This window comes from Pseudorhizobium tarimense, from assembly GCF_022968135.1.
GTDB lineage: Bacteria > Pseudomonadota > Alphaproteobacteria > Rhizobiales > Rhizobiaceae > Neorhizobium > Neorhizobium tarimense.
The window spans coordinates 221,339-277,381 of sequence record NZ_JALJRA010000001.1; the positions used below are offsets into that span (position 1 = coordinate 221,339).

Here is a 56,043-nt window from a genome sequence, read left to right on the forward strand (position 1 = left end):
AGTGTGAGGCAAATCCTTGCACATATTTGCCTCTAGCAAAGCACTATCATCAATAGCTAAGAATTTTTGGTGGAGCTCAACGTTGTTTGCGATGTATTGGTCGCTGAATTTAGCATATATTAATTCGTGCTCCACAATTTTACATAAATACATATACAAGTTTATTGAAAATCAACCGACTGGCCGCGGCCCGGATTCGCAGCGTATCAGTGCGTACCACAGCCTGCTGGCTGCTCACCCGGTGTATGCGAAAATTCACACTCCTACCAAACTGCGACCACAGACTTATTATCCTTTGGGCGCGCACGAACCGCCACCAGGCGACCGACACAATCGCACACTTAGATGGAGCCATTCTATGAAGTCAGCGACACGTTCGGCCGGATTGCCGTTCTTCAACGCAGGCGAGAACTCTCCCGGCGTTGCCACTGGGGGGCTCGCCAAGCGCAGCTTCGATCTAACAGCTGCCTTGGCGGCGTTGATCATCTTCAGCCCCATTTTTCTTCTGATCATGGCGCTCGTCAAATTTTCCGATGGCGGCTCGGTCTTTTACGGCCATCGCAGGGTGGGCCACCACGGGCGGTACTTCCACTGCCTCAAGTTCCGCACGATGGTGCCGAACGGGGACGAGGTGTTGCGGGCCTACCTCAATGCCAATCCCGTCGCCGCCGAGGAGTGGCGCAGGACACGCAAGCTGCGCACTGATCCGCGGGTCACAGCGGTGGGCGCTGTCCTTCGCAAGTTGAGCCTCGACGAACTGCCCCAGCTCATCAACATCATCCGTGGCGACATGAGCGTGGTGGGGCCCCGTCCCGTGGTGGACGAGGAACTGAATCTTTACGATGCCCACGCCGCCTATTACCTGAGCACCCGCCCGGGCCTGACCGGCCTCTGGCAGATCAGCGGGCGAAACGACGTCTCCTACGAGAGCAGGATCGCCTTCGACACGCATTACGTCCAGAACTGGTCGCTCGTTCAGGACGTCCTGATCATCGCGAAGACCATTCCGGCGGTCTGCCTGTCCCGCGGAAGCTACTGAGCACTCCGCGCACGATCGTATCGCAAGTGGCACGATCTCAGGCGAAGATGAATCTCATCTTCGCCTTGAGCCGCTAAAGGAACAGATAAGGAAACAAGATGCGCAACAAGACGCCCGCATCGCGCCCGAAGATGGCCGCTATCGGCCTCCTCGCCTCTGCCCTGGCATTGGCAGCGGCTGCCCCCGGCCAGGCCGAAGAGACTGCCTATCACCTGGGCGTCATGGACCAGGTCAGGATCCGGGTGGCCGAATGGCAGCCTGCAGAAGGTACGATCCGGGACTGGAGCGTCATCGGAGGCGATTACGCGGTCGGTCCGGGCGGGAGCATCTCCCTGCCGTTCATCGGCGAGCTGCCGGTTGCTGGAAAGACCACCGGCGAGGTTTCCAAGGAGATCGGTCAACGGCTTCAAAGCGAGTTCGCGCTGAGAACCGAGCCTTCGGCCTCTGTAGAGATCGCGAAGTTTCGGCCGGTCTATCTTACGGGCGATGTCACGACGCCTGGAGAATACCCTTACGTGCCGGGGATGACGGTGCTCAAGGCAGTGAGCCTCGCTGGCGGTCTACGGCGCGCAGATGCCGGCCAGCGCTTTGCCCGCGACTTCATCAACGCAAGCGGCAATGCTGCCGTCTACGGAAGCGAACGGGGGCGGTTGCTCGCCCGCCAGGCGCGGCTGCTGGCGGAAATAGAGGGCGCCGACGATATTGCGATGCCTGCATCCCTGGAGAACGTTCCGGATGCGCGGGCTCTTCTTGAGAGCGAGAAGGCGCTGATGAAGTCGCGGCGTGAGCGCTATGAGCTTCAGCTTAAGGCGCTCGCCGACCTTCGGGATCTGCTCCAGAACGAGGTGAAGTCGCTCCAGCAAAAAGCGGAAACGCAGAAGGAGCAGCTGAAGCTGGTTCAGCGAGACCGGGAACGCATCTCGCGCCTCAGCGAGCAGGGTCTGGCGACAAGCCAGCGCCGTCTGTCCATCGAAGAGCGCACCGCAGATGTGGAATCCACTTTGCTTGACATCGATACCGCCTCGCTGCGCGCCAAGCAGGACATCAGCAAGGCCAACCAGGACGAGATAAACCTGCGCAACGACTGGGAAGCGCAGCGCACGAAGGAACTCCAGGATACCGAAGCTGAACTGGAGAAGCTGGACCTGGAGCTCAACACCAGCCGCCAGTTGATGTCCGAGGCGCTTGCGCAGTCGGCGGAAGCCCTGAAATTCGACGCGACTAAAGCCACCATCAAGTACGTTGTGGTTCGCGAGGAAGGCGACGGCACGAAGGAAACAGCCGTTACCGAATCCACGCGCCTGAAGCCTGGTGACGTCGTCAAGGTTGCCTCCGAAGTGCTGATGCAGTGAGGCCGCGATGAAGATCGCCAAGGCGATGATTGTGGGTCCGCAGCGCAACCAGGCCTACGGGCTGCTTGCGCTGATGCTATCGTTCTTCGTCTTCGCCTATTCGACCCGCTTCGGGCCGATCTCCATCCTCTTGTACTACGGCTTTTGGCTTCCGTTGGTGCTGGTGGACTACAAGAGGGTGCTGGGCCGGTACAGCCGCTACGGCTGGATCTTTGCCTTCGCGATTGTCTGCTTCCTGTCGAGCTTCTGGTCGGCGGCGCCCGCTACCTCGCTTCGCGCCTCCATCCAATACCTGACGCATATCGTATGCGCGCTGATCGCCGTGCGCGTTCTTGCACCGCAGACATTGTCGCGCGGTGCCATGATAGGCTGCTTCGTGGTGCTACTCTACTCGCTGATGGCCGGGAGCTACCATTACGATCCACTCGACGGAAGCTACAGCTTCGTTGGTGCGTTCTCCTCCAAGAACCAGCTCGGTTTCTATGCGTCGCTCGGCGTTCTCTTCACCTTCACGACCTGTTTCATCTTCCCCGCGTCCGGCATCTGGCGGCTGCTTGCGGCCGGTGTGGGGCTGGTTTCCGGTTACTCGCTTTTCGCCTCCCAGTCGGCGACCTCCGTCATCACGACGCTGGCCGTCCTCTTCGTGGCGGGGGCAATGCAGATCATCGTGCGCGTGTCTCCCAGGCAGCGGCGTGTCCTCTTCATTGCCGGTCTCTTTATCGGTGTGGGCGCGGCGGCCTTTGTCCTCCAATCGGGCGCCATGAATGCCGTGCTGGGCGCCTTCGGCAAGGACACCACGCTGACGGGACGCACCTATCTATGGCAGCAGGGCATGGTGGCCGCAGGCAACGCGCCATGGCTCGGTGTCGGATACCAGGGCTACTGGGTTCCAGGCTTCCCCGACGCGGAGCGCCTTTGGGACGACTTCTTCATCGCCTCGCGCAGCGGCTTCCATTTCCACAACACCTATATCGAGACGATGGTCGAGACCGGCCTGCTCGGCACGCTTCTCCTCGTGCTCGTTCTGGTGCGGACCGCGGCGGGCCATTTCGGACGCCTGTTGCTCCTCAACCGGAGCACCGAGGCCGGCCTCCTTTTCCCGGTCATCACGCTCCTGATCATACGCTCCTTCGTGGAGATCGACGTGATGCACCCCTACCACGTGGGTTCTTTCCTGCTCTACTTCGCGGCCGGACGCCTGACGCTTGTGCAGCGGCAGCCGAGTTTGGCTCCGAACGCCATACCGGCCCGCCAGGCCCGCCCCTACGACCGGCTTCGACCAATCCCTCTCGGCTCGGGGTAACGCCCATGCACTTGACGCACCCTCGCGACATCAGCCAGACAAGAGGAACGCTCTACGGGATCCAGTATCTTCGTGCCTTTGCAGCCGCCGCCGTCGTGGTGTTCCATGCTGCGGAGCGCAACGGGCTTCACTTCAACATCGGCGCTGCGGGTGTCGACGTCTTCTTCGTCGTCAGCGGCTTCATCATGATGGTGATCAATGCGCGACGCCCGGCGGCACCGATGCAGTTCCTGCGCGATAGGTTGCTCCGCATCGCGCCGAGCTACTGGATCGTGACGACCATCATGCTGGCAGGCGCGGCCGCGGGGCTATTTCCCAACCTGCTGATCGAGCCTCTGCACGTCCTCGGCTCCTACCTCTTCCTGCCGGTTCCGTCACCAAATGGCGGCCACCTGTGGCCTGTCCTCGTGCAGGGGTGGACGCTGAACTACGAGATGTTCTTCTACCTCGTCTTCGCCGCTGCCCTCCTCGCGCCCTCAGGAAAGCAGCTGCCGTTAATGGCTGGCGTTCTCCTGCTGCTTGTGCTCGCCGGAAGTCTAACAGGGCGCGACGGCCCCCTGCTCAGTTTCTACACGCAGCCGCTGATCCTCGAATTCGCCGGTGGTGCGTGGCTGGGCACTCTCTGGCTGCGCGGGAAAACATTCGGACCGTTGCTCGGCACGTTGATGATCGTCACTGCCCTCGCCGGATTCTCCACTATCGAGCTTGGGGGCTTCGAGTTCGACGCTTGGACCTGCGGGCCTCTGGCAATGGCTTTGGTGGCGGGGGTACTGGCCCTCGAGGCGGCGAAGAGGCTACCGAACTTGCCGATGATGGCCTACGTCGGTGACGCCTCCTATTCCACCTACCTCTGGCATACGCTGGCTCTCGCCGTCGTCACCAAGGCGGGCACTCATCTGGGCCTCAGTCCATTGACAGTCGCAGCTGCCGGGGTGGTTGCTGGCGTCCTGATCGGTGTCGTGGCCTATGAGGTGGTGGAAAAGCCGATCCAGTCTCTGGTGAAGCGCCGACGCCTCGCCCCTGGTCAAGCGCTCACGCGCCCGCCAGGCCACTAGGTCTAGCTCGGCGCCGAGTCCCCTTTTGCGTTTTTCCGACAGATGCTCGACCAGCCGAAGCGCAATGGTACCGCCGTCAGTGTACAGTTTTGCATGCCCACTGGTTGCAAAGACGCATATACAGATTTCTGGCTGATGCGCCCGACGATCGGCGTGGACAACACTATCCTCGGAGCCATCAGACGGGAGGACGGCCTGGCCTCGTATCTATACCAACCACTTGGGATTGCGCCTTGGCGAGCAGCCTGAAGCTGCCGCTTCTGCACATTCCGCTATGCTGCCGAGGCGAACGCTTCGCCCACTCAAGCCGGGGCCATAGTGGGCGTACTTCCCCGAATTCGTCAGCACCGTGCGAGCATCTGGTGGGAATACCGGCTCACTTATGGAGCACCAGCAAAGATCCGGCAAGACTGTCACGCCCGCATCCTGCAGAGCAGCGAGCGTACCGTCTTCCGCAGCGCTCGCAATGACGTCATGTCCGGCCGTGATGATAACCCAGACGTCCGCGTGACGCTTCCGGCCTGCCAGCGCCGCCTTGAAGGCGCGGCATTCGGCGAGCGACGCGTGGGGACTGCCGAGAGCAACCAGTTCGACCTGCTCGGGTCCTGCGGAAAGCTGTTGCCAAGCCTCGGCCATATCCGTTCGCACAATGGTGCGCCGAGGCAGGCCCGAAGCATTGGATGACGCGGCCTCCGGAGTGATGCCTTCCATATGCAGCATAGGCGCAGCCGAAGTGGTTCCGAAAGCCGCGCAGAGCGCCTTGAGATCGTCGCGCGATGGGGTTGCAGAGGCAAGGCCACGCAGCAAGGGGATTCTGTCTGGGGAACGCTGACCCGCGAGGTAGCCGATTGTTGGCCAGAAGGCGTCATCAACCTGCGCCGGCAATTCTACATCAATGACAAGCTCCGCCCCGCGATGTTCGTCGAGATAGACGCCAGCCAGCGGGGCACGCCCTGTCAAAGCGATACATAGGTCGAGAAAGTCGGGATGTTTCGGCGTCCGCGCACCCAGCACCGAATTAGCGAAGATGACGGCGTTGGATTCCGCCCAGGCGATGGTTTCCCCAGCAGACGGTGCACTCGAGAGCAAATAGGGCGAACAGGTGTAGGTTGGCCGGCAGCCCATTTCTACATAAGCTTCCGCAAGCTTTGCCGCCGGTTCTCCGAACGCTTCGGGGACGTTCTGCGTGCGCCAGTTCGCATAGTCGACAGAGATCGCGTTCATGGTGGTCGGGACCCGAACCTGTGCTCCAGTACCTGCAATCTTCTGCGCGAAGAGAAGGTTGGCATGGCTGGCGTAGATACAGCCGTCGATATGAGCTTGTGTCACGTCGATGAGCCTCTTCGCGCCCTGCTGGGCCGCCATGGCGCAGATGATCTGCATCGCCTGTTGGACGCCCGCCCCGAATTCACCAGAGAGCTTAGCGCGGTCCTCCACCGTCAGTTCAAGTGCGCCGGTGGATGGCGGCGCCAGTGGGATGGTCCTGCCGTCGGCCTCGATATGGCTGGGGATGATCCTAGCACGGCTGCATGTGGATAGAGCCTGAAAAACATCTTCAGATACACGGACAACCGGGATCGGCCTGTCGAACATCATGGCTGCCACCAGCGCGCCCAGCGTCAACACATCCTCCGGGCCGCTGAATACCAGAGCCGCAGGGGCACGATCGTTGAGGATCAAGTCAAGCAGGACTCCGGAGCCGGTGCAGGATCCACGGCTCGACGGCATCAGGAGGACAGCGCCGGCCATACAGGCCCCGTGCAGCGGATGATGGACGTCGATGACCTTGCCATCTTCCGGGGAGACGCCGCCCCAGAAGCTCAGAGCCTCTGTCGTCGACAGGATCCGTCCCTCAGCTTCTCCCGCGACGATGCTCTGCGAACATTCCGTCCTTCTCATTTGACGACAAAGCCGTGGGCGAAGGGATCGCGGTCATCAATGAAGATCGTGTTGATGCCCGTCATGCGTGCCCAACCTGCGATGGAGGGGATTATGGCATCTCGACCTGCCACCGTCGTGGCGGCCTCAACCCGGCCCCTGAACAGGGACCCAATGATCGACTCATGGACGAATTCGTCGCCCACCTTGAGCTTCCCTTTCGCCGCCAGTTGCGCCATTCGGGCAGAAGTTCCCGTTCCACAGGGGGAGCGGTCGATTGCCTTTTCGCCATAGAAGACCGCATTGCGAGCATGCGCCTCCGGATGGACCGCCTTGCCGGTCCATTCGATATGGCTCAGGCCACGGATCTCCGGATGCTCCGGATGTACGAACTCATACTTGGCATTGAGCGCGGCCCGCAGCTTAGGGCTCCAGCCGACCAGTTCTCCAGCGGTGTGATCAGCCATGTCACGAAAGTTCTTCTGCGGCTCGACGATCGCATAGAAATTGCCGCCGTAGGCAACGTCGACGACAATTTCGCCCAACCCCTCGACTTCTGCAGTCAACCCCTCGGCATAGAGGAAGCCGGGGACGTTGGTGAGGCGCACCTCCTCCACGAAACGTCCTTCCTGGCGATATGTGATGTCCACCTTGCCGGCCGGCGCTTCGATGGAGAGCTTTCCCGGCTCGCGGGGAATGATGAGGCCATTTTCGATCCCCATGGTGATCGTACCGATCGTGCCGTGACCGCACATGGGCAGACAGCCGGACGTCTCGATGAAGAGAACCGCCACCTCGCAGTCCGAGCGCGTCGGCGGATAAAGGATCGAGCCAGACATCATGTCGTGGCCGCGCGGCTCGTACATGAGGCCCGTGCGGATCCAGTCATATTCGCGGAGAAAATGTGCCCGCTTCTCGAGCATGTTCGCTCCTTCGAGCCGCGGGCCGCCACCGGATACGAGGCGAACCGGGTTCCCGCAGGTATGCCCGTCGATGCAGGAGAAGGTATAGGAAGCCATGGTTTTAACTCTGTCAGAAGCGTTGAGGCGAGAAGGGTGATATGTCGATGGCAGGCCGCTGATCCGTCAAGAGATCAGCGACAAGCCGAGCGGTTCCGGCTGATTGCGTGAGACCGAGGTGTCCATGGCCGAAGGCATAGATAACACGGGCCTGATCGCGCGCACGCCCGATCGCCGGCAGACTGTCGGGCAATGACGGCCGGAAACCCATCCACTGCACGCCGCCTTCGGACTTCAAGCCGGGCAAGAACGCCTGTGCTTTCGTGAGCATTGCCTGCGCGCGCTTGTAGTTCGGCGGCAGATCAAGCCCGCCGAGCTCAACTGCGCCTCCGACGCGGATGCCGGTGGAGAGGCGGGTGACCACGAAGCCATGTCCGCCGAAGGTGACCTGCGTCCTGAGGTCGAGGGCATTGTGCGGCAAGGTCGTATTATAGCCGCGCTCCGTCTCCAGTGGGATGCGCTCGCCAATGGTGCGGGCGATGCGGTGTGAGAAAGCACCGGCGGCCAGCACTACGCGCGTGCAGCGGCGTTTCTCGCCTTTCATCATGACCTCGACGCCCGCCTCGTCTGGTCGCAATGCCGTGACATCCGCTTGTTCGATCCTGCCGCCCTTGCCACGGAAATGATCCGCGAGGGCGATCGTATAGAGCTTCGGATCCGCGATAGAGTACCAGCCGGGGGTGAAGGTTCCGTGGGTGAAACGAGGTGCCAGACCAGGTTGAACTTCCGCCATCCCCGCCGAATCAAGGTGGCGGAACTCGATGCCATGCCTTTCACGCGCTTCCCAACCCGGAAGCGACGCCTCGAGCTCGGGCTGGCCTTCGTAAACCTGTAGATTGCCATCCCTGCGCAGCATGTGCAGCGTCCCTGTCTGCTGCAGGAATGGCTCGAGCTCAGCCTTCGAGAGATCCATCAAGGCAGTTTGCGCATCGATCGAAGACGCAACGCGGGCCGGAGAACAGGCTCGCCAGAAGCGGTACATCCATGGCGCGATCTTCGGCGCATAAGCGGGCGGAATCGAAAGCGGTCCAAGTGGGTCGAGAAGCCAATTCGGCGCTTTTCTCATGATACCCGGCGACGCAAGCGGCAGGATGTCGGTGAAGGCGAAGGCACCTGCATTTCCGGCCGACGCGCCCGCCGCTGGCCCTTCTCGGTCAAGCACCGTCACTGAGAGACCCCTCGCCTGCGCAGCGATCGCGGCGGAGAGACCGATCACACCTGCCCCGATGACGATCACGTCCGGCTGTATCATCAGCGGACGCTCCCGAGAAACTCCTGCGTTTCCGGCTTCCGAGGTGAGCCGAATATCTCATCAGGCGCACCGATCTCCGCCATCACGCCCTGGTGGAAAAACGCAACACGGTCGGAAACATCACGCGCGAAGGCCATTTCATGGGTGACGCAAATCATCGTCATCCCTTCCTCCGCAAGCATCTTGAGGGTGTCCAGCACCTCTCCAACCAGCATGGGGTCGAGAGCCGAGGTGACCTCGTCGAACAGCATGTATTCCGGAGACATGGCAAGTGCACGAGCGATTGCCATGCGCTGCTGCTGGCCGCCCGACATTCTGTTCGGATAGACCGACAGCTTCTCATGCAGACCCACATGAGTGAGTTGCTTCACCGCGATCTCCTCAGCCTTGTCCCTCGAAAGGCCGAGAACCTTACGTGGCGCCAGCATCACGTTCTCCAGCACGGTCAGGTGAGGAAAAGCATTCCACTGCTGGAAGACGATCCCCACCCTCTGGCGCAGCTTGTTGAGGTCCGTCGTCTTCGCATGAACCTCGGTGCCATCGATCCGGATCCGGCCCGCGTTGATGGGCTCAAGACCGTTGATGCAAGTCAGCAGCGTAGATTTTCCCGAGCCCGATCCGCCGATAATTGTGACCACCTCACCCTTCTCGACGTTCAGGTTGATTCCCTTGAGGACCTCCAAATTGCCGAAGGATTTATGGGCATTCTCAATCTCAATCATGGGGAGACCACCGTCTTTCGAGATAACCGCCGAGCCGGGCAATGGGGAAGCTGATGATAAAGTATATGGCGCCGCAGATCAGAAGGATGAACAGCGGCTCCTGCAGGCGGGTGACCAGGATCTGCGATGCGCGCAGCAACTCGATCAGGCCGAGCCACAGCACAAGCGCCGAGTCCTTCATGACGCCCAGCGTCAGTCCGATCCAAGCCGGGAGCGAGACACGCGTTGCCAGCGGCGCAACGATGTAGCGCATGTCCTGTCCCCAGGTCATGCCCAAAGAGCGGCCGGCGCGGCGGGTCGTTACGGGCACGGAGGCGATGCCGCCTCTGACGATCTCGGTGCAGTAGGCTGCAGTGTAGAGCGAGAGAACCACGCAGGACGTCGTGAACGGCGGCCAACCAAGCTTTGCAATCGACTGCAGAGCGTTTCCAAGCACCAACTGGATTAGGAGCGGCACGGACCGGAAAATGTCTAAGAAGAACATCAGCGGCATCGACCAGATCGGTCCGGCCTGGAAGCGGATCACACCAAAGATGATCCCCATGATCGTCCCGGCGGCAACCGATACCGCAGTCACGGCGAGGGTCATGGCCGCACCTTGGCCGAGGAAGAGAAGGTCGTTCCATGTGAGGGCGGTATCGAGCATGCCGTACCCTCCTAGTAGCGGAACATGCGCCAGGCTAAGGCCCTGGCGGCCAAGGTCACGGCCTTGGCGATGAAGTAATAGATCACTGCAGCGATGGCGAAGAATTCGAAGGTGCGAAACGAGCGCGCGTTAAGTTCCTGTGTAACACCAGCGAGATCCGTGTTCATCCCGACCGTCACGCCGAGTGACGTCATCAGGATCGCCCATACCATCTGGTTCGTCGCCGGCAGATAGGCGACGCGCAGCATCTGCGGCAGCACGATGAACCGGAAGGCCTGCAGCGAGTTCATGCCGAGAGATCGGCCTGCACGCGTCTGCGTCTCGGGGATTGCCTTCAGCGCACCGCGAAAGTTCTCCGCTAGATAACCCGCATTGTTGAAGGCGATGCCTGCCAGTAGGGCTGCATAGGGACTGAGGTGAATGCCAAAATTGCCCAGCCCGAAATGGGCCATGTAGATCTGAAACAAAGCGGGCGTGTTGCGTGCAACCTCAACCCAGACTGCCGCGATTCCCGACAGAATCCGGCTGCCGGACAGGCGAAAACCCGTCAGCGCAATTGCGCAGGCCAGACCAATGACCATCGACAGTACGGCAACCTGGAGAGTGACGAGGGCGCCGTCGAGCATCTGAGGCAGTGCCCTGAGCGCCTGATTCCAGTGGAAAGTGTAGTTGAACATCCCCGCCTCGCTTCTTTAAAGGGAGCAGCGGCGCCCGCTACTCGCCAGCGCCGCCTCGGAAACGGGTCAATTAGCGATAGACGCCGCCGACAGTGAGATCCGGCGCCTCGCCGCCTACCCACTTTTCATAGAGCTCCGCGTAACGTCCCGTCCGGACCTGCTGGTTGATGAACAGGTTGAGGTAGTTAATGAGGCCGTACTCCTCGCGATTGGTGAAAAGGGCGACATAATCAGTATCGAAGGGCGCCTTGCCAACAACCGAAAGTCCGGTGAAGTTGCCCGACTTCACGTTCGCCTGGGCGACGGTCGAGGTGGAAACCGTCGCGTCAATCTGCCCCTGGCTCAGAGCCAGGAATACATCGGCCTGCGTCTGATAAGGGCGGAACTCGCCTTCGCCCCAAGCTTTGACCTGCTCCTCAAGAGCGATTGCCTCATACGTACCAGCCGTTGCGCCGACCACCTTGCCCTTCATGTCCTCGAAAGACTTCACACCGGACTTGTCATTCGCGGTGACCGCCATTTCGAATGCGAAGTACGGGATCGTCATTCCAACCGTCTTGGCGCGTTCCAGAGTGTCGGAGGTCGAGGCCACACCGACATCCACGCGGCCGGACATCAGGGCCGGGATGCGCTCTGGAAAGGGCGTCTCGACGATCTCGGCAGTCACTCCGAGCGCCTTTGCCAGATCGTTGCAATAATCAACGTCAAAGCCAACAGGCTGGTTGTCCGCGTCACGCGATCCCATGGGAGGGAAGTCAAGGACGACTGCACAGCGCAGGGTGCCCGATCCGATGATGTCATCCAGTTTGTCAGCGTGTGCAGCGCCGCCGAGTGCGGTGGCAGCCATGAGGCCGAAAACCAGAACCGAAACCTTATTCATTGATCTCTCCCAATCATGCGATCTTCGCCTGCGCAGGACCGCCCCGCGCGGAGCCACGAAAATCGCCATTAAGGATACAATAAAAATACAACAAGTATATAGTAAATGAAAAAAAGTTCAGAGCCGAAGGTCGCCTCGCCCTCATTGACTGGTACCGTCTGCCTTTAGGCTGCCCCTTCAGTGGCAGGTTTTGGTGGCTTAGGGCGCGGGTAGCGCCAGCATGACATATTGCCCTCATGTGCCGTCCGGGAGCTCGTTGAAGCCGAACTCCCCTAACGATGGGGATCACCGACTTCTTCCAATGAGAAAGCCATCGGCAGGGAGGCAGCCTCAGATTTGCGCTTGCCGAAATGGTGTATACTATATGTATCCAGAACCAACTGCCTACCGCATCTCGGTCGGCCCAGCTTTGAGAGACAAAAGATGACAGAGACGTTCACCCTGACGATTGCAGCGCTCCATGAACGAGTCGACGCCATCTTCTTGAAGGCAGGCCTCAACGCCTTGCAGGCGAGTGCTCTTGCTCGGGTCATCGTCGCGGGTGAGAGAGATGCGTGCAAATCGCACGGCATCTATCGCATCGAAGGTGCCCTGCGCACGGTCAAGGCGGGAAAGGTGAAACCCGATGCCATCCCTTCGCTCGATCTGAACGAAGGTTCGGCCATCGTCAAAGTCAATGCCGGAGGGGGATTTGCCAATCCTGCCTTCGAAGTGGGCGTTCCCGCACTTGCCGCGCGCGCACGCCAATTTGGATTGGCTGCTCTCGTCATCAATGACTGTACCCACTTCTCAGCACTCTGGCCGGAAGTGGAAGCCGTCACCGAGGAAGGGCTTGCGGCTCTCGTCATGTGCCCCAGTTACGCGACGGTCGCCCCTACCGGCGGCACGAAGCCGCTGCTCGGCACAAATCCCTTCGCCTTCGGCTGGCCTCGCAAAGGGAGCACCCCCTATGTCTTCGACTTCGCCACATCCGTGGCTGCTCGCGGCGAGGTAGAATTGCACCGGCGTGCGGGCAAGCAGTTACCCGAAGGCTGGGCAATCGACGTAGATGGCGAACTGACAACCGATCCGGAAGCGGCATTGGCCGGCGCCATGCTTCCCTTCGGCGGCCACAAGGGATCGGCAATTGGCACAATGATCGAACTTCTTGCCGGCATCATGATCGGAGACCTCACCAGCCCCGAGGTCCTCGACTACCTGGGAACGACGACGCTTGCCCCTATGCATGGTGAACTCATAATCGCGCTTTCTCCCGAGGCATTTTCTGCCGGACGCCGCGGTGATCCCTTCGCTCGCGCCGAAGCTCTCTTCGGAAGCATCATCGGTCAGGGAGCTCGCCTTCCCTCAATGCGTCGCTTCCTCGCACGAGAAAAATCGGAGGCGCAAGGCATTGCGTTGACGACTGCGGAAATGGAACAGCTCGACCGCCTGTTGGAGAAAGGCCTGGACGCGGTCGCGTGACGCCGGAGAGGAGCTCTGGGGATCACCCGTCACTGGCTCACGCTTGACCAAAAAGGCCCTCCTTGTAGGGGGCCTTTTCTTGTATGACATGCAGTTTAAGCCTTGTATGTCTGCACTGCGCCCGGCAGCTTGCTCCACTCCGCATACCATGTATCGAAGAGCTTCAGCTGGGTTTCGACATAGCCTCGTTGGCTTTCGGACAGTTCGTCCGTCTCGTTGAAGTGCAGCGAGTATTCCTTGTCGCCCTTCAGAACCATCATGTGCTTGAAGTAAAGGACCAGATCGGGACCCTCGTCGAACGACGACAGCACCGCAAGGGCCGACTCAAGTTCAAGGGCGCGCTGACGGGCATCGACGTCGCCTTTCGCGGCGGCCTGAGCGAGCTTGCACATATGCAGCACTTCCTTTGGCAAGACGCAGCCGATCCCGGTAATGGCACCGGTCGCGCCACAGTTCACGAAGCCGTGGAAAACGCAGGTATCGACCCCGATCATCAGCGAGACGTCATCGTCGCGACTGGTAATGTTCTCCGCGGCATAGCGCATGTCGGCAGCGCCACCGAACTCCTTGAAGCCGACCAAGTTCGGGTGCTCGGCCCGCAAGGCGAAAAAGAGATCGGCGCGCGTTGCAAAGCCATAGTAGGGGCTGTTGTAGATCACGGCCGGCAGATCCGGCGCAGCGGAAAGAATTGCCTTGAAGTGGTGCTTCTGAGCCACCACGACAGAACCACGGGAGAGCACACGCGGTATTACCATCAAACCCTGCGCCCCGACCTTCTGCGCGTGAGCGGCATGCGCGACGGCTGACGCCGTGTTTACTGCACCGGTCCCGACGATGACCGGAACCCCGGCCTTCACCAGACGCTCAACCCCCTCCATGCGCTGCTCATCGGTCAGCAGTGGCCAGTCGCCCATAGAGCCACAGTATACGACAGCTGACATCCCTTTGCCGATCAACTCCTTGCCCTTGCGGACCAGTGCGTCGAAATCCGGCCTGCGATCATCCTTGCACGGGGTCATCAAGGCGGGGATGGCACCAGAAAAAATCTTGGCCTTCACATCAGTCTCCTTCAACCATTCTGTTTGGCAGTCACCCGGCCAGGATGCTCCAAGCCCGCCGCCAGCTGACGTCATTAACATTTTGCATTTTGTTTGTCGACAACATGAATGCAAACCTTAAAGAGAGATATCTAGCCCGCCGTTCGGATTGAACAGCTTCTGCACCTGAGCGACGATCTGCTCAGCATGAGCCTTGCCGAGGCGGTCCGCCTTCTCCACATCGCGTGCTTTGATTGCAGCAATGATCTCCGCGTGTTCCTCCACGAAACGCTGCGGGAACTGCTCCTCGTAGGACCGGTAATAGAGACGAAGGATGCGGCGCCCCTCGTCAAGCAGCCTGCGGAAGAGGCTCGTGAAGTAGGGGTTGCGCCCGGCTTCGGCGATGGCTGCATGGAAGGCCGCATTCGTTGCAATCATCGCCAGCGCGTCCCGCGCCTCCACCGCCGCCGCATAATCCTGGTGAAAGCCTTGGATGACGGACAGGTCTTCCGGCCGATAATTCTGGGCCGCAAGCCGCGTCGTGACTCGGTACATTAGCACCAAGGCATCGAAAAAGGTGCTGAGATTGAGGAAGTCGATGTTCGACACCATGGTGGAACGGTTCGGCAGCGTTTCGATGAGCCCTTCCCCGGCAAGCCGCACCAAAGCCTCGCGGATCGGCGTCCGCGACATCTTGAACCGTTCCGCCAGTTGCACCTCATCAACGGGGCTGCCGGGGGCGAGCTCGAGGTCGAGAATCTGGTTGCGGAGAAGGTCGTATACCATTTTGACGCCAGACCCGCGCTTGCGTTCGGGCACCGATAGGGAAGCAGTTTCGGCCATTGAATATCCTCTTGTCGACAGTTAAAATACAATTCTGCAGCTGATCAATCAATCAATTAAACTGATTCAATCTGCTGTCGCCAAGTGCTGGTGACTGGTTCTCATGGACGCCTTGAGTGAAGCAGTACCGTCACAGGACAAACGGGAGAGAACATATGCGTAGCAGCAAGGTCATCCATATCGTCTCATGTCACGCTGAAGGCGAAGTGGGAGATGTGATTGTGGGCGGGGTGGCGCCGCCACCTGGGCGGACGCTGTGGGAGCAACGCAAGTTCATTGCCGAAGACAAGACGCTACGAAACTTCGTGCTAAACGAGCCGCGCGGGGGCGTCTTCCGCCATATCAACTTGCTCGTGCCGCCGAAGGATCCGCGGGCGACCATGGGCTTCATCATCATGGAGCCGGAGGACACCCCTCCCATGTCGGGATCCAATTCCATCTGTGTTTCCACTGTTTTGCTCGACAGCGGCATCGTCCCCATGGTCGAGCCGGAAACGCGCATGGCACTTGAAGCACCGGGCGGATTGGTCGATGTCGTCGCATCCTGCCGCGATGGGAAGGCTGAGCGTATCACCGTCACGAACGTGCCGTCGTTCGCCGACAACTTGGATGCGAAGCTCGAAGTGGAAGGACTCGGCACGCTCACCGTCGACACCGCCTACGGCGGCGACAGCTTCGTCTTCGCCGACGCCCACGCACTAGGTTTTGCTGTCACTCCAGACGAAGCACGCGAACTTGCTGAGACTGGCATCCGGATAACCAATGCGGCAAATGAGCAACTGGGTTTCACCCATCCGGACAACCCGGAATGGAACCACATATCCTTCTGCCAACTGACGCTGCCGGTCGAGGAGCGAGGCGGGACACTGCACGGTCGCAATACAGTCGTGATCCAGCCTGCCAAACTTGACCGCTCGCCAACGGGGACCGGTTGTTCGGCGCGCATGGCCTTGCTTCACGCTCGCGGTCAGATCAATGTGGGGCAGCGCTTCTGCGGCTATTCCATCATCAATTCACGTTTCGATTGCCGCATCGTCAGGCAAACCACTGTCGGAGGTCGCCCTGCAATCGTACCAGAAATCTCGGGCCGCGCTTGGATCACCGGTACGCATCAGGTGATGCTCGATCCTGAAGACCCTTGGCCGGCCGGCTACCGCCTCGCCGACACATGGCCCGGCACCCGCCACTCGTGAATCTGCATCTGGAAGTGCTCTTCAAACAATTCAGCGGCTGTCTAGACCCGCTGATCCAGCGTCAATGGACGAGCTGGACCGGTAGCTGGCGGCACCCGTTTCTGCGGGTGCATTCATGCACCTGTCGGCAGGCCGGAAGCGAGAATGTCAGGCCCGAAACTTCACAAAGCCGACAGGTGAACCGCGGTGACTGGACGAAGGCCTTGACGGGGCCTTCGCATCAGTCCGTCGCCTTCGCCAAACGATAGAAGGCGCTGTTCTGGTTTGACACGAGCATCTCGTGCGATCCGTTTTCGACGATCCTCCCGCCGTCCACAACGAAGATACGGTTCGCTTTCGTGATGGTTGTGAGCCTATGTGCGATGACGAGGGTGGCGCGGCCTTCCGACAGTTCCGCCAGTGACGCCTGGATTGCCCGCTCCGTTTCCGTATCGAGGGCCGAAGTTGCCTCGTCCAGGATCAGGATGGGAGGGTTCTTCAGAAAGATTCTTGCGATGGCCAGCCGCTGCTTCTGACCGCCGGATAGCTTGACGCCCCTTTCGCCGATGACCGTGTCATAGCCATCCGGGAGGTCCGCGATCATGGTATCCAAGCGCGCCCGCCGTGCCGCATGTCGCACCTCGTCGTCGGAGGCCTCCAGCCTGCCATAGAGAATGTTGTCGCGGATCGTTCCGGCAAACAGGAAGACGTCCTGCTGAACGATGCCGATGTTTGCACGCAGCGATCTCAGCGTAACGGCGCGGATGTCCGTCCCGTCGATGCTGATTGTCCCCTCGCTTGGCTCGTAGAAGCGCGGCAGGAGGGAGCAGATCGTCGTCTTACCCGCGCCGGACGGTCCCACGAACGCCACCGTCTCGCCCGGCTCGATGTGGAAATCAATATAGTCCAGAACCCTGCGTCCGTTCCGGTAGCCGAAGCTCACCTGCGCATAACGGATCTCCCCACGTGGGCGCACGAGCTCGATGGCGCCAGGACAGTCCGCGATATCAGGCTCGGTGGCAAGAAACTGCGTGTAGCGCTGGAAGCCGGCGATTCCCTTCGGATAGGTTTCTATCACCGCATTGATCTTCTCGATCGGCCGGAAGAACACGTTGACCAGCAGCAGAAAACCAACGAAGCCGCCGGCCGACAGGCTACCGGTGATAACGAACCATGCGCCCGCCAGCATCACCACGACCTGAACGAAGCGCATGGAGAGGTAACTCAGCGACGTTGCCGCCGCCATCACCTTGTAGGCCTGTAGCTTGGTGGTTCGATAGTTGCAGTTGTCTTCGGCGAAGAGCTTGCGCTCGTGATCCTCGTTGGCGAACGCCTGCACGACCCGGATGCCGCCCACGTTGGCTTCGATGCGCGTGTTGAAGTCAGCTACGCGGCCATAGAGCGCGTGCCAGGTATTGGTCATCCGCTGGCCGTAGAAGGTCGTGACGATTGCCGTCAGCGGCACGATGATCGTAGTGATTGTCGCGAGCGGCATATGCACCCACATCATCAGCGCGAACGCCCCGATGAGCGTCATCACGGCCAAAAACAGATCTTCGGGACCGTGGTGGGCAACCTCACCGATCTCCTCGAGATCCTTGGTCAGCCTTGCGACGAGATTTCCGGTCTTTTCGTTGTCGAAGTAGCCGAAGGAAAGCTTCTGCAGGTGGTCAAACGCCTTGCGGCGCATCTCGGTCTCGATGTTGATGCCAAGCATGTGGCCCCAGTAGACCACGACGATCTGAAGACCAGCGCTCAAGAGGTAGACGGCGAGAAGACAGAGCGCTGCCAGCGCGATGAGATCCAACCGTTGGGTCGGCAGCAGGCGATCAATGAAGAGCGTCACTGCCATGGGGAAGGCAAGCTCGAGCAGGCCTGCCGCGACGGCGCAGGAAAAATCCATCAGGAAGAGCTTCCGGTGGGGCCCGTAATAGGCGGCGAAGCGGCGAATGAGATCGTTCATGCGTTTGCCTTCGTGGCGAAGCTACTGGTCGCTCTTACGGCCAAGCAGCCAAAGAAGATAGGGGCCGCCAATCAGCGCGGCGAAGAGACCGAGTGGGATCTGGTAGGGATAGATGACCAGCCGCGAAAGCCAGTCCGAGGCAATCATCAGGCCGGCACCAGACATCAGGGCTGCCATGAGCTGATGCGCCGGGCGCTGGAACCCAACCATGCGGGCCAGATGCGGCGCCACCAGCCCGGTCAGGCTAAGAGGCCCAGCGGCGAAGGAGCCGGCGGCGGTCAGCAAAGCGGCGAGCAGCGCAAGCGCAAGCCTTGCCCGCGCCACCGGAAGCCCGAGCCCACGGTTGACATCAGCACCGAGCGGGAGAATGGCCAGCCAGCGGCCAAGGAGGAACAGCGGCGCCACCAGCACGATTGAGGCACTCACTACAAAAGTTGCCTCTAGCGCCCCGACACGGTTGGTCGATCCCGACATCCAGAGAAGCAGGAGATAGCTGCGCATATTCCCTTGAGCGAGGACGAGCGTCACGAGCGCCATGGCGAGCGCACCGGCAGCCACCCCGGCAAGGAGAACCCTTTCAGCGGAAAAGGCGGATCGGCCCGTCATTGCGGTCATCAGCAGGAAGGTCACGAGTGCCCCGGCGGCCATGGAGCCGAGCATCACCGGCAGCGACGGGAAGGCAACGAGGAATAGCGCCACCGCAAGGCCCGCACCGGCACCGGCGCTGACCCCCAGCACCTCCGGACCGGCAAGCGGATTGCCGGTGATCCGCTGCATGATCATGCCAGCAGCGGCGAGCATCGCCCCTGCCCCGCCGGCCGCGAGAAGCCGGGGCAGGCGGAACGGCAGGAGGTCGGCGAACTCGCTGCCAAGGCTCATCTCCAGACCCTTGTCCGAGGCCCCGAGCGTCAATGCCAGACCGAAGATGCAAAGGAAGGCCACGCCCAGGACCGCGAGACCGAGTCCCGGACGCCGCAACCGCTGCAGGGGTACTGAACTCGCCGTTCGCAGCCCGAGAGTGCTCCGCACCCGCGGCAGGAGCAGAAGCAGCAGCGGCCCGCCGAGAAGCGCCGTGGCAGCACCTGCCGGTGCAAGATCGGAGAAACCAGGGCCGAGCAATTGCATCAGACTGTCGGCGGCAAACAACAGGAGGGCGCCAGCCAAAGCGGCAGCGGAGGTGATCTCTGCGGCGGTCCGCGCCCCGCAGTACCGCGCAATCGCGGGGGCAGCGAGCCCCAGAAAGCCAATTACGCCAACGATCGCCGTCACTGAGGCGGCCAGCCAGACCGCCAGTGTCAGGACTGCAAACCGAATGGCATGGACACTCACTCCGAGACTGCGAGCAGCAGAATCGTTCAGCGACATTACACGCAGCGGCCGCATCAGCAGCATTGTCGCAAGCCCGCCGAGCGCCAGACGCGGGAGGATCGAAAGAACGCCGCTCCAGTCCTGCTGGCTGAGCGAGCCCGATCCCCAGATGAAGATGGACATGACATATTCGCCACGTGCGAGGATCAACGCCACGCTGAGCGCGGCGGCGATCATCGTCACGATCATGCCCGAGAGTACCACAGTCACTGGATCCAGTTGCCGCCGCCAGCTCAGTGCCAGCACCACGGCGAATGACAGAAAGCCTCCGGCGAAGGCAATGATCTCACGGGGCAGCACCAGCAGGCCTGGCACGAGAGCGAGCGCTACCGACAGCGCCAGTTGCGCCCCGGCGGCGATGCCAAGCGTGGATGCATCGGCGATCGGGTTGCGCAGCACATGCTGCAGCAGGGCTCCTGACAGACCGAGCGCGGCGCCGACGAACAGACCAAGCGCAGCGCGCGGCATCAGGCTCTGCCAGATCAGGATCTCCCGCAGCATCTGCGCCTGCTCCGGTGACCCTGGTACGACCGGCATCAGCCAGATTGTCAGCAGCAGGAGCCCGAGGCAGCTGAGCCCCGCCCCTGCCAGAAGAAGACTGCGGCGAGCCTTCAAGCGTGGCCGTATGGGCTCAGCCATTCCATGCACGGGAAAGGCCCTCCGTCAGCAGCTCGGCGAACCGTGCCGCCGCCGGCAGCGCACCATAAGGACTGACGGACGCGAGGCTCAGCACCCGCCCCTTGCTTACCTGCGGCAGCGCATCCCAGAAGGCGCTTGTCTCCAGCGCCGCAATGGCGTCGGCCGGATGTGGTGGGATCAACACGATCCAGGCTTCCGGCATGGTCGCGAGTGTTTCGATCCCAACGGGCGCATTGGCGCTATAGGCCGTCGCGCCCTTCCAGGCATTCTCAAGCCCAAGGCGCTCAAGGACCGCACCGAACATGCTGTCGGCGCCGAAGACGCGGTAGTGCCGCGCGTCTCCCACGTTAACTGGCAGCACCGGCCGCCCATCCCCCGCCGCCATTACCTGCCGCTGGCGCAGCAGTTGAGCCTCTACTTCGTCGATCAGCTTCGCTGCCGCCGTCAGGTTTAACAGTTCGCCGATTTCCCCCGTCGCCTCCACCGCAAGTGCAAACGGGTCTTTCTCGGGCATATAGATTGAATGTGTCTCTACCGGCGCAATCCGCGCAAGCACGGGTTCGCTGGAGGCGTAGAAGTTAGAGTTGAACACTACCTCCGGCCCGGCATGGTAGAGCGCTTCGAAATTCGGCAGGCCGCGCAGGCCGAGATCCGTCACGCCTGGCGGCACCTGAGGAGTTACCGCCACCTCGCGGAACTGGCGAAGCTCTGCGCCTGCCACGACATTGGCGCCGATCGCCAACAGAGTTTCCAACAACGCCCAGTCCAGCGTTGCGACCCGCGTCCCTGCGGTGCCCGCAAAGAGGGGGGATGGCACGGCAAGCAGTGAAAGACCGGCCAAAACCTGACGACGCGTACAGGGAGGAGAGCCGGCAGTCATAGGAGGTAACAGACAGGGTGCTGGTGCTGCGGATGCTCGAAGACGCCCATGTCGACGCCGAAGATCTGCTTGAGCGTGTCGGATCGCATGACTTCCCGAGGACTGCCGCTCATCAGCACCCGTCCGCCGTTCAGCGCAATGATCGTATCGCAGTAGCGAGCGGCAAGATTGATCTCGTGAAGCACGACGATCACCGTTAAACCCTGTTCCTCAGCCAGCGTCCGCACCAGGGCGAGAACCCCTGCCTGGTGCGCAAGGTCGAGAGCGGACGTCGGCTCATCGAGGATCAGGCAGCGCGCATCCTGTGCCAGCATCATGGCAATCCAGGCGCGCTGCCGCTCGCCGCCCGACATGTTGTCGACGCGGCGATCGGCGAAGGAAGCAAGATCGGACCGCTGGATTGCCGCCTCGACGGCCCGACGGTCGACCTTACCGAACCGGCCGAGTGTCCCGTGCCAAGGAAAGCGTCCTAGCGCCACCAACTCGCGGACCGTCATGCCGTCAGCGCCCGGCGTAAACTGCGGCATGTAAGCGACCTGTCGAGCAAAGGCTCGACCGCTCCAATCGGCCAGAGACCGACCACTCCAGAAGACGTCTCCGGACGTCGGAGCTACCTGCCGCGCAATGATCTTGAGCAGCGTACTCTTGCCCGACCCGTTTGGCCCGACGAGGCCGCAGACCCTTCCGGCCTGAATGTCCATATCGATGCCGGACAAAATCGTCCTCCCGTTTGCCGAGAAGCCGACGCCGCTGAGAGACAGAAACCCGTCCGGCATGCCCTGTTCAACCATTCCGACTCTCGTTTACCACGTCTTGCTCAACTTGAGCGTTACGGTGCGTGCCTCGCCGTAGCCGCAGAAGGACATCGTGTTGCAGCCCGCCACATACTCCTTGTCGAACAGGTTGGTCACGTTGAGTGCCGCCTTCCAGTCGTTCTTTTCATAGCGGATACCGGCATCGAATACCGTGGCTCCCGGCACGCGCAACGTGTTGGCATCGTCGGCCCAAGATTCGCCCTTGTAGCGGACGCCAGCGCCGAGGCTCACGCCTTCCAGCACGCCCTGTGTCACGGTATAGTCCAACCACAGAGCCGCCTGCGCCTTCGGCACCAATAGTGGCGTGTTTCCTTCAAGAGCCGGCGTTCCCGGATAATCCGTGAATTTTATGTCCGTATACGACGCAGAGGCCAGAACCTTCCAGTTCTGGTCGATATTGAATTTACCCTCTAATTCAGCACCGCGCGAGCGGACATCGCCAACCTGCCGGTCGCCGACCGTCGGGATGCTGACGGTATAGTTCTGCTTGTCGATCTGGAAGACCGAAGCCATCAGAATGCCGTCAAACCAAGTCGGCTCATACTTGAAGCCGGCTTCGTACTGCTCGCCCTCCTCCGGCTCAAGTGCGCCATCGGCCCCACTACCAACGAGGGGGCTGAAAAATGTCGCTACGCTGACATAGGGCGTCAGACCGTTCTCGAACTCGTAGGCCACGCCTGCGCGGCCGCTCCAGGCGGTGTCTGTCAGGCTGGATAATGTCTGCGCAAGCCGGTCATCTACCTCGCTATCAAGGTAGTCGAAGCGACCATTGAGCGTCGCAATCCAGCCGTCGCCAAACTTGATCTGGTTCTGCGCATAAACGCCCACCTGATGGATCGTGTAGACCTGCTGCGTGAAAGGCGCGAGTGACGGGATTGGCAGTTCATACGGCAGATCATTCGGGTCAGCCGGGGTGGGATAGCTGCCCCAAGGAGTTGCCGTCTGATTGTTGTCGAGCTGGTAGTAGCGATAGTCGAGGCCGGCCATGAACCTGTGATCGGCGCCACCGACACTAAACTCGTTCTCAACACGGTTGTCGACGTTGAACGAGTCGGCCTGCGAGCGCACGTCGTCTGCATAAAGGTTGACAAGGCCATCGGTCTGGTCGGCAAAGTCGAACGGGTAAAGCTGTCGCTCGCGCTTGTCGAGATGGCCGTAACGCAGGTTCTGCGTGAACTTCCAACCACCATCGAACTCATGCTCAAACTCATAGCCGACCATCGCTTGGGTCATGCGACCGATGTCAAAGTCCTCCTCCCCGAGATACACGTCACGGTCTAGCCTGCCAAAGAATGGGTTACTGACCACGGTCCCGGAATAGGGCAGGAAGCCATTGGACGTATGGGTCTGGTCCAGTCTGCTGACATAGGCATAAACGTTGAGGCTCGTTGCCTCGTCCGGCTGCCAGGTCACCTGCGGCATCACGAAGCCGTGGATGTCCTCCTGCTCATTCGAATAGCCGTCGCCGCCTGAAAGCTTGCCTGTCATCCGATAGCTCATGGCGCTGTTGCCGCTAATCTCGTCGGAAACGTCGAACCCGGCAAAAGCGCTGCCGTTACTGTCGATGCCGATCTCGGTGTAGAAATACGGTTCGGCGGTCGGACGCTTGCGCACCAGGTTGACGAGTCCACCGGCGTTGGCGCCACCAAGAAGCACAGAAGCCGGTCCTTTAAGAACCTCGACGCGCTCCAGCATGAAGGGATCGATCTGAAAATTGCCGAATGCGTGGCTCGTCAGGGCCAGGTTATCGAGGAAGAGGCCCGTCTGGCTCGCGTTGAAGCCGCGCACGTAGATCCAGTCGGTATCCGGATCAGATCCGTAAGGCTGCGCGAAAACGCCTGGCGTGTAGACCAACGCCTGATCGACCTTCTCCACAACACCCCGGTCATTCAGCTCCTCGCGTCCAACGACAGAGACAGACTGTGGAATCTCGTTGATCGGTGTGCCTGTCTTGGAGCCCGTCGTCGTCTGCTTCGCGACATACCCGTTAACAGGTCCCACCGCGGATTGTCCGCCCGAGCCGCCCTCCGTTTCGATGACGATGGTTTCCAGCTGCGCATCCTGCGCCAGCGCCGGCGCCGCCGCAGCAATCACCGCTAAAGCAGGACAAGCCTTCAGAAGCTTCGTCATCACCCTCAAATCCCGCATGCTTCAACGCCCCAACCTGTGCCGCAGCCCCTGCCCGCGGCTTCTACAATAGGTGAGCAATTAACTCATCTTTACGTGGGCAGCTTGAAGCCATTTGCGACTTTTGAACGTTTTCGACGAATCTGACCGCCTTACCGCCTACATGTGCGCTTTGCGCCACTGGGAGGGTGTCATGCCGACCACCTGACCAAAAATACGGGTGAAATGCGCCTGATCCGCAAAACCGGTGTCGGCTGCCACCTCGCTCAAGGAGGTTGTGCGGGAGAGCAGCAACTGCTGCGCCCGCTTGATGCGCGCCTTCATCTGCCATTGGTGCGGCGCCGTACCGGTCGACGCCTTGAAGGCACGGCTGAAGTGGGATTGTGACAAGCCTGTGAGGGTCGCCAGTTCCTCAAGCCGGATGTTGCGCAGGCAGTTGCTGTCGATGAAGTCCAGCGCCCGGCGCAGTTGCCAGGATGCGAGCGCGCTCTTCTGCCGGGGAATACTACGTCCAAGCTTTATCGCATCGATGACCAGTGCCAGGGAAAGACCATCGCCATAAAGATCGTGCAGCGGCTGTGGATTGGCGCATTCCTCTGCAATCAGACGGGCAAGGGCAAAGATCTTTTGATCACTGAACAGCAGATTGGCCTCCTGGAGACGCCCTGGATCAAGATCATCTCCCAATCTTTGCAGAAGCGCGTCTGCATCGAAGTGGAGGTCGAGGTGACGCATGGTACGCACCCTGACTACATCCACCCAAAGATCCATGCCGGCAGGCACGTAGGAGATTGGCCGATGCTCGGTATCCTGAGGCAACGAGGCGCCGTTTGCCGTCATCTTGACGAGCGGCCGGCCCTCGCCTTCCATCTCCAGCAGAATGAACAGCCGTGGATCCTGCGCCACATAGTAGCCGCCGGCATAAGGGGCACATTCCACCTCCGTCAGATCGGCGGTCATGCCGTTCCACTGACGGCTGCGGATCTTTCCAACGACGCTGAAGCCGTCGATCCGGTTGTTCATCCGGGGCTGGAAGGTCATGGCAATAACTTGAGATTCAACAGAAACTTTTATGGGTAAATGTGGGATTGCTGTCAATCAGGCAGTTGCTGGCGAAGCGCAAAACGGGCGTCCCGGATTTCAGGAGGGGGAGACTGTGGGTGTATGCTTTGTCGAGCAAGACGGGAATCGCGTCGGCGGAACCTGAGGATAGGGACCAGCGCTTTTCAATCGATGCCGCCTGAACGGTCACCCATGTACTAGATGGACATTGTTACCTGTGTGTCGGGACGGGAACCCGGCCTTGGCTGGGGCGCCTGGATTCGAACCAGGGGATGGCGGTACCAAAAACCGCTGCCTTACCGCTTGGCTACGCCCCACCGTTTGACGGCCGCTCGGAAGGCGGCGAAACGCCGCTCCGGCGGTTGCGGGGTGATCTAGCAAAGCTTCGATGCGGCGGCAATCGGTGCAGTGACTGTTTTTTGAAGATTTCCCGAACCACATCGTGCTAGGCGCGGGCGAACCCAGGATGATGATCAGGCGGAAAGATTATGGCCGAAGACGACGATGCGAAGGAACCCGAGTTCGATCTCGTCTTTCAGCCCGCCTATGGCCGTGCGGTGCCCGTTGCGCCAAAGGTGATGCGGGTCACGGTCAACAACCCTTCCCCGTTCACCTTCCATGGCACGAATACTTATCTCTTGGGCCACTCTTCCCTTGCACTGATCGACCCCGGGCCGGAGGACGAGGCGCACTTCGAGGCTCTCATGGCGGCAATCGACGGGCGGGAAGTAACCCATATATTCGTCAGCCACACCCATCGCGATCATTCGCCGCTGGCAGCGCGGCTGAAACGGGCGACCGGGGCGATCACCGTGGCGGAAGGTCCGCATCGGTCGGCGCGACCGCTGTTCTTCGGCGAGGCCAATCCGCTTGCCGAAAGTGCCGACGCGGATTTCGTACCGGACGTTGCGATCGGCGACGGGGAAAAACTGGAAGGAGACGGATGGACCATCGAGGCGATCCACACTCCCGGCCACACCGCCAATCACACCGTGTTCGCGCTTGAAGGCAGCGGCATCCTGTTCTCCGCCGACCACGTGATGTCCTGGGCGACGACGATCGTGGCACCGCCGGATGGTTCGATGGCCGACTACATGGCTTCGCTCGACAAGCTGCTTTCACGCGACGACCGGCTGATGCTACCGGGCCACGGCGGGCCGGTGCGCGAGCCGCAGTCCTTCCTGCGCGGCCTTCGCACCCACCGGCGCATGCGCGAGCGGGCCGTTCTGGAGCGGATCAAGGCGGGCGACCGGCTGATCCCGGACATGGTGCGGGCGATCTATACCCGTACGGACCCGCGCCTGCACGGTGCGGCGGCGCTATCGGTGCTTGCCCATCTCGAAGACCTCGTCGAAAAGGGCCGTGTGACCACAGAAGGGCCTCCTTCTCTTGCCGGCGCCTATTTTCCGGCCTGACCTTCACCTCTACCCAGCACATGGAACATCAGCTCTGCCATTCCCGTTCTCCTGGCGAAGTGCGGCCGGACCGGTCGCACAGTCACATCAGCAGAAGCGAGGACCTCATGAAAACGATCGTACTTGCAGCCGCCGCGACGCTTATTGCCGCAAGCGCGTTTGCCCAGGTTCCCATAAAGGCGCCGATCGTAGTGCTTCCCGAAGCGGTGCAGGGCAATGCGCCCACCTATCTCTTTGCCGGCAATCTGGACGACTATGACATCTACGGCGCCGACGGCGACGAGATCGGTGAAGTCGAGGACGTGCTGCTCAACATGGATGGGACGGTTGCCGCTGTCGCAGTCGAAGTCGGCGGCTTCCTCGGCATCGGGGAAAAGGACGTTCTCGTCGACTGGAGCGCGCTGGAAGTGACGCGTGACGGGGACGACGTCCGCATCACCGCGCCGACGCTAACGCGCGAAGTGCTGGAAGACGCGCAGGCGGTGGATCTCGACAAGCTGGGTCTTGCTCGCGACTGATCCGGCGGAGGCGCCGCGGCGAAGGCTTTGACTCAGCCGCCGGCTATCCCCAGAAGCTCGGCGTCGAGGCGGTCTAGGAAATCTTCAGCGATCTCGGCACTCAGGCCCAAATCATGGGCGCCGTAGCGGGAGGCGATGCGAACATCGACGGAGGTCGTTTCTTCGTCCTCCCGCAGTCTGATCACCACGTCGAATGGCAGCCCCAGGAAGAAGGTCCGCGCTTCACCCTGGAGAAGCAGTTCGCCGCGGGTCGGAAGCAGTTCGTTGGCCGCTGGGAGCTCCTCCAGGGTCGGTCGCGGCCCAGGCCGCGGCAGCGGGACGGGAACCGATTGCGGCAGCGGAAACGCGACCCCCTCGTCGGCCGGCGCGTCCCCAGGCTCCTGCGAAGCATCGGGATCCTCTTCGTCACGCGTCTGAAGCGTGATGCGAGATGACAGCGCTGCTGCCTCCACGCCCTCCAGTACGCGGTCCAGAGCCCCTTCGTAACGGCGCCCGGTGAGGCCTGGATAGGCGCCGATCTGCGCGCGCCGGTCGGCCAACGTAGGGGCCGTGCGTCCCCGCAGCCATTCCTGATCGTAGTCGGGTTCCGTCAGAAAGAGAGGCGGATCCTCCGTGTCCGTCGTCACCTCGTGCAGTGCTGGCCGAGTGAGATAGGGGACGGCGCCGGCGGCGACGACGGCAATCGGGATTGCCGCATAGATCAAGGCCTTGGCGGACGCAAGTCCCCCCTCCGCGCCCTTCTGCCAGAGGCGCATCAATCCCAGGAGCGATAGCGGAACGGCGGCCGCGGCAATGGCTGCGGACACGAGAAGAAGTGCGAGAAAATCCGGCGTGCGCAGCGGCCCGAAACGATGTCCCAATGTCGCCAGCACGAACAGCAGGAGCGCTGCCAGCGCAATCCGGCGGGCCGCATAGGCGGAGTGGGAGATGGGCCGGACATAGCGGACGGTCATGGAATCACAGCATCTGGAATTGGCCTATGCATTCCTGACTGTGTAGAACAGGTCGGGGCATATTAAAATCGCAAATGCCCATACGGAGACACGCCATGCGACCAGCCATTATCGTATTCTCTGCCGCCATCCTGCCGCTGGCGCTGGCCGGTTGCCAGACGATGACGCCGGAGGAGCGCCGCGCAGCCGATCAGCGCAGCTGCGCGGGCTACGGTTTCAAGCCTGGCACCGATGCCATGGCCCGCTGCCTGCTCGACCTGGATCTCGACCGGCGTGCGGACATGCGCAGCTGGCGCGATCAGCAGGCACGCACGATGTGGGGGCCGATGTATGTGGAGCGGCGCATCATCATCAAGGAAGACTGAGGATGCGACTTCTCGGCACGGCGCTTTCTTCACGACGTCGCCAGGCAATCGCAGCCTGGGCGGCAGCAAGGCGCGCGATCGGTACGCGGAACGGTGAACAGGAGACATAGTCCAGCCCGATCTCTTCGCAAAAGGTGATCGAGGTAGGATCTCCCCCATGTTCGCCGCAGATACCAAGCTTCAGGTCACCGCGGGTTTTGCGCCCGCGCTCGGCGGCCAGACTGATGAGTTCGCCAACGCCATCCAGGTCGAGCGAAACGAAGGGATCCTGGTCAATGATGCCCTTGCGCTGATAGGTGGGGATGAAGCCGGCTGCATCGTCGCGCGAAATGCCGAAGGTCGTCTGCGTCAAGTCGTTGGTGCCGAAGGAGAAGAACTGCGCCGTCTCGGCAATGACATGCGCGCGAATGGCCGCTCGCGGCAGTTCGATCATGGTTCCGGCGAGATAGTCGATCCGCACGCCGGTTTCTCTTGCGACCTGAGCGGAGATGCGATCGATTGACCCTTTCACGTAGTCGAGCTCGGAGCGCAGGCTGACGAGCGGCACCAGGATTTCCAGCGCGACCGCCTCGCCCGTCTCGCGGGCCGCTGCAATGGCCGCCTCGAAAATCGCCCGGGCCTGCATTTCCGCGATCTCCGGGTAGGAGATGGCGAGGCGGCAGCCGCGATGGCCGAGCATCGGATTGAACTCGTGCAGCGCCTCCACCCGCCGGCGCAGAAAGCCCGCCTCCATCTGCATGGCCGCCGCGACCTCTTCGACCTCCTCCTCCGACTTCGGCAGAAATTCATGGAGCGGCGGGTCGAGGAGGCGGATCGTCACCGGCAGGCCGTGCATGATGGAGAAGAGATCGGTGAAATCGGAGCGCTGCATCGGCAGAAGCTTTGCCAGAGCTGCGCGCCTGCCCGCCTCGTCCTCTGCCAGGATCATCTCGCGCATCACATGGATGCGCTCGCCGTCGAAGAACATGTGTTCGGTGCGGCAAAGGCCGATGCCTTCCGCCCCGAAGGATCGCGCAGCATGCGCATCGGCCGGAGTATCGGCGTTGGCGCGCACGGTCATGCGGCGGGCCTTGTCGGCCCATTCCATGAGGCGTCCGAAGTCGCCCGAAAGCTCCGGCTGGATCATCGGCACGCTGCCCTTCAGCACGTGCCCTGACGAACCGTCGACCGTGACCATGTCACCCTTTTTCAAGATGATGCCGCCGGGGCAGACCAGCTGCTCGTGACGCAGATCCACCCGCATATTGCCTGCGCCGACGACACAGGGGATGCCCATACCCCGTGCCACGACGGCGGCGTGACTGGTCATTCCGCCGCGCGTGGTAAGGATCGCCTCCGCCGCGTGCATGCCATGAATATCCTCCGGGCTCGTTTCGACGCGCACCAGAACGACCTTGCGACCTTCAGCTTCCGCCACGACCGCTTCCTCCGCCGTGAAGGCGATCTCGCCTGCGGCCGCCCCGGGAGAGGCGGGAAGGCCGGAGCCGATCACGCTTCGCTCAACGCGCTGGTCGATCGTCGGATGGAGCAACTGGTCGAGCGATGACGGCTCGATGCGGCTGACCGCATCCTCTTCCGAGATTAGCCCTTCCCCCACCATGTCGACGGCAATCTTCATGGCAGCCCGCGTGGTCCGCTTTCCGGCGCGGGTCTGCAGCATCCACAACTTGCCGCGCTCGACCGTGAACTCCACGTCCTGCATGTCGCGGTAATGGGCTTCCAGGCGGTCGCAGATGGAAACGAACTGGCGGAAGGCTTCCGGCATCAGTTTCTCCATCGACGGCTTGTCGGAGCCGGATGACAGGCGCCCCTCCTCCGTCAGCGACTGCGGGGTGCGGATACCGGAAACGACATCCTCCCCTTGCGCGTTGACGAGAAATTCGCCGTAGAGGGCCCTTTCCCCCGTGGACGGATTACGGGTGAAGGCAACGCCAGTCGCGGACGACGAGCCGTGATTGCCGAAGACCATGGCCTGCACGTTGACGGCCGTCCCCCATTGCTCCGGAATGCGGTGCAGCGAGCGATAAGTCACGGCCCGCGGGTTCATCCAGCTGGCAAAGACGGCGGCGATCGCGCCCCAGAGTTGGACGTGTGGATCCTGCGGAAAGGTCTCGCCAAACTCCTCTTCAATCAGGCGCTTGTAGAGCCCGACGACATGCTCCAACTCAAACGCAGAGAGGTCGGTGTCGTAGTCATGGCCGCGGCGCGCCTTTTCGTCTTCGAGAACCTCCTCGAAGATTTCGTGGTCGATGCCCATCACCACGTCGGCATACATCTGGATGAAACGCCGGTAGCTGTCCCAGGCAAAGCGCGCGTCGGCCGCGTCGTTGCCAAGTGCCTGGACGGTTTCATCGTTCAGGCCGAGGTTGAGGACCGTGTCCATCATGCCAGGCATGGAAGCCCGCGCGCCGGAGCGAATGGAAAGGAGAAGCGGCTTGCTGCTGCCGCCGAAGGTGCGGCCGGTCTCGGCCTCCATGCCGGCAATGCCAGCCAGCACCTGCGCCTTCAGGTCTTCCGGTAGGGAGCAATTGTTGGCGAAATACCAGGCGCAGGCGTCGGTGAGGATCGTCAGTCCCGGCGGCACCGGCAGGCCAAGATTTGCCATTTCGGCAAGGTTTGCACCCTTGCCGCCGAGCATCGCCACGTCTGCGGCGCTTCCTTCCGCCTTGCCTCCACCGAAGCGGTAGACCCACTTCCTCATCCGCCTGCTCCACCCAATGCAGTGTTTTTGGTTAGGCATACAGTTTCCGCTGCTGTTTGAAAACGTGCGGCGGAGCAATAATGTTGCAATGCAACAAAGGTCGAAAGCGGCGAGTGGGTCAGCTTGCCTCGCGCAGGAGCTCGGCCGTTTGCAGGTCAACCGAAACAAGCTGGGAAACGCCCTGCTCGGCCATGGTGACGCCGAACAGTCGGTTCATGCGGGCCATGGTGATCGGGTTGTGGGTGATGATCACGAAGCGGGTCTCGGTCGAGGCGGCCATCTCGTCCATCAGGTTGCAGTAGCGCTCGACGTTATGGTCGTCGAGGGGAGCATCGACCTCGTCGAGAACGCAGATCGGGGCGGGATTGGTGAGGAAGACGGCAAATATCAAGGCCATGGCCGTCAGGGCCTGCTCGCCACCGGACAGCAGCGTCATCGTCTGCGGCTTCTTGCCCGGCGGACGGGCCAGAATTTCCAGTCCGGCTTCGAGCGGATCGTCGGACTCGATCAGCTGCAACTCAGCCGTGCCGCCGTTGAACAGGTGCGTGAAGAGCCGCTGGAACTCCGCGTTGACGACGTCGAAGGCGGCAATCAGTCGCTCGCGACCCTCGCGGTTGAGGCTCTGGATGGCGCCGCGCAGCTTGCGGATCGCGTCAATGATGTCGTCACGCTCGCGGATCAGAGCCTCGAGCTTGTTGGACAGCTCCTTCTGCTCCTCGTCTGCCCTGAGGTTGACCGCACCGAGCCGCTCGCGCTCCATCTTCAGCCGATCCACCTCGCGCTCGATGTCCCTGACATCGGGAAGTGCCAAACCGGGGGCGATGCCAGCGAGCCGCATGACCTCCGGAGGAGACACGCCGAGGGCCTCCTGGATCCGCAGCTCGCTTTCGTGACGCCGTTCGGCGGAGGAGACCAGCCGTTCTTCAGCGCGGCCGCGCTTTTCCCGCGCCTCCGCCAGCTCGGCAAGTGCGGTGGTGGCGATGCGATCGGCATCGCGCTGACGCGTCTCCGCCTCGGCAAGCTTGTCCGTGGCCAATTTGCGCGCAGCTTCCGCCTTCTGCAGCTCCGACAGGAGGTTGCGGCGCGTTTCCTCGATCTCCTCCGGGGCGGCCTCCAGATCTGCAATTTCCTCGCGGGCCTCCTCCTCGCGTTCGCGAAGCGTCGCGACATGGCTTTCGGTGCTCGTCGCACGTGCCTGCCAGGCGGACCGCTCCTGGGCGACCGCGCTCAAGCGGCGGCGGCGGTTCTCGGCTTCTCGGTTTAGCCCCTCGTAGCGCGCCCGCGCCTCCGCCAGCATGCTCCGGTCGGTCGCCACCGCCAGCTGCTGGTCACGCAGGCGCTGGTCGATGTCTGTGAGATCCGGTGCATCCTCCAGTTCGATGCGCGCATTCTCCTCCTGCAGGAGGAGCTCATCGATCTGGATGCGCACATGGCTCTCCGCTTCGGTGACCACATCCCGCCGGCGAAGGAGGTCACCGGCCGCCCGCTCCGCTGCTGCGAGCGCGTCGCGTGCATCGGCAAGCTGACGCGCCACAATCCGGTTGCGCTCGCGCGCCTCGTCAAGACGCGTTTCTTCTGCAACGATCGCGGAGGCCGCATCCGAAAGGGCTGCTTCGGCGTCCGCAAGGACGATGGCCGCTTCCTCAATCTCTTCTTCCAGCTCTGCAAGGCGGTTCTTTTGCGACAATCGCAGCGCGGCAGCGCCGGGCGCTTCCGATCCGGCGACATGGCCGTCCCAGCGGTAGACCGCCCCTTCCCTGGTCACCAGCTTCTGGCCGGGCTTCAGCTCCGCCATCAGCCGCTGTGCATCAGTCGCATCCACGACGCCGATCTGCGCCAGGCGACGGGTTAGTTCGGGCGGCGCGGTAGCATAGGAGAGAAGCGGCGTGCAGTCGGTCGGAAGGGCCGGATCGTTGGAACCATCCCCATTGAGAGACCAAAACGACGGCGCCGCAGGGTTGATCGAACTCTCGAGATCATCCCCCAGCGCAGCACCCAGTGCGGCTTCATAACCGCGATCAACGCGAATCGCCTCGGCAACCGGCGGGAAATCGGCGCAGGCATCACTCGCCGCCAGCATCCGCGAAATCGTGCGTGCTTCCGTTTCCAGTCCATTGACCTTGGCACGAGCCGCTTCCAAGGGACCCCGGGCCTCAGCCTCTGATGACCGCGCCCGTGCCAAGCTGGCCTCAACGTCCTCCGCAGCGGCAGCAGCCTCCTCCACGGCATATTCCGCCGCTTCAACCACTTCCCGCCGTTCCGCCGGATCGTCCAGCGAGGAGAGCTTATCGGAGATAGACTGGAGTTCGGCTTCCGCATCCTGCAACTGCCGGTCCAGCTTCTGCCGACGCTCGCCGAGGTCGCGAATCTGCCGTTCCAGCTGTACGCGGGACGCGGCGGCCTCCGCACGTTCCGCGGTCACCGCAGCAAACTGTCTTTCGCTTTCCGCGAGCGTCGCTGCTGCGGCCTCGAAGATCTCGCGCACCTCCTCCGCCTCTGCGCCGCCATGCTCCAGAAGTTCGTTGAGCTCCTGCTCCTCCTCGTCGAGCTTTGCCAGGAAGCCGGCATTGTCGGCGACCAGCTGTTCCTCGCGACGAATATCCTCGGACAGTTGGAGCAGACGGCGGGAAAGTTCGTCGCGGCGCTTCAGGAGGCGCCCCGCTTCCTCGTCGAGCTGCGTGCGGGCGATCTGGATGCGCTGAAGGGTAGCCCCCGCCTTCGCCTCCTCCTCGCGCAGTTCTGGCAGCTTCAGGCTGACGATGGCTTGTGCCTTCGCCGCCTCCATCTGCGCATGCGCCTTCTCGGCAACGACGACCGTCGCCTGGTTCAGCGCCGTCTCGGCCTCCAGCTCTGCCTCGCTTGCCTGCGTCCAGCGGATATGGAGGAGCATGGCTTCGCGGGCACGGATGTCGGCCGATAACATCTTGAAGCGGTTTGCCTGCCGGGCTTGGCGCTTCAGGCTCTCGATCTGGCTTTCCAGCTGCGCAACGATATCCTCCAGCCGTTCCAGGTTGCCTTCGGCCGCGCGCAGCCGAAGCTCCGCCTCATGGCGGCGCGAATGCAGACCGGAGATGCCGGCCGCCTCTTCCAGCAGTTGCCGGCGCGCCTGGGGCTTGGCGTTGATCAATTCGCCGATGCGCCCCTGCCCCACCATCGACGGAGAGCGGGCACCCGTGGAAGCGTCCGCAAACAGAAGCTGGACGTCCTTGGCACGCGCTTCCTTGCCATTGATGCGGTAGAGCGAGCCGTTCTCGCGCTCGATACGGCGCGAGACCTGGATTTCGTCGGCATCATTGAAGGCGGCAGGCGCGGTGCGGTCGCTGTTGTCGAGGAAAAGCGAGACTTCGGCGGTGTTGCGGGCCGGGCGATTGCCGGAACCGGAGAAGATGACGTCGTCCATGCCGGACGCGCGCATGTTCTTGTAGGAGTTTTCGCCCATGACCCAGCGGAGCGCTTCGACCAGGTTGGACTTGCCGCAGCCATTGGGGCCGACAACACCGGTCAGCCCGCGCTCGATGATGAACTCGGTGGGTTCGACAAAGGACTTGAACCCGAGGACGCGCAGCTTGTTGAACTTCATGCCGCACCCCGGAAACGGACGGCGGACACGCGGGTGCCGCCGCCGGTCAGATCACCTACGGGCTCAGAGCAAGCTGTCGATAAGAGCCGACATGCTTTCAACAGACATGGCCCCCGCATAGCGCTTGCCGTTGATGAGGAAGGTCGGCGTCGAGTTGACGCCGAATTCATCGGCACCGCGCTTCATCGTGGCGTTCACATCATCGAGAAGCTGCTGGTTCGTCAAGCAGCCCTGGAAAGTCTCCTGTGAGAAACCAGCAAGTTTCGCCATTTGCAGCAGGGCCGCGCGGCCATCCTCAGCTGCAGCCCAGGTATTCTGCTGCTTCATCAGCATCGAGACCATCGGGAAATACTGTTCAGGCGTGCTGTGCTCCTGCGGGTTCGACGGCTGGCAACGGGCAAGCATGAAGGCTGCCGCGGCGCGTGGATCGAACGGGAACTCGCGGATGATGAAACGGACTTTCCCGGTATCGACGTACTTCGTCTTGATTTCGTCGAAGGTATTGTTGTGGAAGGTTGCGCAATGCGGGCAAGTCATCGACATGTATTCGATGATTTGGACCGGGGCATTATCCTCACCAATCGCCATCTCCGGCAGAGCACCTGGCTTCAGAGCCTCGCTCATGTCGACCTCGCCCTGTGCCTCCGGCAGTTCCTGAGCGAATGCGTCCGTTGCCGCAAGCGGCAGCGCCAGAACCAGTGCCGCAGTCGCGACACCTCCGAGAAGGGCTCGTCTTGTGATGTTCGTTCCGTTCATGTTCATCAGACACCTGCGTTGGATTACGAAAAGGTTGGCTTTCCGTAGCGCGGCCTTGAAGGAGGGACAAGGTGACCGCCAATGAAAAGCTTCAAAGCTTCGTGACATGTGGAAGCTGAACGCCGGCTATACGCCGCTTGATAAGGTCAGCGCATTTTCTTCTGCAAGACCGCAGTGCCAAGCCTTGTGACGGCCTTCTTGAGGGCCTCACTCTCGATCCCTTCCATCATGCCCTCCAGCCGTCTCGCCTCTTCTCCGCGCAAGGGTTTGGGAGGGCGCCGATGTTTTACGGACTGCGAGACCGGCTTCTGGATAATGCGGATCTGGCGCACCGCAGGGAAGCCGAAGAAGGCGTTGATGCGGGCGATTAACTCACCCTGAGCATGGGTCAGGAACAGCGCGCGCGCCCCTTCACAGGCAATCGTCAGCGTTCCCGCCTGATAGCCGCCCGCGTCGTCCGAGGCATCCCGCCTGGGCCAGGCGATCTTTTCCGGCCGGCTGCAATCGGCAAATTCCTGGCCGGCGATCTCGTCCCACGAGCCGAGCAATGCCGTGGAGATGCCTGCGCGCCGTGCCAGAACGGGATCAATGATGCCATTGGCAACTTCCGCGATCTGCATCTCGCCCTTGGGGCGGAAGGGCTTCGCTTCACGCGACATGGCCGTCCTCCAGCGCATGATCGCTGAAGACAGAGACCATGGAGAGGGCGCCGATCCCAATCAACGTGTTCGTGCGCATAGTGGGAAGTGTCATTGCCGTTCTCTCGTTGACGTCTGACGCTCCGGAGCGATAGGAGTGCCTTATCTTACGACCAGAGACTTTTCCAGCGACGTGTCCGCCACCTCCACAACTCAAGCATTGCTCGCCTGGTATGACAAGCACCACCGGGAGTTGCCGTGGCGGGTATCTCCCAAAGCGGCCGCTCAAGGGAAGCGGCCGGAGCCTTATCATATCTGGCTGTCGGAGGTCATGCTGCAGCAGACGACCGTGACAGCCGTGAAATCCTACTTCACGAAATTTCTCGACCTGTGGCCGAGGATAGAGGATCTGGCGACAGCTCCGACGGAAGACGTGATGGCGGCTTGGGCCGGGCTTGGATACTATGCCCGTGCCCGCAACCTCAAGAAATGCGCTGAAGCGGTCGCAGCACATCATGGTGGATCCTTCCCAGACACGGAAGAGGGCCTGCGCAGCCTGCCCGGGATCGGCGACTACACATCTGCTGCTGTCGCTGCGATCGCCTTCAATCGCCAGGCGGCCGTGATGGACGGCAATGTCGAGCGCGTGATCTCCCGTCTCTTTGCGATTGATGCCCCGTTGCCCGGCTCAAAGCCCTTCATGAAGCAGCGCGTGGTGGAACTGACGCCTGTGGACCGGCCGGGCGATTTTGCGCAGGCGATGATGGATCTCGGTGCGACGATCTGTACGCCGAAACGCCCGGCCTGCGCCCTCTGCCCGATCAACGACCGATGCCTGGCCCTTGCCGAGCACGATCCGGAGCGGTTGCCGGTGAAGGCGGCAAAGAAGGAAAAGCCGGTCCGTTTTGGCGCTGCCTTCGTCGCCGTTAGTCCAGAAGGAGAGGTTCTCCTGCGCCGGCGGATCGACAGCGGGCTTCTCGGCGGCATGACCGAAGTACCAACCACTGGCTGGACGGCGCGACAGGACGGCGGCCAGACGGCGGAGCACGCGCCTTTCACCGCCGAATGGGAGAGTTGTGGCGCGGTGACCCACGTCTTCACGCACTTCGAGCTGCGGCTTTCGGTGTTTCGAGCAGCGGTCACGCGCGACTCAGATACAGGCTGGTGGGAACCGGTGACGAACCTCCACGCCCAGGCTCTGCCGACCGTCATGAAAAAGGTAATTACACAGGCTATCCCTCTGGCCTTCCGGAAACACGCGAGCTAGCTGCAAGGAAAAACAATGGCAGGCCCGATCAACCATATCGTCTTCGACATCGGCAAGGTGCTGATCCACTACGACCCCAACCTGCCCTATCTCCGCCTGATCCCGGACGAGGACGAGCGGCGCTGGTTCTTTGCGAATGTCTGTACACATGAGTGGAACCTCGAACAGGACCGCGGCAGACCATGGAGCGAGGCAGAAGCACTGCTGATCGAGAAATTTCCGGAGCGGGAAGAGCAGATCCGGGCCTTCCGGCAATACTGGCCGGAGATGGTGCCTTATGCCTATGATGACAGCGTCAGGATCATGGAGGGGCTGATCGACGAAGGCCGTGACGTGACGATGCTGACGAACTTCGCAGCCGACACTTTCCGCCACGCCCGGGAGATGTACCCGTTCCTCAACAAGCCCCGCGGCGTGACCGTCTCAGGCGAGATCGAGCTGATCAAGCCGGACCGGGAGATCTACGAAAAGCACGCCGAGCACTTCGGGCTCGATCCCGCGGCAACCATCTTCATCGACGACTCGCCTGCGAATGTGGAGGGTGCACGTGCGGCGGGGTGGCAGGCGGTGCATTTCACAGATGCCGACCGGTTGCGGCAGGATCTGGCGTCCTTCGGCATCGACACATGAATGCAAAGTGACGCCCGGAGGTCAGCCTCCTCCGGGCGTCAGCTTATCCCCTTCCGGGACTAGAGGTACAAAAACCGGAAGGAGAAATGCGGGTCCGGCACGACAGGTGGATCGTCAGTCGAGTTTCGCCAGACCGTTGCGGATGACGGCTCGAAGGTTGTCGATGGGGCGGAGAGACTTGCCGTCCTCGTAATGCCAGAAGGTCCAGCCGTTGCAGGCGTCAAGACCCTGTACCTTTGCGCCAAGGCGATGGATGGAGCCGGCATCGCCACCGGCAGCCAGCGTGCCGTCGGCGCGGATGATGGCGCTCCAGCGGCGCTTGTCGTCCGTCAGAACCTGACCCGGCTTGACCAGACCGCTTTCCACCAGCGTGTTGAAGGCGACGCGCGGCTCGGCCTTCTTACCCGTCATCACCGTCAGTTCGGCCTTGCCCAGCGGTTCGACAGCGGCGATGCGTTCGGAAGCCGCGTCGATATAGTCCTGCTCGCGCTCGATGCCGACGAAGTTGCGGCCGAGACGCTTGGCGACGGCACCGGTGGTGCCGGTCCCGAAAAAAGGATCGAGGATCACGTCGCCCGGCTTCGTCGATGCCATGATGACGCGTGCGAGCAGCGCCTCCGGCTTTTGTGTCGGATGCACCTTCTTGCCGTCCTCTCCCTTCAGCCGCTCGCCGCCGGAGCAGATTGGAAACAGCCAGTCGGAGCGCATCTGGACGTCATCGTTGGACGCCTTGAGCGCCTCGTAATTGAACGTGTAGGACTTCGCCTTGGCGTCGCGGCTGGCCCAGATCATCGTCTCGTGGGCGTTCTGGAACCGGCGCCCCTTGAAGTTCGGCATCGGGTTGGTCTTGCGCCAGACGATGTCGTTCAAGAGCCAGAAGTTGAGGTCCTGAAGCATTGCGCCGACGCGGAAGATATTGTGGTAGGAACCGATCACCCAGATGGTGCCGTTCGGCTTCAGCACGCGGCGGCAGGCGAGCAGCCAGGCGCGGGTGAAGGCATCATAGGCCTGAAAGGAAGCGAACTGATCCCATTCGTCGTCAACGGCATCGACCAGCGACTGGTCGGGGCGGTGAAGGGTTCCGCCGAGCTGTAGATTGTATGGCGGATCTGCGAAGATCGCGTCGACCGAACGGTCGGGCAGCGCCTCGAGCGCGGCGACGCAGTCGCCCTTGATGATGGTATTGAGCCAGGTGCCGGGCCGACCCTGCTGACGCAGATCGGCAAGCGGAAGGACTGCTGCCATGGGATACTCGCTGTTACGCTTACTCGATACTTTACTGTCCGTTATGGTTACCCAACTTGGTTACGAAATGCTGAAGGCGGCGGACGATTTCGAGAATATCTGCGGCTATGGCAAGGAAGCTTCGCCTGCGGTAAAACCTCCCCCACGGAGAGAAGCGAGGCGATCGAGAAGCTGAAGGCGCAGGCCGATGCCATACGGGCACTCGGTGCCACCTCTCTTTACCTATTTGGGTCCGTTGCGAGAGATGAAGCCAATGCCGGAAGTGATCTCGACCTCTTCATTGATTATGATCCTGGGGCGCGCTTCAACGCCTTCGATCTGGTCGAGATCAAGCTTTTCCTCAAGGACGAACTGAATTTGTCCGTCGACATCACGACACACGACAGCCTGCACTCAATGCTGCACGACCGGATCGGAGATGCCGCGCTTCAGGTCTTTTGATGGTCAAATAAGTCCACCATTTCATCGCCGAGATGCTCGAAGCCGTCGCTGTAGTCGAGCATGCGGTTGGAAACCGATCCGTTGAGGAATACGAGTCGGACAGGATAACCCGGTTTGCTGTTGAACGAGCCATCGAGATCGTTTCCGACGCAAGTCGACGTATTTCGGACGAGCTCCTGGCCACCCAACCGGAGATCGAGTGGAAGAAGGTCCGAGGGATAGGCAACATACTGAGGCACGAGTATCACGGTCTCTCTGAAACCGTTATCTGGGGCGTTATAGTGGATGAACTGCCCCGTCTAAGGAGTGCATGGGTCTCGATGCGAGAAGCTGCACGACGGCCCTGATTGACCTCCATGCACCGCGTTGCTGTCGTCCGGCGCCTCTGCGCGCTCGTACATGCCGTAGTCGCGGACGATGTGGCCGATGCGAAGCCGGTAGTCAGCAAAGATGCTGTTGCGGCCGGCGTGTTGCGCTGCCCGGTGAGCTTCGAGGTTGCGCCACTGCCGGACCGCCTCGTCGTCGCGCCAGAAGGAGAGCGAGAGGAGCTTGCCGCGCAGCGTCAGGCTTTCGAAGCGCTCGATCGAGATGAAACCGTCGATCTTCTCCAGTTCGGCCCGCAGCTCGCCGGCCAGATCGAGATAGCGATGGCGTTCGCCCATGAAGGGCACGACCTCGAAGATCACGGCGATCATGGCGTCACCCCCGGGCCATGCGGCAGCGACATGTTCTTCAGGAAGATGCGGTCCTCCTTCAGGATGAAGGATTCGCGCCTGGCTAATTCGTAGTTTTGCCGGCCGAGGGGATCCTCTGCCAGGCGGGCACGGTAGGCTTCGTAGGCGGCGAGGCTCTCGATGTTGTAGACGCCATAGGCGGTCGTAGCCGAACCTTCGTGCGGCCCGAAGTAGCCAATAAGATCTGCGCCGCACCGTGGGATAGCCTGGCCCCAGTTGCGGGCGTAGTCGGCGAAAGCATCCCTGCGAATGGGATCGATCTCGTAGCGTATAAAACAGGTGATCATGTGTTTTCCTTTCGATGCATGGGCATCCTAGCCGGTTGCCTCGCATCCATGCTTCGGTTACGATCGAACTATGAAGGAAGGTCCGGATATTGCACGCATCGGTACGCTGATCGGAGATCCGGCGCGCGCCAACATGCTGACCGCGCTGATGAGCGGGCAGGCGCTGACGGCGACGGAGCTGGCGCAGGCGGCGGGCGTCACGCTGCAGACGGCGAGTTCGCACCTGTCGAAGCTGCAGGATGGCGGGTTGGTGTCGCAGCGCAAGCAAAGCCGCCATCGGTATTTCGCCTTGGCCGACCCCGCGACCGGAGCACTGCTGGAAGCAATCATGGGCTTTGCTGCCAGTCGCGGGCACCTGCGGCACCAGCCGGGACCGAAAGATCCGGCGCTTCGCAAGGCACGCGTCTGCTACGACCACCTCGCCGGCGACTACGGCGTACGGATGCTCGACAGCTTGCTCGATAGGCAGGCCATCCGTCCCGAGGGGGACGGCCTTGTTCTGACGCCAGAAGGCGAGCGCCTTCTGGGCGAGATGGGATTGCATCTTGCTCTGCTGCGCACATCGCGCCGGCCGATGTGCAAGTCCTGCCTCGACTGGAGCGAACGGCGCTCCCATCTCGCCGGCACTGTCGGCAAGGCGCTGCTTTCACACTTCCTGACGAGTGGGTGGGCACGGCGCAGCGAGGACAGCCGCGCCGTCGTATTCAGCCCTGAAGGTGAGCGACAGTTTGGGGCGCTGTTTCCGGCCTTCCGTGTGTCGCCTGCAGTCTGACACCTGAATAACTGGATCCCGCGACGCCGCTACAGAGCGTTGACCATTGGCAGCCCTGGCATGCGGAACCTGCCGCACCTTTCGCGAAGGCAGCTCTCAGGGTCCTCAGCATCTGCGCATGGGGAGTGAGCCGCAGGCCCGGCAGGATTGGCCGGCGTAGAGCCAGAGCGACGACTTGGCGCGCACGCTCGTCCCGTGCCTGGACGCTCTCGGCGGTACAATGAGCGTCTTTGTCCTGGAGCAGCGGCCCGCAGACGTCATCCGGCCCCTCCACGATCTCAATCTGCTCGCCCGCCGAAAGACGGCGAACGAGAGCGAGATAGTTGGCGACGAAAGCCGGGGTATAGCCTTCGCCAACAAAAGTCAGCATGCACAACAGGTGATGAGCGCGCAGTCGAACAACCACTTAGGCAGCAGCCTTGCTGCGGTGATCGTCGACGCCCTTGAGGATTGCGGCAGCGAGTGCCGACTTCAGGACAGCGCCCAGGATGAAGGGAGCGACGCCGAGCGCCCAGCCATTTTCCGCTCCGATCAGGCTGGCCAGATAGGCACCGCCGATCGCGAGGCAGAGCAGATTGGCAGTAAGATGCGCCGCGAAGCTACGCGCGACGCAGCGACCGGCCCAGCCTTGCGCGGCAAGCCAGCCGGCCAAGATGGCGATCAGCGGGAAAGACGCCAGGTAACCGGCGGTAGGACCTGCGAAAGGAGCCAATCCGCCCGAACCGCCTGCAAGCACCGGTGCTCCCAGGGCTGCCTCGCCCAGCCATGCAAGAACGGTGAGGCCGCCAAGACGCCAGCCGTAGAGCGCACCGACCATGGTTACGGCAAAGGTCTGCATGGTGATCGGCACGGGGTACATCGGCACAGCTATCTGGGATGCGACTGCCAGGAAGAAGGTGCCGGCAAGCACGAAGACGGCTTTCGTGACCAACGATCGCCCGACCAGGCGGAGCGGGTCGAAAGGGACAGAGACTTGGGTGAGAAGTGAAACCATGCGACGCTCCTTTGCGTTTTATAGATAATTCATTGATACGATCTATCTCTTTCCAGGATTCGCCTGTGCAGGCAAGTGGCGATGAGCCGGTGACCTAGTGAGAAGCCGCATCGACACCCCCACCCGAAAAATGAGATGGGCCGGCGCAGCGATGCTTGATGCCAATTATCTATAATCCTAGCCGACGATGGCGAAAGTCTCGCGCGTGGCAGGAGAGTCTGCGCCTCGCGGGCCGCGGCCGATCCATTGGACATGCTTCTGCAGGATTGTCGCGGCCTCTTGGGTCTTTCCTTGGCGAAGGGCCGCAAGAATCGTCCGGTGGTCGTGGTCCGTGCGCTTCTCCCAGCCGGACTGCCAGGCGGAGAATAGAAAACGTGCGCTGGCGGAATGCAGATCGTCGATCGAGGCCAGCAGCCGCTTCATGCCGCAGGGCTGCAAAATGAGACGGTGGAAGCGCCGGTTGGCGTCTTCCCAGGCGTGAACATCGGCTGCCGCGTCACCCTCGCGGGTGGCCTCTTCCGCAGCATCCAGGATAGCGGGCGTCAGGTGCCGCGCCGCATGGCGCAGCGCCAGCCCCTCGAGCGCCGCTCGCATTTCAGCCACCTCACGCACCTGCGAAAGATCGAAGGCGGCAACCCGCACGCCGCGGCGCGGCTCGCTGATTGCCAGACCCTGCGCCTCGAGGCGCCGGAAAGCTTCGCGGACGGGAACATGACTTGCTTGGAATTCTTCGGCAATGTAGTCCTGACGCAAGCGGGACCCAGGCGCGATTTCACCGCGGACGATGCGTTCGGCAAGGACGCGACTGATGCGACCGGCGATTGTGTCTTCCCGTTCCTTTGCCATGCAACCTCCTTAGATGGCGCCCCAGACGTTGTCGATAGCCGGTCGGTTCTGCCGGGCCTGCCATGCGGCGGCAAGAGTTGAGCATATGGCCCCGGTTGGATAAAAGACCCGCCTCACCTCCCCGGAAAGGCATATTCATGAATGGTCTCGACCTCATCATCTTCGATTGCGACGGCGTCCTCGTCGATTCGGAGATCATCGCGGCGCAAGTGGAATCGCGCCTGCTGACGGAGGCAGGATATCCGATCAGCGTCGAGGAGATGTGCGAGCGCTTTGCCGGCATGACCTGGCGCAACATCCTGCTGCAGGTGGAGAAGGAATCGGAGATCCCGCTTTCGGCCTCGCTGATCGATAAGTCGGAAAAACTGCTCGACGCGCGGCTCGCTCGCGACGTGAAGGTCATCGACGGGGTCAAGCTCGCGTTGTCGCGCTTGACGACGCGGCGCTGCATCTGCTCCAATTCCAGCATGCACCGGCTGGACATGATGCTGGAGAAAGTTGGACTAAAGCCTTATTTCGAGCCGAACATCTTTTCGGCAAAGACACTCGGGCCCGACAGGGTCAAGCCTAAGCCGGACATCTTCCTGCACGCGGCCGAACACTTCAGGGTTTCGCCGCAGAAAGTGCTGGTGGTCGAGGATTCCGTTCATGGGGTGCATGGTGCGGCGGCTGCGGGCATGCGGGTCATCGGCTTTACCGGCGGATCCCACACCTATCCGACGCATTCCGACCAACTTACGGATGCCGGCGCAGAAACGGTCATCTCGCGAATGAGCGACCTGCCGGCCATGGTAGCGGCGTTAAGCGACTGGGCGGTGGGGCTTTAGCCGGACCGCCCTTGTTTCGGGCTAGTTCTTTGAAGGAATGTCGAAGCCGAGGCGGACGCGGGTGAAGCGCGAGGCGCCGCCCTGGGCGTTCGGGATCTGGACGTCCGGCTTGCTGAAGATGAACTGCGTACCGGCCGTCGGCAGTTCGACGGGGAAGCTCACCTTCTGCGAATAGATGACATTGTCGCCGTCGACGACCTCCACCAGAACCGGCAGGTTCACCTGCCCAGCGCTGACGGCGGGACCGGCGACGATGCGGCCCTGCGCCACGACGTTGATCGTGATGGTACTCTCGTTCGCAGTGCACTGACGGGTCGCTTCGGCGAGCGAGGCCTGGTAGGCGAGCTTTTCCGGATTATCTTGACCGCCGCGGGCATAGGAGCGGTAGATCGCCGTCTCCTCCCGCATGACGACCGGAGGGCAGAAGGCCTGCACGACCGGTGTTGCGGCCTCTGCGGCCGGCGCGGACGCAGCGCTCAGACCTGCGGTGGGCGAGGAGGAACTGCAGCCTGCAACGACCGCCAGAAGAGAAACCGACAAAAGCATGCGCGTGACTGTAGCCAACACTGTACTCAACCCTCTCAACATCTTTCCGGTCCGGCGAAGGCGCGCCGGAATGGGCCCTTCCGGCCTTTCGCAGCCAATTTTCCTGGTCTATACCAGCCGCGCAAATAAAAATCGATTAGGGATTCAGGGTCGTGGAATACATTTCTACCCGCGGAGAGGCGCCCGCTCTCGGCTTTCGTGACGCATTGCTCGCCGGCCTCGCACGCGACGGCGGTCTCTACATGCCGCGCGAATGGCCGGCGCTGACGAAGCGCGAGATCCGCGCGTTCCGCGGCATGAGCTATCAGGAGATCGCGTTCGAGATCCTGAAGTGCTTTACCGGAGACGAGATTGCGGCAGACGACCTGCGCAGGATGATCGACGAGGCCTATGCGACCTTCCGTCATCCCGCAGTCGCACCTCTTGTTCAGACGGGTCCCAATGATTTCGTGCTGGAGCTCTTTCACGGCACGACACTGGCGTTCAAGGACGTCGCCATGCAGCTGCTCGCCCGGCTGATGGATCACGTGCTGGCCGAGCGGGGCCAGCGCGCGACGATCGTCGGCGCCACCTCGGGGGATACCGGCGGCGCGGCGATCGACGCCTTTGCCGGACGCGACCGGACCGACATCTTCATCCTCTTTCCGAAGGGGAAGGTATCTCCGGTCCAGCAGCGGCAGATGACGACCTCTACCGCAAGCAATGTCCACGCTATCGCGGTGGAAGGCAATTTCGACGACTGCCAGAACCTCGTGAAGGAGATGTTCAACGACGTCGCATTCCGGGATCGCGTCGGGCTCTCCGGGGTCAATTCGATTAACTGGGCGCGCATCATGACGCAAGTCGTCTACTATTTCACCGCCGCGGTTTCGCTGGGCGGCCCCGATCGCAAAGTCTCCTTCACCGTCCCCACCGGGAATTTCGGCGACATCTTCGCAGGCTATGTCGCAAAGCGCATGGGTCTGCCGATCGAACGGCTGGTGATCGCCACCAACGACAACGACATCCTGGCCCGCACGCTGAAGCGCGGCCGGTACGAGATGCGCGGCGTCAAGGCCACCACGTCGCCGTCGATGGACATCCAGATCTCCTCAAATTTCGAGCGGCTGCTGTTTGAAGCCTATGGACGTGACCCATCGTCCGTACGTGCGGCGATGGCCAGTCTGAAGCAGTCAGGCGCCTTCGAAGTCCAGCCGGAAGCGCTCAAAGCGATTCGAAAGGAATTTCGCGCAGCACGCGCTACGGAGAAGCAGGTTGCAGCAACGATCCGCGAAACGCTGGCGGAGACCGGCTATCTGATCGATCCGCACACTGCCACCGGTGTCTTCGTTGCCAGGAAGCATGCCAAGGCAAGCAGCCCGATGGTGACGCTTTCGACCGCACACCCGGCCAAGTTTCCCGCTTCGGTAAAATCCGCTTGCGGAATTGACCCGGCGCTCCCATCATGGCTCGCTGATCTGATGAACAGGGAGGAGCGCTTCGACATTCTGCCTGCCGAGCTCAAGGACGTCGAAGGCTTCATCGGCAGACATGCACGAGCAGGCAAGTGAGTGGCGGCGTGCCAGAAAGACAAGCAATGAATGTACAAGTGACCCGGCTTCCTTCCGGGTTGACGGTCGTGACCGAGGCGATGCCGCATCTCGAAAGCGTGGCTCTCGGCGTCTGGATCAAGTCCGGTTCGCGTAACGAAACGGAAGCGGAGCATGGCATCGCCCATCTCCTCGAACACATGGCGTTCAAGGGCACGACGCGACGCAGCGCCCGCGACATTGCCGAGGAAATCGAGAATGTCGGCGGCGAACTCAACGCCGCCACCTCCACCGAGACGACGTCCTATTACGCACGGGTCCTTAAGGATCACGTGCCGCTGGCGGTCGACTTGCTGGCGGATATCCTGACGGAATCCTTGTTCGACGACGAGGAACTGCGGCGCGAGAAGCACGTGATCCTGCAGGAGATCGGCGCTGCCAATGATACGCCGGACGATGTTGTCTTCGACAAGTTTTCCGAGACCGCCTATCTCGGCCAGACGATCGGCCGGCCGATCCTCGGCACCCCGGAGACGGTGAAGAGCTTTACTCCGGGACAGATCCGTAACTACCTCTCGCGCAACTATACGACTGAGCGGATGTTCGTCGTGGCGGCGGGTGCGGTGGATCACGACGAGTTCTGCAAACAGGTCGAACAGCGGTTCGCGAGCCTGCCGCAGACGCCAATCGCCCCTCCGGTGCAGGAGACGGCACGCTATATCGGCGGCGACACCAGAGAAGTGCGCGATTTGATGGACGCACAGATCCTGCTCGGCTTCGAGGGCAAGGCCTACCACATGCGGGACTTCTACTGCTCGCAGATCCTAGCCAACATCCTCGGCGGCGGCATGTCCTCCCGCCTCTTCCAGGAAGTGCGCGAGCATCGTGGCCTCTGTTATTCCGTCTATGCCTTCCATTGGGGCTTCTCCGATACCGGCATCTTCGGCATCCATGCCGCCACGGGTGGCGAGGATATTCCGAAGCTGGTACCGGTGATCATCGACGAGCTGCGCAAGGCTTCCGAGACGATCCACCAGCAGGAGATCGACCGCGCGCGGGCGCAGATCCGCGCGCAGCTGTTGATGGGCCAGGAAAGCCCTGCCGCACGCGCAGGTCAGATCGCCCGGCAGATGATCCTCTACGGCCGGCCGATCCCCAACGACGAGCTGATGGAACGGTTGGAGGGCATCACGACCGAGCGCCTGACGGATCTTTCCGGCCGGCTGTTCTTCGACACCGTCCCCACGCTTTCCGCCGTCGGGCCGATAGAAAAGCTGGTGCCGATGGAAGAACTCTCGTCCGCGCTTGCACCCCAGTCGGCGAAGACAAAGCGCGCTGCCGGTTGATCCGGTGACGCCTGAGTGGCAGCGTCACATGAAGCGGCCGCAGCCCCTTTTCGAGGCGGCGGCCGGTGCCGGACGATCTGGCACCACATCTCAACGGGGAGCGCCCGCGACCCGATGATCGTCTGGAGTGGGACATGACGAGATCGATCTTTCGGTTTTTGTCGCGGCAGCCGGACACCCCGCTCCTCTATGGCGAGCAACATCTGCTGCGGCTCGCCCATCATAGCGACTACCGTCAGTGGTTTTCGATTCGCTCGGAAAGCCGAGCCTTTCTCCAGCCCTGGGAGCCAACCTGGCGGGAAGACGAGCTGTCGGAGGTTTCCTTTCGCGCCCGCGTCCATCGCGGCATTGAGGAGTATCGTGCCGGCTATGCCGTTCCGCTGCTGTTGTTCAGCCGGCCGGACATGCGGCTGCTCGGTGGATTGACGATCGGCTACATCCGGCGCGGTGCAGCACAGAGCTGCATGATCGGCTACTGGATGGGCGAGCGCCACGCCGGCCAGGGGCACATGCTGGCGGCTCTCAAGATCGCCATCCCCTACATCTACGGGCAACTTCAGTTGCACCGGATCGAGGCTGCCTGTATTCCGGATAACTGGAAGAGTGTCCGGCTCCTTGAAAAAGCCGGCTTCGAGCGGGAAGGCCTTTTGCGAAGATATCTCAAGATCAACGGCGAGTGGCGCGATCACATCATGTTCTCGCGACTGCCGGACGATGGTGAATTCGGAAAGATGACAAGGCAATGACCGCCCGCTACACGAACATGGCGGGACTCCGCTGCGTGATGATGCTGATCATCACGCTGGCGGCAGCATTTATCGGTCTCGCCTTGCCGGCAGCGGCCGTCGAGCCCGTGAAGATTTCCCGTGACGACAACGCGCTCGACCTCACCGAGATGACGGAGATCTACGCCAATCAGGGCGAAGCCTTCCAAGTCTCGACCGCAGCCGGCGCCGACGGCATTCGCCGCCGGATCGAGGTGCGGGCGAGTTCGCCCAACCACAATGGCGACTGGGCCGTGTTTGCGCTGGCCAACGTTTCCGAGGAGCAGCTCGAGCGGGTGATCGTCGCGCCGCATTTCCGCCTGGTCGGGTCGAAGATGTTCTGGCCCGATCTCGGATCGCAGCGCATCATCGCGATCACGCCGAGCGAAGGCTTTGCGCTTGATCGTGAGCCTAGTCCCGATGCCGATGTCTTCCGCATCACCCTCAATCCTGGCTCGGTGATCACCTTCGTCGCCGAGCTTTCGACGCCGACGCTGCCGCAGCTCTATCTCTGGGAGCCGGCGGCCTACAAGGATACCGTCAACGCCTTCACGCTCTATCGGGGCATCGTGCTCGGGATTGCAGGGCTTCTTGCGGTCTTCCTCACCATCCTGTTCGTGGTGAAGGGCACCTCTATGCTGCCGGCAGCGGCGGCGCTCGCATGGGCGGTGCTCGCCTATATCTGCGTCGACTTCGGCTTCCTCGACAAGCTGATCAGCATCACAGCGAGCGATCAGCGAATATGGCGGGCCTGCGCGGAAGTGGCACTCGCCTCAAGTCTGGTGATCTTCCTGTTCACCTACCTCAATCTTAGCCGATGGCATGTGCATCTGGGCTATGCGACGCTCGCCTGGGTACTGGGTCTTGCGCTCCTCTTCGCAGTGGCGGTCTATGACCCCTCCATGGCATCGGGCATCGCACGCCTATCCTTCGCGCTGACCGCCAGCTGCGGCATTTTGCTGATCATTTATCTTGGTCTCAGCCGCTACGACCGGGCCATCCTGCTCGTGCCGACGTGGGCGTTGATCCTCGTCTGGCTGTTCGGCGGCTGGCTGACGGTGACGGGCCAGCTCGACAACGACATCATCCAGCCCGCCCTCGGCGGCGGCCTGGTACTGATCGTGCTTCTGATCGGCTTCACCGTCATGCAGCACGCCTTTGCCGGCGGCGCCTACCAGCAGGGGCTGTTCTCCGATCTGGAACGGCAGTCGCTGGCGCTGACAGGCTCTGGTGACACCGTGTGGGACTGGGATGTGGCGCGCGACCGGGTCGTCACCACCCCCGACATCTCGGCAAAGCTCGGCCTTGACACGGGCGCCATGCACGGTCCCATCCGCAACTGGCTGCCGCGGCTTCATCCGGATGACCGGGACCGGTTCAAGGCCACGCTCGACGTGCTGCTAGAGCATCGTCGCGGACGCCTGAACCACGAATTCCGCATCCGCGCCGAAGACGGCCACTTCCATTGGCTGCAGATCCGTGCCCGCCCCGTACTGGGATCGAACGGCGAGATCATCCGCTGCGTGGGCACGATCGCCGACATCACCGAGCAGAAGAATTCGGTCGAGCGCCTGCTGCAGGACGCCATGCACGACAATCTGACGGGACTGCCCAACCGCCAGGTCTTCCTCGACCGGTTGCAGTCCGTGCTGACGCTTGCCAACAGCAGCGACAGCGTACGTCCGACGGTTCTTGCCATCGACATCGACCGCTACAAGCAGGTGAACGATGCCCTGGGGATCGCGGCGGGAGACAATATCCTCATCGCCCTCACCCGCAGGCTGCGTCGACTGCTCAGGCCGCAAGACACGCTGGCGCGGCTTTCCGGCGACCAGTTCGGGTTGATCCTGGTGTCCGAAACCGATCCGGCCAAGGTGGCCGACTTCGCCGATGCAATCTCGCAGGCGATCATGGTGCCGATAAACTTCGCCAACCGCGAGATCATCCTCACGGCCTCGATCGGGCTTGCCTCCTGGGTTGACCGGCAGGAGAGCTCGTCCGAACTATTGAGCGACGCGGAACTTGCCATGTATCGGGCGAAACGCGGCGGTGGCAACCGAGTCGAGCCGTTCCGTCCGATCTTCCGCACCTCCGGTACCGACCGCCTGCAGATCGAGACGGACCTGCGCCGCGCGATCGACCGCAAGGAGCTTTCAATTGCCTACCAGCCGATCATCCGGCTGAGCGACGGCGAGGTTGCTGGCTTCGAGGCTCTGATGCGCTGGGAGCATCCGCGCCGCGGCACGATCCCGCCTTCGGAGTTCATCCCGATTGCGGAAAACTCCGACCTTATCGGTCCGCTCGGCCTGTTCGCGCTTGAGCGTGCTGCCGCCGACCTGATCGACTGGCAGCGCCAGACAGGTGAGCTGCCGATCTTCCTGTCGGTGAACCTGTCCAGCGCGCAGCTGCTCAACAATAACCTTTATAACGAGGTGCGGGGGCTGCTGGCCAAGAGCGAATGTGATCCGGCGCAGCTGAAGCTGGAGCTGACGGAATCCGTGATGATGGAGAATCCGGAACAGGCCCGCCTTCTCCTGACGAAGCTGAAGGAAATCGGCTTAGGGCTTGCCCTCGACGACTTCGGCACCGGCTATTCCTCGCTCGCCTATCTGACGCAGTTCCCGTTCGACACGATCAAGCTCGACAAGGCGCTCGTGCGGGACGTGCGCGAGCGGCGGGCAGTGCTGCTACGCTCGGTCATCGCCATGGCCCGGTCGCTCGAGATGGCCGTCGTCGCCGAAGGCATCGAGACCGATGAGGATGCGGTGGAGCTCGGCAAGATGGGATGCCAGTTCGGCCAGAGCTTCCTGTTCGGACCTCCAACCAATGCCGACGCAACGCTGCGGCTCCTCAAGGAACGCTTCCCGCTGACCAAGCGCGCCTGAGCGGAATCTCTGATACAAAGAACCCGCCGGCGAGCCGGCGGGTTCTTTGTATCTAATTCAGAATGAAATGGTTAGGCGCGGTCGACGATCTTCTTGGCGCCATCCTTCAGCTCGCCCTTGGCCTGCTGGCCGTGGCCCTTGCCTTCCTGGGCTGCGCCCTTCGCCTCCATGCCGCGATCGTTCGTCGCATCGCCGGCAGCCTGACGGGCCTTGCCTGCCATCTCGTTGGCCTTGCCTTCGATCTTGTCTGTGGTGCTGCTCATCGCGCGTCTCCTTCGCTGTCTCGGCCATACTGGCCGGTCGGAAGAAGAACGCGGCGGCTATGATGTTCGTTCCGTGGCCTTCAAGCATGTCCGGCTTCGGTAGAAAGCGCCTCCGGCGTGATGCCGAGAAGCGCCAAGGCACGCTCATACTTCGTATCCACGTTGGGGTCGTAGATCAGGTCCTGGCAGGACGGGCAATTGAGCCAGCCATTGTTGGCGATTTCCACCTCGAGCTGACCTGGCCCCCAGCCGGCATAGCCAAGCATCATGGTGGCACGCCGAGGCCCCTTGCCCTGGCTGATCGCCCGGATGATGTCCAAAGTCGCCGTCAGGCAGACATCGTCCGTGACCGGAATACTGGATTCGCCGGAATAGTCGTCGGAATGGAGGACGAAGCCACGGCCGGTCTCGACGGGACCACCCATCAGCACCGGGAAACCACGCAGATCGATGCCCTTGGATGCCTCGTTGTCGTCATCCAGCATATCGAGATGGTCCAATACGTCCAGGAAGGAGACCGGCTGGTGGCGGTTGATGATGAAGCCCATGGCGCCGGCGGGCGAATGGGCACAGATATAGATGACGGAGCGCGCGAAATTACCGTCCTGAAGGCCGGGCATGGCGATCAGGAACTGGCCGTCGAGAAAGCCTCGCTCTTTCTCATCTCGTAAATAAGATACCACGAACCAGACGCCTCCGTTTGCCGGTTTCGGACGCTTTGACCGCGGACCGGCTGCCTATTAAACGAAGATGGGGCAGCCGTACCCCGCAATCAACCTAAAATGATCGGACGGAGATCGAAGGTGGCTGGCTCCCGCTCACCAGTTCCGCTAGAGCATTGCTTCCATGAAGACTGTCGATCACAGACACAATTTCGCGATCCGCTCCCTGGCGCGCCTGGCGCCTGCAGCGATGCTCGCCGCCTTGGCTTTCGTTGTCCCGGCAAAGGCTGAGACGACCGACTGGGCCCATAACGAGGGCGGCCGGATGCGGGTCGTCGCCTTGCCTCCCGCAACCAACGGCACTGTCAAGGGTGCGCTACAGATCGAGCCTAATGAGGGGTGGATTACCTACTGGCGGGAGCCGGGCGATGCGGGCATTCCGCCGCAGCTGATCGTATCGCCGGACGAGGGCGTCGAACTCACCCGCCTCGCCTACCCCATTCCGAAGCGGATCGACAACGGGCCGCTTCGCGACATCGGCTACGATCATCCCGTGACACTGCCGTTCGAACTTGCGGTGAAGGACGCCACTAAGCCCCTCAGCATCGGCGTCTCGGCTTTCGTGGGCCTCTGCCGGAACATCTGTATTCCGTTCCAGGCGAGGTTCGAACTCAATCTTGCCTCACAGGGTGCGACGCCCGTCCAGGAGGCGATGGTTCTTGCTTCCGCCGAGGCAAATCTGCCGGAGCCACCGTCAGACGACTTTGCGGTCACCCAATATACCCTGAGCGGCAACCAGATGCTGCAGCTCAAGCTCCGCCTGCCTCGCGGTACCGCCGCCGCGCCCGAAGTCATCGTCACAGGACCGCAGGGGCACACCTTCTTCGACAGCCAGAACGGCCAAAAGGAAGGCGACCTTTATGTTCTCGACATTCCGATCGAGAAATTGCCGAAGGATTACGAGATGCGCGGCAAGCGCTGGGGCATCCTCGTCATCGCCGGTGACCGGGCGATGGAAACGTCACTTGCCTTCAATTAGCGGGAACCTATAGTGCTGGCCACCCGCAAGAGGAGACCAGCGCCATGACCATCGCTATCGGAGACAAGCTTCCCGCCGCTACCTTCAAGGAAAAGACCGCAGACGGTCCGGTAGAAATCTCCACCGACGAACTCTTCAAGGGCAAGCGCGTCGTCCTCTTCGCGGTTCCGGGTGCCTTCACTCCCACCTGCTCGCTGAACCACCTGCCGGGCTTCCTGGAGAACCGCGACGCGATCCTGTCACGCGGTGTGGACGATATCGCTGTTGTCGCCGTCAACGATTGGCATGTGATGGGAGCCTGGGCGCAGTCCTCCGGCGGCATGGGCAAGATCCACTTCCTGTCCGACTGGGACGGCGCCTTCACAAAGGCGCTTGGGCTTGAGATTGACCTCTCGGCCGGTGGCCTCGGCGTTCGGTCCAAGCGTTATTCGATGCTCGTAGATGATGGCGTCGTGAAGACGCTGAATATCGAAGACAGCCCAGGCCAGGCCGCCGTTTCGAGCGCTGCGAGGATCATCGAGCAGCTCTGACCAGCCTCCGCCGACAAGAAAAAAGGAGCCTCTCGGGGCTCCTTTTGCGTTCAGGTCTCCATGTCGAACACCAGGAGGCCGGCAAGCCCACCGTCGGTCGATGCGACGATGCGGTCTCCCACCGCCACATGATCGGGATGGATAAGATAGGCGTCGCGCGCCTCGGCATTCTCGAAGGTTACGATAAAGCCGTCCTTGAAGCCGCCGTTCAATCCTTCGGGCGAGACGTTAGGACCAGACTTGACCTCCAGCATGCCCGGCACCACCGACATCAGGGCTGCGATCGCGTCGTAGATCGCCTGCTTGTCGGCCGACTGCAGCGCAGACTTGAACCTCAGAAACACACAATGCTGGATCATACCGCACCTCCGCTTGAACCCGCATGGACCATAAGAACAAAATACAAAAGAACAACCGGATAGAAGCGCCGCTGCATGTTGCGCCAAAAAGCGCGGAGCGAATCGAATTGCGGGCCTACCGCTTCTTGAACGGGGCCATCCCGAGCCGCGCCAGCTCATCGGCTCGCTCGTTCTCCGGATGCCCCGCATGCCCCTTAATCCAGTGCAGCGTGACCTTGTGCTTGTTGCGCGCCTCTTCCAGCTGCTGCCAGAGCTCTGCATTCTTTACCGGCTTCTTGTCGGCGGTTTTCCAGCCGTTCTTCTTCCAGCCGAAGATCCACTTGGAGATACCGTCCTTGACGTAGGCGCTGTCGGTGTAGAGGTCGACCTCGCAGGCTGCTGTCAGCGCATTCAGCGCCTGGATCGCCGCCATAAGCTCCATGCGGTTGTTGGTTGTCTGCGGCTCCCCGCCGAACATTTCCTTCTCGATCTCGCCATAGCGGAGGATCGCACCCCAGCCACCAGGACCGGGATTTCCGGAGCATGCCCCATCGGTGAAGATATCGACGTGCTTCATTGGCGAGGCTCCGCTGCAAGTCCGTATTCGATGCTCGTCTCGATCGCGCGATGGAAGCGCAGCTTCCTCAGATATTCGAGCGGATCCTTCTTCACCACCAGAGCGCCCGCCGGCGTCGTCAGCCAGTCGTAGAGGCGGGTCAGGAAGAAGCGCAGGGCAGAGCCGCGCGCCAGCACCGGGAGAGCCTCCCTCTCGGCCGCCGACAGCGGCCGCACACTGCCATAACCTTCCAGAAGCGCCATGCCCTTCGTCAGGTTGTAGGAGCCGTCCTTCTCGAAGCACCAGGCATTCAGGCAGATCGCCACATCATAGGCGTAAAAGTCGTTGCAGGCGAAATAGAAGTCGATCAGGCCCGAAAGCTCGTCACCGAGGAAGAAGACATTGTCCTGGAAGAGGTCGGCGTGGATGACGCCGGCCGGAAGATCCGCCGGCCAATGCTGTTCCAGATAGGCGAGCTCTGCGGAGACCTCCTCCTGCAGGCCAGCCTCGACCTCGTCTGCCCGATCGCGAGACTTGCCCCAAAGGTTGCGCCAGCCTTCGACCGACAAGGCGTTCGGCCGCTTCAGCGAGAAGCCTTCGCTGCCGAGATGCATCTTCGCAAGCGCCACCCCCACTTCCCGGCAGTGCCTCGCCTCCGGCTTGCGAAGCCACATCCCTTCCAGGAAGGAGATGAGAGCGGCGGGACGCCCCGAGAGCTCCCCGAGCAACTGCCCGTCGCGACGCGGCAAGGGCAGCGGGCAGGAAAGGCCGCGCGCTCTAAGATGCTGCATCAGCCCCAGAAAGAACGGCAGGTCCGCCTTGTCGACCCGCTTCTCGTAGAGAGTGAGGATCAGCGGATCCTGCGTGGTGTGCAGCAGGAAGTTGGAATTCTCCACGCCTTCCGCGATCCCTTTATAGGAGGTGAGCTCGCCGACATCGTAGTGCGTGAGGAAGGCTCTCAGGTCGTTTTCGGTGATGTCGGTGTAAACGGCCACGGCGTATCTCGGCGTCTCGGGTGGGCGTCCCGCGTCCACATCTGTGGCACGGGAATCAACGATCTTCTAACCTATTGGAAATGGAATCGTCACCCGTTGACGAATGCCATGTCTTCGCGTGTGAGCGGCACGCCGCGGAGCTCTCGGTTCACCAGGAAGTTTTCCGTCTCCTCCGCCGTGATCGCAAGCTCGACCTTAGCGTCGTAGCGCGAGCGGAAGGCTTCGATGATCTCCTCAACAATCACCTCCGGCGCAGATGCGCCTGCGGAGATTCCGAGGGTCGAGATGGGGCTGATGGACTCCCAGTCGAGCTCGGAGGCACGCTGCACGAGCAGCGACCGCTGGGCGCCCGCCCGCAACGCCACTTCGACCAGCCGCTTGGAATTCGAGGAGTTCGGTGCACCAACGACGATGAAAAGGTCGCAGCCGGG

The 56,043-nt window shown here is 61.8% G+C and carries 54 protein-coding genes and 1 tRNA gene (1 of these 55 running past the window's edge); 21 read left to right on the top strand and 34 right to left on the bottom strand.

Annotation, left to right across the window (positions count from 1 at the left end):
• Positions 1-358: 358 nt before the first annotated feature.
• The 4 genes from MUU54_RS01155 to MUU54_RS01170 all read left to right on the top strand — a co-directional run bounded on the left by MUU54_RS01155 (position 359) and on the right by MUU54_RS01170 (position 4,749).
• Positions 359-1,039, top strand: coding sequence for a sugar transferase (locus MUU54_RS01155; RefSeq protein WP_247242177.1), 681 nt, complete (start codon positions 359-361; stop codon positions 1,037-1,039).
• A 98-nt stretch (positions 1,040-1,137) separates the two neighbouring features.
• The gene (locus MUU54_RS01160) at positions 1,138-2,391 is read left to right on the top strand and encodes a polysaccharide biosynthesis/export family protein (RefSeq protein ID WP_247242178.1); all 1,254 of its coding nucleotides are present in this window, start codon (positions 1,138-1,140) and stop codon (positions 2,389-2,391) included.
• A 7-nt stretch (positions 2,392-2,398) separates the two neighbouring features.
• Entirely contained in the window at positions 2,399-3,694 is a 1,296-nt protein-coding gene (locus MUU54_RS01165; protein WP_247242179.1) for an O-antigen ligase family protein, read from the top strand.
• Between the two features lie 5 nt (positions 3,695-3,699).
• Positions 3,700-4,749 carry an acyltransferase family protein gene (locus MUU54_RS01170; protein ID WP_247242180.1) on the top strand — a complete coding sequence of 350 codons (1,050 nt, stop codon included), beginning with the start codon at positions 3,700-3,702 and terminating at the stop codon, positions 4,747-4,749.
• Positions 4,750-4,956: 207 nt separating this feature from the next.
• Here MUU54_RS01170 and lhpI read toward each other — a convergent pair whose 3' ends face one another.
• The 7 genes from lhpI to MUU54_RS01205 all read right to left on the bottom strand — a co-directional run bounded on the left by lhpI (position 4,957) and on the right by MUU54_RS01205 (position 11,823).
• On the bottom strand, positions 4,957-6,648 hold the full coding sequence (lhpI, locus tag MUU54_RS01175) for a cis-3-hydroxy-L-proline dehydratase (protein ID WP_247242181.1): 1,692 nt from the start codon (positions 6,646-6,648) through the stop codon (positions 4,957-4,959).
• Positions 6,645-7,646, bottom strand: coding sequence for a 4-hydroxyproline epimerase (locus MUU54_RS01180; RefSeq protein ID WP_247242182.1), 1,002 nt, complete (start codon positions 7,644-7,646; stop codon positions 6,645-6,647). The genes lhpI and MUU54_RS01180 overlap by 4 nt, the downstream gene beginning before the upstream one ends.
• 13 nt (positions 7,647-7,659) lie before the next feature.
• A complete protein-coding gene (locus MUU54_RS01185) occupies positions 7,660-8,898 on the bottom strand; it encodes an NAD(P)/FAD-dependent oxidoreductase (RefSeq protein WP_247242183.1) in 1,239 nt (412 codons plus the stop codon).
• Entirely contained in the window at positions 8,898-9,620 is a 723-nt protein-coding gene (locus tag MUU54_RS01190; RefSeq protein WP_247242184.1) for an amino acid ABC transporter ATP-binding protein, read from the bottom strand. Before MUU54_RS01190 ends, MUU54_RS01185 begins: the two co-directional genes overlap by 1 nt.
• Positions 9,613-10,266 carry an amino acid ABC transporter permease gene (locus MUU54_RS01195; RefSeq protein WP_247242185.1) on the bottom strand — a complete coding sequence of 218 codons (654 nt, stop codon included), beginning with the start codon at positions 10,264-10,266 and terminating at the stop codon, positions 9,613-9,615. Before MUU54_RS01195 ends, MUU54_RS01190 begins: the two co-directional genes overlap by 8 nt.
• Before the next feature lie 11 nt (positions 10,267-10,277).
• On the bottom strand, positions 10,278-10,943 hold the full coding sequence (locus MUU54_RS01200) for an amino acid ABC transporter permease (protein WP_247242186.1): 666 nt from the start codon (positions 10,941-10,943) through the stop codon (positions 10,278-10,280).
• 70 nt (positions 10,944-11,013) lie between these two features.
• A complete protein-coding gene (locus MUU54_RS01205) occupies positions 11,014-11,823 on the bottom strand; it encodes an ABC transporter substrate-binding protein (protein WP_247242187.1) in 810 nt (269 codons plus the stop codon).
• Positions 11,824-12,246: 423 nt separating this feature from the next.
• On the opposite strand from MUU54_RS01205, the gene MUU54_RS01210 reads away from it, so the two are divergent.
• Positions 12,247-13,284 (top strand): Ldh family oxidoreductase, encoded by a 1,038-nt coding sequence (locus tag MUU54_RS01210; RefSeq protein ID WP_247242188.1) that lies wholly within the window; start codon positions 12,247-12,249, stop codon positions 13,282-13,284.
• A gap of 95 nt (positions 13,285-13,379) precedes the next feature.
• Here MUU54_RS01210 and MUU54_RS01215 read toward each other — a convergent pair whose 3' ends face one another.
• A complete protein-coding gene (locus tag MUU54_RS01215) occupies positions 13,380-14,342 on the bottom strand; it encodes a dihydrodipicolinate synthase family protein (protein ID WP_247242189.1) in 963 nt (320 codons plus the stop codon).
• Positions 14,343-14,459: 117 nt separating this feature from the next.
• Entirely contained in the window at positions 14,460-15,164 is a 705-nt protein-coding gene (locus MUU54_RS01220; protein WP_247242190.1) for a GntR family transcriptional regulator, read from the bottom strand.
• A gap of 155 nt (positions 15,165-15,319) precedes the next feature.
• Between MUU54_RS01220 and MUU54_RS01225 the strand changes: the two genes are divergently transcribed.
• Positions 15,320-16,357 (top strand): trans-3-hydroxy-L-proline dehydratase, encoded by a 1,038-nt coding sequence (locus tag MUU54_RS01225; RefSeq protein WP_247242191.1) that lies wholly within the window; start codon positions 15,320-15,322, stop codon positions 16,355-16,357.
• A gap of 220 nt (positions 16,358-16,577) precedes the next feature.
• On the opposite strand, the gene MUU54_RS01230 is transcribed toward MUU54_RS01225, so the two are convergent.
• The 7 genes from MUU54_RS01230 to MUU54_RS01260 form a co-directional block, all read right to left on the bottom strand.
• Positions 16,578-18,299: an ABC transporter ATP-binding protein gene (locus MUU54_RS01230; RefSeq protein WP_247242192.1), complete on the bottom strand. Its 1,722-nt coding sequence runs from the start codon at positions 18,297-18,299 to the stop codon at positions 16,578-16,580.
• A gap of 21 nt (positions 18,300-18,320) precedes the next feature.
• Positions 18,321-20,306 (bottom strand): Fe(3+)-hydroxamate ABC transporter permease FhuB, encoded by a 1,986-nt coding sequence (gene fhuB / locus MUU54_RS01235; RefSeq protein WP_281433164.1) that lies wholly within the window; start codon positions 20,304-20,306, stop codon positions 18,321-18,323.
• Positions 20,299-21,186: an ABC transporter substrate-binding protein gene (locus tag MUU54_RS01240; protein WP_247242193.1), complete on the bottom strand. Its 888-nt coding sequence runs from the start codon at positions 21,184-21,186 to the stop codon at positions 20,299-20,301. Before MUU54_RS01240 ends, fhuB begins: the two co-directional genes overlap by 8 nt.
• Entirely contained in the window at positions 21,183-21,962 is a 780-nt protein-coding gene (locus tag MUU54_RS01245) for an ABC transporter ATP-binding protein (protein ID WP_247242397.1), read from the bottom strand. Before MUU54_RS01245 ends, MUU54_RS01240 begins: the two co-directional genes overlap by 4 nt.
• A gap of 27 nt (positions 21,963-21,989) precedes the next feature.
• Complete coding sequence (locus MUU54_RS01250) at positions 21,990-24,131, bottom strand: TonB-dependent siderophore receptor (protein WP_247242194.1); 2,142 nt, start codon at positions 24,129-24,131, stop codon at positions 21,990-21,992.
• 156 nt (positions 24,132-24,287) lie between these two features.
• Positions 24,288-25,169, bottom strand: a complete 882-nt coding sequence (locus tag MUU54_RS01255; protein ID WP_247242195.1) for a helix-turn-helix domain-containing protein — start codon at positions 25,167-25,169, stop codon at positions 24,288-24,290.
• 263 nt (positions 25,170-25,432) lie between these two features.
• Positions 25,433-25,507 (bottom strand) — tRNA-Gln (locus MUU54_RS01260).
• Between the two features lie 171 nt (positions 25,508-25,678).
• Between MUU54_RS01260 and MUU54_RS01265 the strand changes: the two genes are divergently transcribed.
• Both MUU54_RS01265 and MUU54_RS01270 read left to right on the top strand, forming a co-directional pair.
• A complete protein-coding gene (locus MUU54_RS01265) occupies positions 25,679-26,605 on the top strand; it encodes an MBL fold metallo-hydrolase (protein WP_247242196.1) in 927 nt (308 codons plus the stop codon).
• 107 nt (positions 26,606-26,712) lie between these two features.
• Positions 26,713-27,123 carry a PRC-barrel domain-containing protein gene (locus tag MUU54_RS01270; protein WP_247242197.1) on the top strand — a complete coding sequence of 137 codons (411 nt, stop codon included), beginning with the start codon at positions 26,713-26,715 and terminating at the stop codon, positions 27,121-27,123.
• A 32-nt stretch (positions 27,124-27,155) separates the two neighbouring features.
• Here MUU54_RS01270 and MUU54_RS01275 read toward each other — a convergent pair whose 3' ends face one another.
• Positions 27,156-28,076, bottom strand: coding sequence for a DUF1499 domain-containing protein (locus MUU54_RS01275; RefSeq protein ID WP_247242198.1), 921 nt, complete (start codon positions 28,074-28,076; stop codon positions 27,156-27,158).
• Between the two features lie 95 nt (positions 28,077-28,171).
• On the opposite strand from MUU54_RS01275, the gene MUU54_RS01280 reads away from it, so the two are divergent.
• Positions 28,172-28,441, top strand: a complete 270-nt coding sequence (locus tag MUU54_RS01280) for a hypothetical protein (RefSeq protein ID WP_247242199.1) — start codon at positions 28,172-28,174, stop codon at positions 28,439-28,441.
• Here MUU54_RS01280 and ppdK read toward each other — a convergent pair.
• From ppdK to MUU54_RS01300, 4 genes are all read right to left on the bottom strand, one after another.
• The gene (ppdK, locus tag MUU54_RS01285; protein ID WP_247242200.1) at positions 28,428-31,142 is read right to left on the bottom strand and encodes a pyruvate, phosphate dikinase; all 2,715 of its coding nucleotides are present in this window, start codon (positions 31,140-31,142) and stop codon (positions 28,428-28,430) included. The two genes, MUU54_RS01280 and ppdK, sit on opposite strands and share 14 nt — an antisense overlap.
• Positions 31,143-31,260: 118 nt before the next feature.
• Complete coding sequence (locus tag MUU54_RS01290) at positions 31,261-34,722, bottom strand: chromosome segregation SMC family protein (protein ID WP_247242201.1); 3,462 nt, start codon at positions 34,720-34,722, stop codon at positions 31,261-31,263.
• A 63-nt stretch (positions 34,723-34,785) separates the two neighbouring features.
• Positions 34,786-35,484, bottom strand: coding sequence for a DsbA family protein (locus MUU54_RS01295; RefSeq protein ID WP_247242202.1), 699 nt, complete (start codon positions 35,482-35,484; stop codon positions 34,786-34,788).
• A 140-nt stretch (positions 35,485-35,624) separates the two neighbouring features.
• The gene (locus tag MUU54_RS01300; protein ID WP_247242203.1) at positions 35,625-36,137 is read right to left on the bottom strand and encodes a DUF721 domain-containing protein; all 513 of its coding nucleotides are present in this window, start codon (positions 36,135-36,137) and stop codon (positions 35,625-35,627) included.
• Between the two features lie 172 nt (positions 36,138-36,309).
• Between MUU54_RS01300 and mutY the strand changes: the two genes are divergently transcribed.
• Positions 36,310-37,383, top strand: coding sequence for an A/G-specific adenine glycosylase (mutY, locus tag MUU54_RS01305; protein ID WP_247242398.1), 1,074 nt, complete (start codon positions 36,310-36,312; stop codon positions 37,381-37,383).
• Positions 37,384-37,398: 15 nt separating this feature from the next.
• The gene (locus MUU54_RS01310) at positions 37,399-38,013 is read left to right on the top strand and encodes an HAD family hydrolase (RefSeq protein ID WP_247242204.1); all 615 of its coding nucleotides are present in this window, start codon (positions 37,399-37,401) and stop codon (positions 38,011-38,013) included.
• A gap of 114 nt (positions 38,014-38,127) precedes the next feature.
• Here the strand turns inward: MUU54_RS01310 and MUU54_RS01315 are convergent, their stop codons facing one another.
• Complete coding sequence (locus MUU54_RS01315; protein ID WP_247242205.1) at positions 38,128-39,258, bottom strand: site-specific DNA-methyltransferase; 1,131 nt, start codon at positions 39,256-39,258, stop codon at positions 38,128-38,130.
• 192 nt (positions 39,259-39,450) lie between these two features.
• Between MUU54_RS01315 and MUU54_RS01320 the strand changes: the two genes are divergently transcribed.
• Both MUU54_RS01320 and MUU54_RS01325 read left to right on the top strand, forming a co-directional pair.
• Entirely contained in the window at positions 39,451-39,699 is a 249-nt protein-coding gene (locus MUU54_RS01320; RefSeq protein ID WP_312038794.1) for a nucleotidyltransferase family protein, read from the top strand.
• A 32-nt stretch (positions 39,700-39,731) separates the two neighbouring features.
• A complete protein-coding gene (locus tag MUU54_RS01325; protein WP_247242206.1) occupies positions 39,732-40,046 on the top strand; it encodes a HepT-like ribonuclease domain-containing protein in 315 nt (104 codons plus the stop codon).
• On the opposite strand, the gene MUU54_RS01330 is transcribed toward MUU54_RS01325, so the two are convergent.
• Positions 39,999-40,394, bottom strand: a complete 396-nt coding sequence (locus MUU54_RS01330) for an antibiotic biosynthesis monooxygenase family protein (protein ID WP_247242207.1) — start codon at positions 40,392-40,394, stop codon at positions 39,999-40,001. The two genes, MUU54_RS01325 and MUU54_RS01330, sit on opposite strands and share 48 nt — an antisense overlap.
• A complete protein-coding gene (locus tag MUU54_RS01335) occupies positions 40,391-40,720 on the bottom strand; it encodes an NIPSNAP family protein (protein WP_247242208.1) in 330 nt (109 codons plus the stop codon). The genes MUU54_RS01330 and MUU54_RS01335 overlap by 4 nt, the downstream gene beginning before the upstream one ends.
• 70 nt (positions 40,721-40,790) lie before the next feature.
• Here MUU54_RS01335 and MUU54_RS01340 point away from each other — a divergent pair, with 70 nt between their 5' ends.
• Entirely contained in the window at positions 40,791-41,492 is a 702-nt protein-coding gene (locus MUU54_RS01340) for an ArsR/SmtB family transcription factor (protein WP_247242209.1), read from the top strand.
• On the opposite strand, the gene MUU54_RS01345 is transcribed toward MUU54_RS01340, so the two are convergent.
• The 3 genes from MUU54_RS01345 to MUU54_RS01355 form a co-directional block, all read right to left on the bottom strand.
• The gene (locus MUU54_RS01345) at positions 41,425-41,862 is read right to left on the bottom strand and encodes a DUF1284 domain-containing protein (protein WP_281433165.1); all 438 of its coding nucleotides are present in this window, start codon (positions 41,860-41,862) and stop codon (positions 41,425-41,427) included. The genes MUU54_RS01340 and MUU54_RS01345 overlap by 68 nt on opposite strands.
• Positions 41,863-41,898: 36 nt before the next feature.
• On the bottom strand, positions 41,899-42,486 hold the full coding sequence (locus MUU54_RS01350) for a biotin transporter BioY (RefSeq protein ID WP_247242212.1): 588 nt from the start codon (positions 42,484-42,486) through the stop codon (positions 41,899-41,901).
• A gap of 177 nt (positions 42,487-42,663) precedes the next feature.
• Positions 42,664-43,332, bottom strand: a complete 669-nt coding sequence (locus MUU54_RS01355; RefSeq protein ID WP_247242213.1) for a GntR family transcriptional regulator — start codon at positions 43,330-43,332, stop codon at positions 42,664-42,666.
• A gap of 137 nt (positions 43,333-43,469) precedes the next feature.
• On the opposite strand from MUU54_RS01355, the gene MUU54_RS01360 reads away from it, so the two are divergent.
• Entirely contained in the window at positions 43,470-44,159 is a 690-nt protein-coding gene (locus MUU54_RS01360; RefSeq protein WP_247242214.1) for an HAD family hydrolase, read from the top strand.
• A gap of 21 nt (positions 44,160-44,180) precedes the next feature.
• On the opposite strand, the gene MUU54_RS01365 is transcribed toward MUU54_RS01360, so the two are convergent.
• Complete coding sequence (locus MUU54_RS01365; protein ID WP_281433166.1) at positions 44,181-44,723, bottom strand: PilZ domain-containing protein; 543 nt, start codon at positions 44,721-44,723, stop codon at positions 44,181-44,183.
• A 134-nt stretch (positions 44,724-44,857) separates the two neighbouring features.
• Between MUU54_RS01365 and thrC the strand changes: the two genes are divergently transcribed.
• From thrC to MUU54_RS01385, 4 genes are all read left to right on the top strand, one after another.
• Positions 44,858-46,255: a threonine synthase gene (gene thrC, locus MUU54_RS01370; protein ID WP_247242215.1), complete on the top strand. Its 1,398-nt coding sequence runs from the start codon at positions 44,858-44,860 to the stop codon at positions 46,253-46,255.
• 26 nt (positions 46,256-46,281) lie between these two features.
• Positions 46,282-47,580, top strand: coding sequence for a M16 family metallopeptidase (locus tag MUU54_RS01375; protein ID WP_247242216.1), 1,299 nt, complete (start codon positions 46,282-46,284; stop codon positions 47,578-47,580).
• 134 nt (positions 47,581-47,714) lie between these two features.
• Complete coding sequence (locus MUU54_RS01380; protein ID WP_247242217.1) at positions 47,715-48,326, top strand: GNAT family N-acetyltransferase; 612 nt, start codon at positions 47,715-47,717, stop codon at positions 48,324-48,326.
• 38 nt (positions 48,327-48,364) lie between these two features.
• A complete protein-coding gene (locus tag MUU54_RS01385) occupies positions 48,365-51,229 on the top strand; it encodes an EAL domain-containing protein (RefSeq protein ID WP_376742040.1) in 2,865 nt (954 codons plus the stop codon).
• A gap of 71 nt (positions 51,230-51,300) precedes the next feature.
• Here the strand turns inward: MUU54_RS01385 and MUU54_RS01390 are convergent, their stop codons facing one another.
• A complete protein-coding gene (locus tag MUU54_RS01390) occupies positions 51,301-51,492 on the bottom strand; it encodes a CsbD family protein (protein ID WP_247242218.1) in 192 nt (63 codons plus the stop codon).
• 80 nt (positions 51,493-51,572) lie between these two features.
• A complete protein-coding gene (locus tag MUU54_RS01395; RefSeq protein ID WP_312038789.1) occupies positions 51,573-52,175 on the bottom strand; it encodes a YqgE/AlgH family protein in 603 nt (200 codons plus the stop codon).
• A gap of 163 nt (positions 52,176-52,338) precedes the next feature.
• Between MUU54_RS01395 and MUU54_RS01400 the strand changes: the two genes are divergently transcribed.
• On the top strand, positions 52,339-53,193 hold the full coding sequence (locus tag MUU54_RS01400; RefSeq protein ID WP_247242219.1) for a protein-disulfide reductase DsbD domain-containing protein: 855 nt from the start codon (positions 52,339-52,341) through the stop codon (positions 53,191-53,193).
• Positions 53,194-53,237: 44 nt separating this feature from the next.
• Positions 53,238-53,723 carry a peroxiredoxin gene (locus tag MUU54_RS01405; RefSeq protein ID WP_247242220.1) on the top strand — a complete coding sequence of 162 codons (486 nt, stop codon included), beginning with the start codon at positions 53,238-53,240 and terminating at the stop codon, positions 53,721-53,723.
• Positions 53,724-53,773: 50 nt separating this feature from the next.
• Here MUU54_RS01405 and MUU54_RS01410 read toward each other — a convergent pair whose 3' ends face one another.
• From MUU54_RS01410 to ispH, 4 genes are all read right to left on the bottom strand, one after another.
• Positions 53,774-54,082 (bottom strand): Dabb family protein, encoded by a 309-nt coding sequence (locus tag MUU54_RS01410; protein WP_247242221.1) that lies wholly within the window; start codon positions 54,080-54,082, stop codon positions 53,774-53,776.
• Between the two features lie 115 nt (positions 54,083-54,197).
• Positions 54,198-54,638, bottom strand: a complete 441-nt coding sequence (gene rnhA, locus MUU54_RS01415; RefSeq protein WP_247242222.1) for a ribonuclease HI — start codon at positions 54,636-54,638, stop codon at positions 54,198-54,200.
• Positions 54,635-55,612 (bottom strand): homoserine kinase, encoded by a 978-nt coding sequence (locus tag MUU54_RS01420; RefSeq protein ID WP_247242223.1) that lies wholly within the window; start codon positions 55,610-55,612, stop codon positions 54,635-54,637. The genes rnhA and MUU54_RS01420 overlap by 4 nt, the downstream gene beginning before the upstream one ends.
• Positions 55,613-55,701: 89 nt before the next feature.
• Positions 55,702-56,043, bottom strand: the final stretch of a protein-coding gene (gene ispH, locus MUU54_RS01425) for a 4-hydroxy-3-methylbut-2-enyl diphosphate reductase (protein WP_247242224.1). Its footprint extends 675 nt past the window's final position; the window shows 342 of its 1,017 coding nt (coding positions 676-1,017); the start codon falls outside the window, past its right edge — the gene reads right to left on this strand; the stop codon is at positions 55,702-55,704.

Bases quoted from the DNA above. Each gene is read 5' to 3' on its own strand.
- MUU54_RS01155 (WP_247242177.1), top strand. From the start codon at position 359: ATGAAGTCAGCGACACGTTCGGCCGGATTGCCGTTCTTCAACGCAGGC.
- MUU54_RS01160 (WP_247242178.1), top strand. From the start codon at position 1,138: ATGCGCAACAAGACGCCCGCATCGCGCCCGAAGATGGCCGCTATCGGC.
- MUU54_RS01165 (WP_247242179.1), top strand. From the start codon at position 2,399: ATGAAGATCGCCAAGGCGATGATTGTGGGTCCGCAGCGCAACCAGGCC.
- MUU54_RS01170 (WP_247242180.1), top strand. From the start codon at position 3,700: ATGCACTTGACGCACCCTCGCGACATCAGCCAGACAAGAGGAACGCTC.
- lhpI (WP_247242181.1), bottom strand. From the start codon at position 6,648: ATGAGAAGGACGGAATGTTCGCAGAGCATCGTCGCGGGAGAAGCTGAG.
- MUU54_RS01180 (WP_247242182.1), bottom strand. From the start codon at position 7,646: ATGGCTTCCTATACCTTCTCCTGCATCGACGGGCATACCTGCGGGAAC.
- MUU54_RS01185 (WP_247242183.1), bottom strand. From the start codon at position 8,898: ATGATACAGCCGGACGTGATCGTCATCGGGGCAGGTGTGATCGGTCTC.
- MUU54_RS01190 (WP_247242184.1), bottom strand. From the start codon at position 9,620: ATGATTGAGATTGAGAATGCCCATAAATCCTTCGGCAATTTGGAGGTC.
- MUU54_RS01195 (WP_247242185.1), bottom strand. From the start codon at position 10,266: ATGCTCGATACCGCCCTCACATGGAACGACCTTCTCTTCCTCGGCCAA.
- MUU54_RS01200 (WP_247242186.1), bottom strand. From the start codon at position 10,943: ATGTTCAACTACACTTTCCACTGGAATCAGGCGCTCAGGGCACTGCCT.
- MUU54_RS01205 (WP_247242187.1), bottom strand. From the start codon at position 11,823: ATGAATAAGGTTTCGGTTCTGGTTTTCGGCCTCATGGCTGCCACCGCA.
- MUU54_RS01210 (WP_247242188.1), top strand. From the start codon at position 12,247: ATGACAGAGACGTTCACCCTGACGATTGCAGCGCTCCATGAACGAGTC.
- MUU54_RS01220 (WP_247242190.1), bottom strand. From the start codon at position 15,164: ATGGCCGAAACTGCTTCCCTATCGGTGCCCGAACGCAAGCGCGGGTCT.
- MUU54_RS01225 (WP_247242191.1), top strand. From the start codon at position 15,320: ATGCGTAGCAGCAAGGTCATCCATATCGTCTCATGTCACGCTGAAGGC.
- MUU54_RS01230 (WP_247242192.1), bottom strand. From the start codon at position 18,299: ATGAACGATCTCATTCGCCGCTTCGCCGCCTATTACGGGCCCCACCGG.
- fhuB (WP_281433164.1), bottom strand. From the start codon at position 20,306: ATGGCTGAGCCCATACGGCCACGCTTGAAGGCTCGCCGCAGTCTTCTT.
- MUU54_RS01240 (WP_247242193.1), bottom strand. From the start codon at position 21,186: ATGACTGCCGGCTCTCCTCCCTGTACGCGTCGTCAGGTTTTGGCCGGT.
- MUU54_RS01245 (WP_247242397.1), bottom strand. From the start codon at position 21,962: ATGCCGGACGGGTTTCTGTCTCTCAGCGGCGTCGGCTTCTCGGCAAAC.
- MUU54_RS01250 (WP_247242194.1), bottom strand. From the start codon at position 24,131: ATGACGAAGCTTCTGAAGGCTTGTCCTGCTTTAGCGGTGATTGCTGCG.
- MUU54_RS01255 (WP_247242195.1), bottom strand. From the start codon at position 25,169: ATGACCTTCCAGCCCCGGATGAACAACCGGATCGACGGCTTCAGCGTC.
- MUU54_RS01265 (WP_247242196.1), top strand. From the start codon at position 25,679: ATGGCCGAAGACGACGATGCGAAGGAACCCGAGTTCGATCTCGTCTTT.
- MUU54_RS01270 (WP_247242197.1), top strand. From the start codon at position 26,713: ATGAAAACGATCGTACTTGCAGCCGCCGCGACGCTTATTGCCGCAAGC.
- MUU54_RS01275 (WP_247242198.1), bottom strand. From the start codon at position 28,076: ATGACCGTCCGCTATGTCCGGCCCATCTCCCACTCCGCCTATGCGGCC.
- MUU54_RS01280 (WP_247242199.1), top strand. From the start codon at position 28,172: ATGCGACCAGCCATTATCGTATTCTCTGCCGCCATCCTGCCGCTGGCG.
- ppdK (WP_247242200.1), bottom strand. From the start codon at position 31,142: ATGAGGAAGTGGGTCTACCGCTTCGGTGGAGGCAAGGCGGAAGGAAGC.
- MUU54_RS01290 (WP_247242201.1), bottom strand. From the start codon at position 34,722: ATGAAGTTCAACAAGCTGCGCGTCCTCGGGTTCAAGTCCTTTGTCGAA.
- MUU54_RS01295 (WP_247242202.1), bottom strand. From the start codon at position 35,484: ATGAACATGAACGGAACGAACATCACAAGACGAGCCCTTCTCGGAGGT.
- MUU54_RS01300 (WP_247242203.1), bottom strand. From the start codon at position 36,137: ATGTCGCGTGAAGCGAAGCCCTTCCGCCCCAAGGGCGAGATGCAGATC.
- MUU54_RS01310 (WP_247242204.1), top strand. From the start codon at position 37,399: ATGGCAGGCCCGATCAACCATATCGTCTTCGACATCGGCAAGGTGCTG.
- MUU54_RS01315 (WP_247242205.1), bottom strand. From the start codon at position 39,258: ATGGCAGCAGTCCTTCCGCTTGCCGATCTGCGTCAGCAGGGTCGGCCC.
- MUU54_RS01325 (WP_247242206.1), top strand. From the start codon at position 39,732: ATGCTCGAAGCCGTCGCTGTAGTCGAGCATGCGGTTGGAAACCGATCC.
- MUU54_RS01330 (WP_247242207.1), bottom strand. From the start codon at position 40,394: ATGATCGCCGTGATCTTCGAGGTCGTGCCCTTCATGGGCGAACGCCAT.
- MUU54_RS01335 (WP_247242208.1), bottom strand. From the start codon at position 40,720: ATGATCACCTGTTTTATACGCTACGAGATCGATCCCATTCGCAGGGAT.
- MUU54_RS01340 (WP_247242209.1), top strand. From the start codon at position 40,791: ATGAAGGAAGGTCCGGATATTGCACGCATCGGTACGCTGATCGGAGAT.
- MUU54_RS01345 (WP_281433165.1), bottom strand. From the start codon at position 41,862: ATGCTGACTTTTGTTGGCGAAGGCTATACCCCGGCTTTCGTCGCCAAC.
- MUU54_RS01350 (WP_247242212.1), bottom strand. From the start codon at position 42,486: ATGGTTTCACTTCTCACCCAAGTCTCTGTCCCTTTCGACCCGCTCCGC.
- MUU54_RS01355 (WP_247242213.1), bottom strand. From the start codon at position 43,332: ATGGCAAAGGAACGGGAAGACACAATCGCCGGTCGCATCAGTCGCGTC.
- MUU54_RS01360 (WP_247242214.1), top strand. From the start codon at position 43,470: ATGAATGGTCTCGACCTCATCATCTTCGATTGCGACGGCGTCCTCGTC.
- MUU54_RS01375 (WP_247242216.1), top strand. From the start codon at position 46,282: ATGAATGTACAAGTGACCCGGCTTCCTTCCGGGTTGACGGTCGTGACC.
- MUU54_RS01380 (WP_247242217.1), top strand. From the start codon at position 47,715: ATGACGAGATCGATCTTTCGGTTTTTGTCGCGGCAGCCGGACACCCCG.
- MUU54_RS01385 (WP_376742040.1), top strand. From the start codon at position 48,365: ATGATGCTGATCATCACGCTGGCGGCAGCATTTATCGGTCTCGCCTTG.
- MUU54_RS01390 (WP_247242218.1), bottom strand. From the start codon at position 51,492: ATGAGCAGCACCACAGACAAGATCGAAGGCAAGGCCAACGAGATGGCA.
- MUU54_RS01400 (WP_247242219.1), top strand. From the start codon at position 52,339: ATGAAGACTGTCGATCACAGACACAATTTCGCGATCCGCTCCCTGGCG.
- MUU54_RS01405 (WP_247242220.1), top strand. From the start codon at position 53,238: ATGACCATCGCTATCGGAGACAAGCTTCCCGCCGCTACCTTCAAGGAA.
- MUU54_RS01410 (WP_247242221.1), bottom strand. From the start codon at position 54,082: ATGATCCAGCATTGTGTGTTTCTGAGGTTCAAGTCTGCGCTGCAGTCG.
- rnhA (WP_247242222.1), bottom strand. From the start codon at position 54,638: ATGAAGCACGTCGATATCTTCACCGATGGGGCATGCTCCGGAAATCCC.